Origin of the sequence: Roseateles aquae (assembly GCF_032337115.1) — a bacterium.
Classification (GTDB): Bacteria; Pseudomonadota; Gammaproteobacteria; order Burkholderiales; family Burkholderiaceae_C; genus Roseateles_C; species Roseateles_C aquae.
In genome coordinates, this window is the sequence record NZ_JAVXZY010000013.1 from 52,501 (window position 1) to 109,371 (window position 56,871).

The 56,871-nt window shown below is 64.3% G+C and carries 51 protein-coding genes (2 of these 51 cut by a window edge); 24 read left to right on the plus strand and 27 right to left on the minus strand.

Features of this window, described 5'->3' with window-relative positions:
- The 11 genes from RQP53_RS22865 to RQP53_RS22915 form a co-directional block, all read right to left on the minus strand.
- Window positions 1–1,416: the start of a glutamate synthase-related protein gene (locus RQP53_RS22865; RefSeq protein WP_315653031.1), read on the minus strand. It extends 3,342 nt beyond the left edge of the window; only the first 1,416 of its 4,758 coding nucleotides appear in the window; it begins with the start codon at window positions 1,414–1,416; its stop codon lies beyond the left edge, outside the window.
- A 144-nt stretch (window positions 1,417–1,560) separates the two neighbouring features.
- A complete protein-coding gene (locus tag RQP53_RS22870; protein WP_315653032.1) occupies window positions 1,561–2,253 on the minus strand; it encodes a transposase in 693 nt (230 codons plus the stop codon).
- Between the two features lie 112 nt (window positions 2,254–2,365).
- Window positions 2,366–3,505 (minus strand): deoxyguanosinetriphosphate triphosphohydrolase, encoded by a 1,140-nt coding sequence (locus RQP53_RS22875; protein ID WP_315653033.1) that lies wholly within the window; start codon window positions 3,503–3,505, stop codon window positions 2,366–2,368.
- Between the two features lie 17 nt (window positions 3,506–3,522).
- Window positions 3,523–4,632: a 3-dehydroquinate synthase gene (aroB, locus tag RQP53_RS22880; RefSeq protein WP_315653034.1), complete on the minus strand. Its 1,110-nt coding sequence runs from the start codon at window positions 4,630–4,632 to the stop codon at window positions 3,523–3,525.
- Window positions 4,633–4,702: 70 nt separating this feature from the next.
- Complete coding sequence (locus RQP53_RS22885; protein ID WP_315653035.1) at window positions 4,703–5,263, minus strand: shikimate kinase; 561 nt, start codon at window positions 5,261–5,263, stop codon at window positions 4,703–4,705.
- Between the two features lie 13 nt (window positions 5,264–5,276).
- Window positions 5,277–7,628 carry a hypothetical protein gene (locus RQP53_RS22890; protein WP_315653036.1) on the minus strand — a complete coding sequence of 784 codons (2,352 nt, stop codon included), beginning with the start codon at window positions 7,626–7,628 and terminating at the stop codon, window positions 5,277–5,279.
- Between the two features lie 50 nt (window positions 7,629–7,678).
- Window positions 7,679–9,835, minus strand: coding sequence for a type IV pilus secretin PilQ (locus tag RQP53_RS22895; RefSeq protein ID WP_315653037.1), 2,157 nt, complete (start codon window positions 9,833–9,835; stop codon window positions 7,679–7,681).
- Window positions 9,832–10,377 carry a pilus assembly protein PilP gene (locus RQP53_RS22900; protein WP_315653038.1) on the minus strand — a complete coding sequence of 182 codons (546 nt, stop codon included), beginning with the start codon at window positions 10,375–10,377 and terminating at the stop codon, window positions 9,832–9,834. Before RQP53_RS22900 ends, RQP53_RS22895 begins: the two co-directional genes overlap by 4 nt.
- Entirely contained in the window at window positions 10,374–11,066 is a 693-nt protein-coding gene (locus RQP53_RS22905; protein ID WP_315653039.1) for a type IV pilus inner membrane component PilO, read from the minus strand. Before RQP53_RS22905 ends, RQP53_RS22900 begins: the two co-directional genes overlap by 4 nt.
- A gap of 8 nt (window positions 11,067–11,074) precedes the next feature.
- A complete protein-coding gene (locus RQP53_RS22910) occupies window positions 11,075–11,677 on the minus strand; it encodes a PilN domain-containing protein (RefSeq protein ID WP_315653040.1) in 603 nt (200 codons plus the stop codon).
- Window positions 11,674–12,753: a pilus assembly protein PilM gene (locus tag RQP53_RS22915; protein WP_315653041.1), complete on the minus strand. Its 1,080-nt coding sequence runs from the start codon at window positions 12,751–12,753 to the stop codon at window positions 11,674–11,676. Before RQP53_RS22915 ends, RQP53_RS22910 begins: the two co-directional genes overlap by 4 nt.
- Before the next feature lie 260 nt (window positions 12,754–13,013).
- Here RQP53_RS22915 and RQP53_RS22920 point away from each other — a divergent pair, with 260 nt between their 5' ends.
- Window positions 13,014–15,389, plus strand: a complete 2,376-nt coding sequence (locus RQP53_RS22920; protein WP_315653043.1) for a penicillin-binding protein 1A — start codon at window positions 13,014–13,016, stop codon at window positions 15,387–15,389.
- An 18-nt stretch (window positions 15,390–15,407) separates the two neighbouring features.
- On the opposite strand, the gene cyaY is transcribed toward RQP53_RS22920, so the two are convergent.
- Window positions 15,408–15,755, minus strand: a complete 348-nt coding sequence (gene cyaY / locus RQP53_RS22925) for an iron donor protein CyaY (RefSeq protein WP_315653122.1) — start codon at window positions 15,753–15,755, stop codon at window positions 15,408–15,410.
- A gap of 58 nt (window positions 15,756–15,813) precedes the next feature.
- Here cyaY and lptM point away from each other — a divergent pair, with 58 nt between their 5' ends.
- The gene (gene lptM / locus RQP53_RS24705; protein ID WP_350340396.1) at window positions 15,814–16,005 is read left to right on the plus strand and encodes an LPS translocon maturation chaperone LptM; all 192 of its coding nucleotides are present in this window, start codon (window positions 15,814–15,816) and stop codon (window positions 16,003–16,005) included.
- 17 nt (window positions 16,006–16,022) lie between these two features.
- On the opposite strand, the gene RQP53_RS22930 is transcribed toward lptM, so the two are convergent.
- From RQP53_RS22930 to RQP53_RS22965, 8 genes are all read right to left on the minus strand, one after another.
- Entirely contained in the window at window positions 16,023–17,018 is a 996-nt protein-coding gene (locus RQP53_RS22930; protein ID WP_315653045.1) for an ABC transporter ATP-binding protein, read from the minus strand.
- Window positions 17,015–17,992 (minus strand): ABC transporter ATP-binding protein, encoded by a 978-nt coding sequence (locus tag RQP53_RS22935; RefSeq protein WP_315653046.1) that lies wholly within the window; start codon window positions 17,990–17,992, stop codon window positions 17,015–17,017. Before RQP53_RS22935 ends, RQP53_RS22930 begins: the two co-directional genes overlap by 4 nt.
- Window positions 17,993–18,013: 21 nt before the next feature.
- Window positions 18,014–18,958 (minus strand): ABC transporter permease, encoded by a 945-nt coding sequence (locus tag RQP53_RS22940; protein ID WP_315653047.1) that lies wholly within the window; start codon window positions 18,956–18,958, stop codon window positions 18,014–18,016.
- Window positions 18,955–20,190: a M20 aminoacylase family protein gene (locus RQP53_RS22945; RefSeq protein ID WP_315653048.1), complete on the minus strand. Its 1,236-nt coding sequence runs from the start codon at window positions 20,188–20,190 to the stop codon at window positions 18,955–18,957. The genes RQP53_RS22940 and RQP53_RS22945 overlap by 4 nt, the downstream gene beginning before the upstream one ends.
- A gap of 1 nt (window position 20,191) precedes the next feature.
- Window positions 20,192–21,175, minus strand: coding sequence for an ABC transporter permease (locus RQP53_RS22950; protein ID WP_315653049.1), 984 nt, complete (start codon window positions 21,173–21,175; stop codon window positions 20,192–20,194).
- 213 nt (window positions 21,176–21,388) lie between these two features.
- Window positions 21,389–22,156, minus strand: a complete 768-nt coding sequence (locus tag RQP53_RS22955; protein ID WP_315653050.1) for a DUF3047 domain-containing protein — start codon at window positions 22,154–22,156, stop codon at window positions 21,389–21,391.
- A gap of 126 nt (window positions 22,157–22,282) precedes the next feature.
- Window positions 22,283–23,386, minus strand: coding sequence for a porin (locus tag RQP53_RS22960; protein ID WP_315653051.1), 1,104 nt, complete (start codon window positions 23,384–23,386; stop codon window positions 22,283–22,285).
- Between the two features lie 211 nt (window positions 23,387–23,597).
- On the minus strand, window positions 23,598–24,605 hold the full coding sequence (locus RQP53_RS22965) for a porin (RefSeq protein ID WP_315653052.1): 1,008 nt from the start codon (window positions 24,603–24,605) through the stop codon (window positions 23,598–23,600).
- 355 nt (window positions 24,606–24,960) lie between these two features.
- Between RQP53_RS22965 and coq7 the strand changes: the two genes are divergently transcribed.
- Complete coding sequence (gene coq7, locus RQP53_RS22970) at window positions 24,961–25,602, plus strand: 2-polyprenyl-3-methyl-6-methoxy-1,4-benzoquinone monooxygenase (protein ID WP_315653053.1); 642 nt, start codon at window positions 24,961–24,963, stop codon at window positions 25,600–25,602.
- Window positions 25,603–25,664: 62 nt separating this feature from the next.
- Here coq7 and RQP53_RS22975 read toward each other — a convergent pair whose 3' ends face one another.
- Entirely contained in the window at window positions 25,665–26,087 is a 423-nt protein-coding gene (locus tag RQP53_RS22975) for an OsmC family protein (protein WP_315653054.1), read from the minus strand.
- Window positions 26,088–26,443: 356 nt separating this feature from the next.
- On the opposite strand from RQP53_RS22975, the gene ilvA reads away from it, so the two are divergent.
- Both ilvA and RQP53_RS22985 read left to right on the plus strand, forming a co-directional pair.
- Complete coding sequence (gene ilvA / locus RQP53_RS22980) at window positions 26,444–28,021, plus strand: threonine ammonia-lyase, biosynthetic (RefSeq protein ID WP_315653055.1); 1,578 nt, start codon at window positions 26,444–26,446, stop codon at window positions 28,019–28,021.
- A 104-nt stretch (window positions 28,022–28,125) separates the two neighbouring features.
- Window positions 28,126–29,292, plus strand: a complete 1,167-nt coding sequence (locus tag RQP53_RS22985; RefSeq protein WP_315653056.1) for a nicotinate-nucleotide--dimethylbenzimidazole phosphoribosyltransferase — start codon at window positions 28,126–28,128, stop codon at window positions 29,290–29,292.
- Between the two features lie 54 nt (window positions 29,293–29,346).
- Here the strand turns inward: RQP53_RS22985 and RQP53_RS22990 are convergent, their stop codons facing one another.
- The gene (locus RQP53_RS22990; protein WP_315653057.1) at window positions 29,347–29,946 is read right to left on the minus strand and encodes a hypothetical protein; all 600 of its coding nucleotides are present in this window, start codon (window positions 29,944–29,946) and stop codon (window positions 29,347–29,349) included.
- 92 nt (window positions 29,947–30,038) lie between these two features.
- On the opposite strand from RQP53_RS22990, the gene gspG reads away from it, so the two are divergent.
- The 14 genes from gspG (at window position 30,039) to RQP53_RS23060 (ending at window position 46,241) form a co-directional block, all read left to right on the plus strand.
- Window positions 30,039–30,476: a type II secretion system major pseudopilin GspG gene (gene gspG, locus RQP53_RS22995; RefSeq protein ID WP_315653058.1), complete on the plus strand. Its 438-nt coding sequence runs from the start codon at window positions 30,039–30,041 to the stop codon at window positions 30,474–30,476.
- A complete protein-coding gene (locus RQP53_RS23000) occupies window positions 30,403–30,936 on the plus strand; it encodes a prepilin-type N-terminal cleavage/methylation domain-containing protein (RefSeq protein ID WP_315653059.1) in 534 nt (177 codons plus the stop codon). Before gspG ends, RQP53_RS23000 begins: the two co-directional genes overlap by 74 nt.
- Window positions 30,936–31,310, plus strand: coding sequence for a type II secretion system minor pseudopilin GspI (gene gspI / locus RQP53_RS23005; RefSeq protein WP_315653060.1), 375 nt, complete (start codon window positions 30,936–30,938; stop codon window positions 31,308–31,310). Before RQP53_RS23000 ends, gspI begins: the two co-directional genes overlap by 1 nt.
- The gene (locus RQP53_RS23010) at window positions 31,310–32,071 is read left to right on the plus strand and encodes a PulJ/GspJ family protein (RefSeq protein WP_315653061.1); all 762 of its coding nucleotides are present in this window, start codon (window positions 31,310–31,312) and stop codon (window positions 32,069–32,071) included. Before gspI ends, RQP53_RS23010 begins: the two co-directional genes overlap by 1 nt.
- Complete coding sequence (gspK, locus tag RQP53_RS23015; RefSeq protein ID WP_315653062.1) at window positions 32,068–33,006, plus strand: type II secretion system minor pseudopilin GspK; 939 nt, start codon at window positions 32,068–32,070, stop codon at window positions 33,004–33,006. The genes RQP53_RS23010 and gspK overlap by 4 nt, the downstream gene beginning before the upstream one ends.
- 105 nt (window positions 33,007–33,111) lie before the next feature.
- A complete protein-coding gene (gene gspL, locus RQP53_RS23020; RefSeq protein ID WP_315653063.1) occupies window positions 33,112–34,371 on the plus strand; it encodes a type II secretion system protein GspL in 1,260 nt (419 codons plus the stop codon).
- 16 nt (window positions 34,372–34,387) lie between these two features.
- The gene (locus RQP53_RS23025; RefSeq protein WP_315653065.1) at window positions 34,388–34,903 is read left to right on the plus strand and encodes a type II secretion system protein M; all 516 of its coding nucleotides are present in this window, start codon (window positions 34,388–34,390) and stop codon (window positions 34,901–34,903) included.
- Window positions 34,900–35,811, plus strand: coding sequence for a type II secretion system protein N (gene gspN, locus RQP53_RS23030; RefSeq protein WP_315653066.1), 912 nt, complete (start codon window positions 34,900–34,902; stop codon window positions 35,809–35,811). Before RQP53_RS23025 ends, gspN begins: the two co-directional genes overlap by 4 nt.
- A gap of 2 nt (window positions 35,812–35,813) precedes the next feature.
- Complete coding sequence (gspD, locus tag RQP53_RS23035) at window positions 35,814–38,021, plus strand: type II secretion system secretin GspD (protein ID WP_315653067.1); 2,208 nt, start codon at window positions 35,814–35,816, stop codon at window positions 38,019–38,021.
- Window positions 38,022–38,024: 3 nt separating this feature from the next.
- Entirely contained in the window at window positions 38,025–39,464 is a 1,440-nt protein-coding gene (gene gspE, locus RQP53_RS23040) for a type II secretion system ATPase GspE (protein ID WP_315653068.1), read from the plus strand.
- Between the two features lie 38 nt (window positions 39,465–39,502).
- Window positions 39,503–40,717 carry a type II secretion system inner membrane protein GspF gene (gspF, locus tag RQP53_RS23045; RefSeq protein WP_315653069.1) on the plus strand — a complete coding sequence of 405 codons (1,215 nt, stop codon included), beginning with the start codon at window positions 39,503–39,505 and terminating at the stop codon, window positions 40,715–40,717.
- A gap of 119 nt (window positions 40,718–40,836) precedes the next feature.
- Window positions 40,837–41,826, plus strand: a complete 990-nt coding sequence (locus tag RQP53_RS23050; RefSeq protein WP_315653070.1) for an AAA family ATPase — start codon at window positions 40,837–40,839, stop codon at window positions 41,824–41,826.
- Window positions 41,827–41,892: 66 nt separating this feature from the next.
- Complete coding sequence (locus RQP53_RS23055) at window positions 41,893–42,789, plus strand: 5'-nucleotidase (protein WP_315653071.1); 897 nt, start codon at window positions 41,893–41,895, stop codon at window positions 42,787–42,789.
- A 65-nt stretch (window positions 42,790–42,854) separates the two neighbouring features.
- Window positions 42,855–46,241: a S41 family peptidase gene (locus RQP53_RS23060; protein ID WP_315653072.1), complete on the plus strand. Its 3,387-nt coding sequence runs from the start codon at window positions 42,855–42,857 to the stop codon at window positions 46,239–46,241.
- 84 nt (window positions 46,242–46,325) lie between these two features.
- Here the strand turns inward: RQP53_RS23060 and tyrS are convergent, their stop codons facing one another.
- The gene (gene tyrS / locus RQP53_RS23065; protein WP_315653073.1) at window positions 46,326–47,585 is read right to left on the minus strand and encodes a tyrosine--tRNA ligase; all 1,260 of its coding nucleotides are present in this window, start codon (window positions 47,583–47,585) and stop codon (window positions 46,326–46,328) included.
- Window positions 47,586–47,846: 261 nt separating this feature from the next.
- Between tyrS and RQP53_RS23070 the strand changes: the two genes are divergently transcribed.
- The gene (locus RQP53_RS23070; RefSeq protein ID WP_315653074.1) at window positions 47,847–49,229 is read left to right on the plus strand and encodes a M23 family metallopeptidase; all 1,383 of its coding nucleotides are present in this window, start codon (window positions 47,847–47,849) and stop codon (window positions 49,227–49,229) included.
- Between the two features lie 29 nt (window positions 49,230–49,258).
- Complete coding sequence (locus RQP53_RS23075) at window positions 49,259–50,365, plus strand: anhydro-N-acetylmuramic acid kinase (RefSeq protein WP_315653075.1); 1,107 nt, start codon at window positions 49,259–49,261, stop codon at window positions 50,363–50,365.
- Between the two features lie 76 nt (window positions 50,366–50,441).
- On the opposite strand, the gene erpA is transcribed toward RQP53_RS23075, so the two are convergent.
- From erpA to rplM, 3 genes are all read right to left on the minus strand, one after another.
- Window positions 50,442–50,816 (minus strand): iron-sulfur cluster insertion protein ErpA, encoded by a 375-nt coding sequence (gene erpA, locus RQP53_RS23080; protein WP_315653076.1) that lies wholly within the window; start codon window positions 50,814–50,816, stop codon window positions 50,442–50,444.
- Window positions 50,817–51,022: 206 nt separating this feature from the next.
- Window positions 51,023–51,415, minus strand: coding sequence for a 30S ribosomal protein S9 (gene rpsI, locus RQP53_RS23085; protein ID WP_285230859.1), 393 nt, complete (start codon window positions 51,413–51,415; stop codon window positions 51,023–51,025).
- A gap of 9 nt (window positions 51,416–51,424) precedes the next feature.
- Window positions 51,425–51,853, minus strand: a complete 429-nt coding sequence (gene rplM / locus RQP53_RS23090; protein ID WP_315653077.1) for a 50S ribosomal protein L13 — start codon at window positions 51,851–51,853, stop codon at window positions 51,425–51,427.
- A 375-nt stretch (window positions 51,854–52,228) separates the two neighbouring features.
- Here rplM and RQP53_RS23095 point away from each other — a divergent pair, with 375 nt between their 5' ends.
- The 3 genes from RQP53_RS23095 to RQP53_RS23105 all read left to right on the plus strand — a co-directional run bounded on the left by RQP53_RS23095 (window position 52,229) and on the right by RQP53_RS23105 (window position 55,122).
- Entirely contained in the window at window positions 52,229–52,960 is a 732-nt protein-coding gene (locus RQP53_RS23095; RefSeq protein WP_315653078.1) for a GNAT family N-acetyltransferase, read from the plus strand.
- A 138-nt stretch (window positions 52,961–53,098) separates the two neighbouring features.
- Complete coding sequence (locus tag RQP53_RS23100; protein ID WP_315653079.1) at window positions 53,099–53,902, plus strand: DUF2726 domain-containing protein; 804 nt, start codon at window positions 53,099–53,101, stop codon at window positions 53,900–53,902.
- Between the two features lie 86 nt (window positions 53,903–53,988).
- Window positions 53,989–55,122: a serine/threonine protein kinase gene (locus RQP53_RS23105; RefSeq protein ID WP_315653080.1), complete on the plus strand. Its 1,134-nt coding sequence runs from the start codon at window positions 53,989–53,991 to the stop codon at window positions 55,120–55,122.
- A gap of 81 nt (window positions 55,123–55,203) precedes the next feature.
- Here RQP53_RS23105 and htpG read toward each other — a convergent pair whose 3' ends face one another.
- Window positions 55,204–56,871, minus strand: the 3' portion of a protein-coding gene (gene htpG / locus RQP53_RS23110) for a molecular chaperone HtpG (RefSeq protein ID WP_315653081.1). Its footprint extends 213 nt past the window's final position; 1,668 of the gene's 1,881 nt are visible here — the last part of the coding sequence; its start codon lies off the right edge, out of view; it ends in the stop codon at window positions 55,204–55,206.

The following is a 56,871-nucleotide window of genomic DNA, read 5'->3' on the forward strand; positions in this document are numbered from 1 at the left end:
CGGCTTGGCATCGGCACCGACGGCGATATCGTCCAGCTTGACGCGGACGTTCTCGATCCACTGCCGGTACGGGCGCGCATTGGCGAACTGGTTCTTCAGCTCTTCATCGTCAACGATGCGGCCCTGCTCCAGATCGATCAGGAACATCTTGCCCGGCTGCAGGCGCCACTTCTTGACGATCTTGTTCTCGGGAATCGGCAGCACGCCGCTCTCGGACGCCAGCACGACCAGATCGTCGTCGGTCACGCAGTAGCGCGCCGGGCGCAGGCCGTTGCGATCCAGCGCCGCGCAGACCTGGCGACCATCGGTGAAGACCATCGCGGCCGGGCCGTCCCAGGGCTCCATCATTGCCGCGTGATACTCGTAGAAGGCGCGGCGGCGCTCGTCCATCAGCTCATGCTGCTCCCAGGCCTCGGGGATCATCATCATCGCCGCATGGGCCAGCGGGTAGCCGGACATGGTCAGCAGTTCGATCGCGTTGTCGAAGGTGGCCGTGTCGGATTGATGCTCGAAGCTGATCGGGTAGAGCTTCTTCAGGTCCTCGCCCAGCACCGGCGACTTCATCACGCCTTCGCGAGCGCGCATCCAGTTGAAATTGCCCTTGACCGTGTTGATCTCGCCGTTGTGGGCGACCATGCGGTAGGGGTGGGCCAGCGGCCACTCGGGGAAGGTGTTGGTCGAGAAGCGTTGGTGCACCAGCGCGATTGCCGAGACCACGCGCGGATCAGCGAGGTCCTTGTAGTACTTGCCCACCTGATCGGCCAGCAGCAGCCCCTTGTAGATCACCGTGCGGCAGCTCATGCTGGGCACGTAGTACTCGCGGCTGTGCGTCAGCTTCAGCGCCTGGATGGCGCTGGACGCCGTCTTGCGGATCACATAGAGCTTACGTTCCAGTGCATCGGGCACGATGATGTCGGTGCCGCGGCCGATGAAGATCTGCCGGATGATCGGTTCTTTCTCGCGTACGGTGGGCGACATCGGCAGCTCGGCATCGACCGGCACATCACGCCAGCCCAGCAAGACCTGACCCTCGGCCTTGATCGCGCGTGCCAGCTCCTGCTCGCAGGCCAGGCGGGAGGCGTGCTCCTTGGGCAGGAAGATCATGCCAACGCCGTACTCGCCCGGGGGTGGCAGCACGACGCCTTGCTTGGCCATTTCCTCGCGGTAGTACTCGTCCGGAATCTGGATCAGGATGCCGGCGCCATCGCCCATCAGCGCATCGGCGCCAACGGCGCCGCGGTGATCGAGGTTCTCAAGGATTTTCAGGCCCTGCTGAACGATGCTGTGCGCCTTCTGGCCCTTGATATGGGCCACGAAGCCAAGGCCGCAGGCGTCCTTCTCATTGGCCGGCCGGTACAGGCCCTGTTCGGCCAATGCTTGAATCTCTTGGGCGTCGGGCCCTGTGGAAGTCGCCATCACCTATCTCCGCGCAAAACATCAATGCGGCGAAGATTACTGCGCTGCAGCAAATGCAACAAGCAAGAATAAATGGGGTCAGAGTGTGATTTAAAGTTTTAGTGAGTTACATCAGTTTTTATTAGGGACACAGTAAAGGCACATTCAAGCCAGTGTCTTGCGTGGGCGGCCTCGCGGTCGCGCCCGCAACGGCCTATCCCTGTCTTGAGCCAGCGCACTGAGGTAAGCATCACCCCCCAGCGGCAAGCCGCGCTGCACGGCGGCCATGAAGATGCTCCGCTCGGCCTCGCTACAGCCCTCGTCCAGCAAGCGGCTGTAGGCCAGTTCGCGCTCGAACGGGGTGTTACCCAAGGCCCAGTATTGCGGATGGTCATAGACCAGGGGATCGCGTCGGCGTCCCAGGTGGTGGGCACAGCTGGACCAGGGCGAATCACCCGCCTGCAGCGCTTCGCCAGCGGCAAGAGGCTGGCTGTCGATGCAGCGCATGGCGGCCAGCAGATGCCGCTCGGCTTCCAAGGGCGCGCAGCGGAATCGACCATCCCACAAGGTTCCGCTGCGACCATGGCGCTTGTTGAACCAGGCGACGTAGCGTCGCCCGAAAGATTGCATGGCCCGGCTGATCGCCACAGCCTGCGGCGGCGTGAGCAGCAGATGCAACTCGGAACTACACAGCGCGTAGGCGTGCATGGCCAGTTTCTGCGTGGCTGCACAGTCATGCAGGCAGGCCAGCAACTGCTCCCTGTCTCTGTCGTCACTGACGATGGCCTGCCGGTTGTGACCGCGCAGCAGCAGGTAATGAGGCTGTTCGGGCAGCGCCAAGCGGGCAAGTCGGGCCATCATGGAATCCAGTTGAGTCTGACCCCATTTATTATCAGGCAACAGTTTGATGCTGGCCACACTTGCGTTGGTGGGCCGCAAGTCCAGCTTATGCGCCCTCCCGAGCGCTGCGCTAGTCGAACAGGCGTCGACCCGTCAGTCGCTCGTGCTCTTTCAGCGCAAAACGATCCGTCATGCCGGCGATGTAGTCCGCACAGGCGCGGGCATGGGAACGCGAGCCATCGCCCCCATCGGGCAGCAAGCCAGGATCAGCCCGGTAGATCGAGAACAGCTCGCGCAAGACCTGCTCGGCCTTCTGCCGCTGCGCCTGGACTTGCGGATGGCGGTACAGCTTGGCAAAGAGAAACTTCTTCAGTGCACTGCTCTCGCGACGCATCTCGCTGCTGAAGCGGATCAAGGGCGGCGCCTGGCGTACGGCATGCTCATCCGCCGGCGCGGCGGCCTCGATGGCAGCGGAGCTGGCATCGACGATGTCGTAGACCTGCTGAGACAGCATGCGCCGTATCGTCTCAAACAACAGGCGCTTGCCCTGCAGCTGCGGGTAGGCCGACAGGGTTTCGCGCAGATAGCGGTCGACCAGTGGCACCTCGCGCAACTGCTCCAGCTCAAGCAAACCGGAGCGCACGCCGTCGTCGATATCGTGAGCGTTGTAGGCCACCTCGTCGGCCAGATTGCAGAGTTGCGCCTCCAGGCTGGGTTGAAACCCATGCAGGAAACGGTAGGCGACACCCTGCGGCTCCTGCGCTTCAAGCTGCTCGGCCTTGCTGCGCGCACAGTGCTTGAGGATGCCCTCACGGCTTTCGTAGCAGAGATTCAGGCCATCAAAAGCCGGATAGCGCTGCTCCAGCTGATCGACCACCCGCAGGCTTTGCAGATTGTGTTCAAAGCCGCCGTCAGCGGCCATGCACTCGTCCAGCACATCCTGTCCCGCATGACCGAACGGTGTATGGCCGAGATCGTGCGCCAGCGCAATCGTCTCGATCAGGTCTTCATCCAGCCGCAGGCTGCGCCCAATCGAGCGCCCCAGCTGGGCAACCTCCAGCGAGTGCGTCAAACGGGTCCGGAACAGATCTCCCTCATGGTTCAGAAAGACCTGGGTCTTGTAGACCAGGCGGCGAAACGCCGTACTGTGGACGATGCGATCGCGGTCACGCTGAAAACAGCTGCGCGTTGGCGCGTCGGCCTCGGCGTGGCGTCGCCCTCGGCTGCGGGCAGCATGGCTGGCGTAGGGAGCAAGTGCTGCGATCGTCATCACGGCTCCCGCTCGGATCAAGCCAGGTGAGCCTGAAGAACCTCGTTAACCAGCTCGTCGCTGGCACTGCGCATGCCGGCACGGCCCAAGGCTTCGATGACGACGAAACGGATCTCGCCCGCTTCCGACTTCTTGTCCATGCGCATCAGCTCCAGATAGCGCGACGTGCCCAGATCCGGCGCCTTCACGGGCAGGCCGGCCGCCTGGATCAGCCGAGTCATGCGCGTCAGGAAACTGCCAGGCATCAAGCCCAGCCGGACCGACAGATCGCTGGCCAGCACCATGCCGCAACCGACGGCTTCGCCATGCAACCATTCACCGTATCCCAGCCCCGTTTCAATGGCGTGGCCAAAGGTGTGGCCGAAGTTCAGGATCGCCCGCAGCCCCTGCTCACGCTCATCCTGACCGACAACGGCGGCCTTGATCTCGCAGCTGCGGCGCACGGCATAGGCCAGTGCTTGCTTGTCTCGCGCCAGCAAGGCTGGCAGATTCGCTTCCAACCAGTCGAGGAACGATGCATCGGCAATCGGGCCGTACTTGATCACCTCGGCCAGCCCCGCCGACAGCTCGCGGGCCGGCAAGGTGTCCAGCGTGTCCAGATCGGCAATCACCCGTTCAGGTTGATAGAAGGCCCCGAGCATGTTCTTGCCCAGCGGATGATTGATGGCCGTCTTGCCGCCGACCGAAGAATCGACTTGCGAGAGCAAGGTAGTCGGGATCTGCACGAAGGGAACACCGCGCATATAAATCGCCGCGGCAAAGCCGGTCATATCGCCAACGACGCCACCGCCTAGCGCGAACAAAACTGTCTTGCGATCAGCTGCAGCGGCCAGCAGCGTGTCGGCAATACGGTTCAGCGAGGCCCAGTCTTTGTATGCCTCGCCGTCGTCGAGCTCGAGCTGCAGAACTTGCTTGTAATGCAACTGCAGCTGTGCTTTGACGCGCGCCAGATACAGCGGGGCAACGGTTGTGTTGCTGACGATCAGGGCGGTGGCAGCCCTGGGTAGGCCAGTCCAGCTACAGGCTCGATCCAATAGGCCGCCGCCGATCAGGATGTCGTAGCTACGCTCGGCCAGTGCGATTCGGACGGCATCAACGGAAGGCAAGGTGTGGCTCAATGTATTCATCATTGGCCAGTTTAAGGCCTGCTCCAGCACACACCCTGGCACCATAGCAACCGGCAGGCGCCGACCTGCTTTAGTTGGCGGTGTTCAGCGGTGCCGACTGGCCGCTTCGGCCATCCATCACACCAGCCAGTTCCAGTTGCATCGCCACCATGTTTACCAGCGAGGCCACTGACGGCCGGCCCGTCTCGAGAACGAAATGGGCACATTGACGGTAAGCCGGGTCGCGTTGCGCATAGAGCTCCCGCAGTTTGCGCAGAGGGTCGGCCACCTGAAGCAGTGGCCGCTGAGTGTCGTGGCGCAGCCTCCGGAACAGCTCTTCTGGCGACGAGTGCAAATAGACCACGGTTGCACCTGCTCGCAGTGCCGCCCGGTTGCTCGGCCTGAGCACAGCGCCCCCGCCGGTGGCGATCACCGCATCACCGGGCTGCGTCAGCAGATCGGTGATGGCCTGCTGTTCCAGGCTGCGGAAAGCGTCTTCTCCATGTTCGTCGAAAAACTGCCGGATCGTGCCGCCGATACGCTGCTCGATCAGGCTGTCGGAGTCAGCAAAGCCAAGACCCAACTGGCGCGCCAAGCCGCGCCCGACACTGGACTTGCCTCCGCCGGGCATGCCGACCAGAGCGACTTTCAATTGAACTCAACACTCAATTTGGACTTGAGCAGCTATTGCTTATGCCGTAGGGGCTCAACGCAAACGGCGGTGTCGCCTCGGACTTGATGACGCTCAGCGGCACAGGCAGCCACCGTTCCGGCCCAAACAAGGTGTTGGGCGCACCGGCCAAGGGCATGCGCCCAAACCAAGCCGGCGGGCTGATCACGCCACTCGCGCTCGCTTGAATCGAGAACTCAACCCAGGATGCGACACTCTTCAGGAATTCAATTCGCACGGTCGCCAAGCCACTTGCGTCAGTCTTGGTGGAACCGACCATATAGATCGATACATCAGACTTGCGAGGATCAAGCTGGCCGGAACCATTGATATCTTCGCCTGCTTCAATAGTTCCATTCCGATAACCACCAATCAACGCGTCTTCGTTGGCGCAACGGATCTGCACGGATTGGACCCAAATTTTGTTCACCGTATCAAAAGACCAGTCGCCCTTGCGGTATTGCAGGAGATCAATCACCGGCGAGATCTGCACATTCGACTTCGGATTCCCGGCTGCATCAACAACCAGTACCGTGTAATCCTGTGTATACGTCAGGCCTGTTGCGCCTTCGCCAATCAGTCCATTCGTGCCAATAGAGACTGAGACTGGTTGCTCCACGATAGTCAAACTGACGCTCAAGAGCCTATTGCTAGGGCAGCTTGCAATCTGCTCGACAGAATCGTCGATTTGGTAGCAAGCAAAGACCTTGAGTTGTTGAGTCGGGCTTGAACGCTGCCCAGCCACTACGCTGAACGCTGCCACACCATTCAGATCGGAGTAGACAATCTTGTCGGCACCCGAACTGATGGTGGCATCAGTTGAAGTTGCATTGGCGCCAAATCCAATACGTGCCCGCACGTTCGCCACCGGCGCATTGTTGGCCCCCCGGAAAAGGAGGCGCATCTCCGAACGGTTGTCCGACTTGCCAAGCGCATTCACCGCGACGACGTTGGGCGTGGCAGTAAACGTAGCGGACTGGATCGTGCCAACTGCAACCGGAACCGCAGCATTGATCTGCACGGTACTGGCAACTCCGATCCCCCCTGCTGCCGCAATGATGGAGGTCGGGCCGCTGCCTGCAGCGACGTAGCTGTACACCCACTTGCCCGAACTATCGGTGGTGCCAGCACCACCAAGCCCGGATGGCCCGGTAGCTGTAATCGCAAAGTTCGGCATCGGATTGCCGTTGATGTCGGTCAGCGTGTATTCCACCGTGCCGGCATCACCTGCATTCAAAGTGCCAGGCTGCAAGGTGGCCTGCAACTTGGCCCCATTGACTGAGAACGCAGCTGTGCGCTTCAGTGTCTTGCTGGTGGCAGTCACGGTGACCAGGCGATTCGAGCGATCAGAACCAATGCTCACTGTCGCCTTGATTTCGCCCTTGGCATCCGTCGCCTTCGCAGATGGCACCAGCACGGCGTTGTTGTCAACCGCAAAGATCACTTCGACACCGGCTGCGGCATTGCGGTTGGCATCCACGGCGGTAACTACGACATCGACGGTATCCAAACCGGAATTCCCGACGGTCAGCTTGTTCAATGTCAGGCTCAGGTCGGAGGCGACGCCGACCGAACCAGTTGCGGCGTCCACCACATCGAAGCTCACCGAGCGCGTCACTGTTCCACTACTGACCGTCAGCGCAACCCGGCGATTGGTATGGTTGTTGCCGAGCGAGACCTTGGCGTTCAACTGCCCCGAGGCCGCGTCGGTGGAAGTTGCACCACCATCAGCCTGAACAAAGGCATCACCAACGTCAACAATCCGCAGAGATACAGGTACCCCGCCAATCGCCGACCGATTGGCATCAAGTGAGGTCACTGTCGCAGTCAACTGCTCTGAACCATTGTTGGCCATCGTGGCTTTGGACAGCACCACGGCCAGGTCAGCGACCTTGCTACCGTTCACTGCATCAACAACGTTGAAGCTGAACTTCTTCGAGATCGAACCCGAGGTCGCCGTCACATTGATGGTACGGCTGGTACGGTCAACCAGCGACACTTTCGCCAGCAACTGACCGCTGGCTTTGTCAGTGGTCTTGGCCGCCGGAATGACGATGGCGCCCGCGTCGACCTCTACGGTCACCGGCACTTCCGTACCGATGAGCGCAGCGTTTCCCTGTGCGAGTGCTGTGATCGTCAAGTTGACGACATCAGAACCCGTATTCGGAATACTCGTCTTGTCAGCGACGATCGCCAGGTCAGTCAAAGTGCTCGGCGTTGTTCCGCCGCCACCGCCCAACACTGGCGTGCCTGCACTCCCCCCGCCCCCACAGGCGCTCAGCAGCAGTGACAGTGATGCGCCACAGGCAAGCAACCACCGTCCGCCGGCTTGCAATATCGTCTTCATTTCATTTCTCTCCTTGCACGATGACTGTCACAGCCATCTGCCTACTCAGCTTAGCGGACCGTCACCCGGTCACTCACGACCTTGGGCGTGATGAAGATCAGCAATTCCGTTTTGTTGCTCAGACGCGCATTGTTGCGGAACAGGTTGCCGACAATCGGCACATCGCCGAGCAAAGGCACCTTGCGCACATCATCGCGCTCTTCAATGGTGAAGATGCCCCCAATCACAACCGTGCCGCCGTTCTCAACAAGCACCTGTGTCTTGACATGCTTGTTGTTGATTGCATAGCCCTGTGGTGTCAGGTCACCGCGGCTGTCCTTGTTGACGTCAACTTCAAGAATCACGTTCCCCTCAGGCGTGATCTGGGGCGTCACTTCCAGCTTTAAGTTCGCCTTCTTGAAAGTAACGGCCGTTGCACCGCTTGAGGTCGCGGTCTGATAGGGAATTTCTTCGCCTTGTTCAATCAGCGCCTTGACCTGATCCGCTGTGATGACACGTGGACTGGAAACAATCTTGCCCTTGCCATCGGCTTCCAGCGCTGACAGTTCCAGATTCAAAAAGCGATTGGCCGTCGCATTGAACAAGGACAAGGCAAAAGTCGCTGGCAAGGTGCCCTGCACGCTGGATGCGGGCAGATTGATGAACTGCGTGTTGGCGTAGTCCGATTTGGGCGCCTGAAGCGTCTGCGAGCCAACAGCGGTGTAGTTGCCGCCAATCGTTACGTAGTTGCTGCCACCGACGTTGTAGCCAGGCACACCACCATTCAGGCCGCGCACATCTGAAGCGCCCAGTTTGACACCCAGGGCGCGGCCGAACTTGTCGTCCGCTTCGACGATGCGAGCCTCGATCAAAACCTGCCGAACCGGCACGTCTATCTTGGCGATCATCGACATGATCTCTTCCAGCTTGGAGGGAATGTCGGTTAGGAACAGTTGGTTGGTCCGGCTTTCAAAGATGACACTGCCGCGCGAGGACAGAATGCGCGTGGCATTGCTACCGCCGCCGCTCTGCCCCGAGGATTGCCCGGTCAAGCCCTTGGCGACTTCCTCCGCCTTGGTGTAGTTCAACTGAATCGACTGCGTACGCAGTGGCTCCAACTGAGCGATCTGAGCCTTGGCTTCCAGATCAACCTTTTCCTTGGCTGAGAGCTCATCCTTGGGCGCGATCCACAGCACATTCCCGGACTTGCGCAGTCCGAGCCCCTTGGCCTGCATGATGATGTCCAGCGCTTGATCCCAAGGGACATCCTTCAGGCGCAGCGTCACACTGCCGGTGACCGAATCGCTGGTCACGACGTTGAAGTTGGTGAAGTCGGCAATCACCTGCAGCAACGCGCGAACTTCAATGTTCTGGAAGTTCAGGGAAAGCTTGTCACCCGCAAATCCGGGGCCAGCCACCAGCTTGTTAGGGTCCACCTTTTGCGGCCTGACTTCAAGCACGAACTGGTTGTCGCTTTGGTAGGCGCTGTGTTCCCACGAGCCCTTGGGCTCGATCACCATGCGCACCTTGTCGCCGTTCTGCGTCGTCGTCACCGTTTGCACCGGGCTGCCGAAGTCTGTCACATCGAGGCGACGCTTCAGGCTGTCAGGAACACTGGAGCGCAGGAACTCGACGACCAGATTCTGGCCAACCTGCTGGATATCGACGCCAACCTGGTTGCTGGGCAGATTGACCACCACCCGACCGGCACCATCCTGTCCACGACGAAAATCGATATCCCGCAGGGCCTGTGGCGCATTGTTTAGGCTGGCCGCGAAATGCACTGCGTCACCACTGCTGGCCGTCGTGGCAGCCGACTGAGCAGCGTCGAGAATAATGACCAGCGCCTTATCCTCCAGGCGAGCCTTGTATCCCGAGGCCTGACGGAGATTGAGGACGACACGGGTTCGTTCACCTGCCTGCGCCACGACAGCGGAACGTAGATTGCCCTGGTTGATGTCGACAGCCGAACGCCCCATGCCGTTGACGATGCCGGGCAGATCAATGGCGATGCGCGGCGGGCTTTGCACCGTGAAGCCGCGAGGCAGTTCGCTCAAGCTTTCGGATAGCTCGATGCGGATCAGCTCGGTACCGGCCTGCTGCACGCTGTTGATGGCACGAATGGCGTTCTCCGCCCACGCCTGCATGGACAGGCCCAGAGCCAGGCACAGCCCCAAACCTAGACTGCGCGTCATCCTCATGTTCTGCGTCTCCTGGCAAATACTCATCGTCCCGTCTCCTGAAGTTGGAGTGTGCTGGTGCGCTCCACCCATTCGCCAGCAGCATCCTGGACGACTTCTCGCAAATTGATTTCCGTCTCTGAGATCTTCACCACCCGGCCGAAGTTCTGGCCGATGTAGTCGCCCGCCTTGACCTGGAACAGCAGCTTGTCCACCTTCAGCAGGGCATAAAGCCGGTTCTGCCGGTTCAGACTGCCCACCATGCTCATGCTGTCCAGCGGATAGGCTTCGAGCGGCTCGCGTCGTCGGCTCATCTCGGCGGCCAGCAAGGAATTCGGCTGAGTGGCTTCTTGCTTGATCGCCACGCTCAGCTTTTGCGTACTGAAGGGATCAACAGTGCCGGCACTCTCATAGGGCTGCGGCAGGAACTTCTTCGGCGGCAAGAGCGGCTTCACCGTCGCTCTCGCGGTTCGCCGCTGCTGCTCCATCCATTGACGCTGTTCGTCAACGTCTTCTGCGCAGCCGCTCATAGACGCCACGACAGAAATCGCCGCCAGCGCGCGCACCGAGCGCCAGAATACAGCCTTCATTTCTTCGCTCCCGCGGCACGGGCACTCTTCTTCTGTTCCTCGACCTCGCCCGTATCGAGGTAACGATAGGTGCGAGCCGTCGCCTCCATCGCCAGGGTCCCAGAAGCGACGTCCTTGCCAGTTGGTGCAACGATGCTCAGGTTGTGCAGGGTCACGATGCGCGAGAGATTGGAGATGTCAGCGGTGAACGCACCGATATCGTGATAGCGCCCAGACACCCTCAGCGAGAAGGGCAGCTCGGCATAAAAGTCTTTCAGCACCACTTGACCGGGGCGAAACAGCTCGAACTGCAGGCCACGGCCAACGCCAGCCTGGTTGATATCTGACAGCATCGCGTCCATCTCGGCCTTGCCGGGAAGCTGCTTCTCGAGCTGGGTCACGTACTCCTCGACCTGACTCTTTTGCTTGCGTAGCTCGGGCAGATTGACCGCCTGCGAGAGCTTTGCGCTGTAGTCCTGGCGCAGTTTGGGCTCTTTATCCTTTTCAGCATCCAGTGCTGTCTGGACGTCGGAGAGCACCAACACCCAGCCCAGCACCATCACGACAATGGTCACGAGCGAAAAGGCGGCCGCCTTCGGTGCTGCGGGCCATTGACCGGGTTCATTCGGATTGAGGTCGCGAAACTGGTCAGAGATGTCCTCGAACCAGGCGTTGACATCAAAGTTCAACGATTTCGACTTGGTCGCCATGCTTGTCTTCAGCCCTTCTTCTGGCCCGGAGTGCCCGGAGCAGGCTCGGCCTGCGGCGTCTTGATCAGCACCTTCATCGAGAAGTCAAACAAGCGTTTCTGGTCACGGGTATTGGCAGCCACATTGGCCAGCCTCACTTCCAGCAGTTCGGGCTTGTCCAGCCACTCGGAGCTGCGCGTCGTATTGCGCATGAACTCGGACACGCGCTCGTTGGTCTGAGCCAGACCAGTGAGCGTGATGACCTTGTCGGCTTGCTTGATGCTAGTGAGATACACGCCCTCAGGAACCAGCTTGGCCAATTCATTGAGCAAATGCACGGGCGTATTGCGATCAGCCTGCAAATCCTCAACCTTGCTTTGCCGGGATTTCAGCGATTCGATCTCAGCCTTGAGATTAGCAATGTCCTTGATCTGGCCTTCCAGGCGCGTGATTTCATTGCTGAGGTACTGATTGCGGACGGCCTGTTGCGCAGTCAGTTGCTGCAGCACGAGCATCACCGCCGCCACAACCAGTGCCCCCACCAGGGCAGACAGCGCCAGCCCGGCAAAAAACGCCGTCTTGCGACGCTTGCGCTTCTCTTCCCGGTAGGGAAGCAGATTGATCAGAATCACTGGAAGAACCTCCGCATCGCCAGACCGCAGGCGGTCAGATAAGCGGGAGCCTCGCGCTGCAAGCGAACTTCGCGCACCGAGGAGCCGAGCGCCATGTTTTCAAAGGGATTGACCACCATGCAGGCAAACCCCGTGAGTTCGGTCACGCGGTCCTTGAGGCCAGGCAAGGTTGCAGTGCCGCCGGCGATCATCACGTAATGCACTTTGTGGTGCGGCGTGCTGGTAAAGAAGTACTGCAGCGCGCGGCCGATTTCCTGCGAGAGGCTGTCAACAAAGGGCTGCAGCACAGCGGTTTCGAAATCCTCAGGAAGATCGTTGCTGAGTTTCTTTTGTTCAGCCTCTTCAAAAGAGAATCCGTACTGCCGTGAAATCAGCTGTGTCAGTTGCGAGCCACCAAAGGCCTGATCACGGTCATACAGCATTTCGTCATCGCGCAGCACCTTGAGACTGGTGGTATCGGCACCGATTTCAAACAAAGCCACCAAGGCGTCCTTGCCGCCACCCGGCAGATTTGAAACCAGGCGGCCCACGGCAAGCCGAGAAGCGTGGGACTCGATATCGAGCACCACCGGCCGCAAGCCTGCTGCCTCAGCCAAACCCTGGCGATCCTGGACCTTGTCCTTGCGTGAGGCGGCAATCAACACCTCAACGTCGCCGACCGAAGTCGGACTCGGCCCAATGACGCAGAAATCCAGACTCACCTCATCCAACGAGAATGGGATGTATTGATTGGCTTCGGCCTCGACCTGGATTTCCAATTCCTCTTCACGCAAGCCGGCTGGCAGCATGATTTTTTTGGTAATCACAGCCGATTGAGGCATGGCCAGCACCGCATCGCGGGTCTTGGTGCCGCTGCGAGCGACGACACGCCGCACCGCATCAGCGACCTCGTCGAATTTTTCGATCTGACCGTCAGCAATCCAGCCGCGCTCGAACGATTCCATGGCGAAGCGCTCAAGCACCAGATCGCCACTTTTGCTCTGACTCAACTCGACCAACTTGACACTCGATGAGCTGATGTCCAAGCCGATCACGGGTGGATGCTTGCGACCCAGCAGTACGTCAAGTATTCCCATGACGCGATCTCCCAACGCGCGCGCTCGTGCGCCGGACTGTTAATAAGTTACTTGAATGCTAGCAGCAAAGCCTTTGACGGCCCAACCTTTCACGCCAGCAGAAGGTAACACCACGTTGCGAAACATACACGCGTCGAGTGCCGACAAAGCCTTGAAAAACGGGCCTCCAGGGAATTCCCTGCCCCAAAAATGTGCAGCAGCTGACTTACCGATCTGCAACAGATGCGCTTTCTATAATGCGCCGCACTGACTGGAACCTCATGAGCCAAGCCGCGAAAAAGTCTGCGAAGTCGCAAGAGTCGAATACCGCCGATGGCGCAGAGCGGCGAGGCAGCAGCCGTCTCGGTCGCGGACTGCTATTGGTCTTCAGCCTGCTGGCCGGCTTGGCGGGAGCAGGTGCCCTGCTGGCGGGCCTGGCGCTGGCTGTGGCCTACCCGAATCTGCCTGACATCTCCGGGCTGACAGACTATCGCCCCAAGCTGCCCCTGCGCGTCCTGTCGAGCGACGGCGTGTTGCTTGGCGAATTCGGTGAGGAACGGCGCAACTATCTGCCCATCGGCAAGATTCCCAAGGTCATGCAGGATGCGGTGCTGGCCATCGAAGATGCTCGTTTCTACCAACATGGCGGCGTCGATTACCTGGGCATCGTCCGGGCCGGCCTCGCCAACGTTGGCGAAGCGCGCAGCCAGGGTGCGTCAACGATCACCATGCAGGTCGCGCGCAATTTCTATCTCTCGACCGAGAAGACACTGACGCGCAAGATCTACGAAATCCTGCTGTCGCTGAAGATCGAACATGCGCTGAGCAAGGAAAAGATTCTCGAGATCTATATGAACCAGATCTTTCTGGGGCACAAGTCCTACGGCTTTGCCGCTGCCAGCGAGGTCTATTTTGGCAAGCCGCTGAAGGACATCAGCGTGGCCGAGGCCGCCATGTTGGCCGGCCTGCCCAAGGCACCATCGGCCTACAACCCAATCAACAACCCGCGCCGCGCCACGGTGCGCCAGCGCTACATCATCGACCGGATGCTGGAGAACGGCTATATCAACGAGGCCCAGCACGCCGCGGCCAAGGCCGAGGTGCTGCGCTACCGGCAAGTCGCGGAGTCGAGTTCACATGCAGAGTTCGTGGCCGAAGCCGCCCGGCAGCTGATCTTCAATCAGTATGGTGATGAGGCCTACAGCCGCGGCTTGGACGTCTACCTGACGCTCAAGTCAGAAGAGCAAAACACCGCCTACCGGGCCCTGCGTCGAGGCATCATGGATTTCGAGCGGCGCCAGGTCTATCGCGGCCCCGAGGCCTATGTTGACCTGCCGGCCGACCCCAAGGAGGTGGACAGCCGCATCGCCGAAGCACTGGGCGATCACCCGGCCAACGACGAGTTGCTGGCCGCCGTCGTGCTCGAGGCCGATCCGAAGAAGGTGCAGGCGGTGCTGCAAAGCGGTGAGGCCATCAGCATCAGCGGCGAAGGGCTGAAGCCCGCTACCTCGGGCCTGTCTGAGCGCGGCAATCCGAAGACGCGCATCCGGCGCGGGGCGGTGATTCGCGTGATCAAGGGCGCCAAAGGCGAGTGGTCCGTCACGCAACTGCCCGAGGTCGAAGGCGCCTTTATCGCGATGGATCCGCGCGACGGTCGCATCCGCGCCATGGTCGGCGGCTTTGACTACGCCAAGAACAAGTTCAACCACGTCACCCAGGCCTGGCGTCAGCCTGGCTCCAGTTTCAAGCCCTTCATCTACTCGGCCGCGCTTGAAAAAGGCTTCACGCCCAGCACCGTGGTGAATGACGCGCCGCTGTTCTTTGACGCCACCACAACGGGCAGCCAGCCCTGGGAACCGAAGAACTACGACGGCACCTTCGATGGCCCACTGCCCTTGCGCCGCGCGCTGGCCAAGTCCAAGAACATGGTCTCGATCCGCGTGCTGCAGTCGATTGGCGTGCACTACGCCCAAGACTGGATCACCCGCTTCGGTTTTGAGGCCGACAAGCATCCGGCCTATCTGACCATGGCTCTGGGCGCTGGATCGGTCACGCCGATGCAGATGGCGCAGGGCTATGCGGTCTTTGCCAATGGCGGTTATCGGATTGCGCCGCAGCTGATTGCCAAGCTGACCGACCACAAGGGCAAGCTGCTCTATGAGGCGCCGCCACAGGCACTCGATGAATCGGCCCGCGCCATTGAGGCTCGCAACGCCTTCATGATGACCAGCCTGCTGCAGGAGGTCACGCGCAGCGGTACGGCCGCCAAGGCTCAGGCCCAGCTGAAGCGCCCCGATATCTATGGCAAGACGGGCACCACCAACGATTCGATGGACGCCTGGTTCGCCGGCTACCAGCACGAAGTCGTAGCCGTGGTCTGGATCGGCTACGACCAGCCGCGCAAGCTCGGCGACCGCGAAACCGGCGGCGGCCTGTCGCTGCCGGTCTGGATCGAGTACATGACAACCGCCTTGCGCAATGTGCCCGTCAGCGAACCCAGCGCCCCCGAAGGCGTGATGCAGGCCAATGGCGAGTGGTACTACGACGAATATGCCGGCACGGCCGGCGTCCGTGCGCTGAGCAATGACGACAGCGGCGTGCCTCGCAGCGGCACCGAGGAAGAAAAGAAATCCATCCTCGACCTGTTCAAGCGCTGAGCGCGCCGTGAGCCGGCCTCAGGAAGCAGCGAGCGCCAAAGGCGGCAGTTGCAGGTTCTGGCGGGCCTGCGCCGTCAACTGTGCTGACAGCTCAGTGAGGAATTCGACACCGGTCTTGGTATCGCGCCACAGGCCGTCCACATAGCGGAAGTGGTAGCCACCAGCCTTGGCGGCCAGCCACAACTCCTGCAGCGGCGGCTGGGTGTTGAGGACAATCTTGCTGCGGTCCGGCAGACTCAGCTCCAGCAGGCCGCCGGTGCGGTGGCTGTCGATATCGACCAGATCCTGATCGAGCCAGGCATCCAGCGTGGCCTCGATATGGTCCAGCATCGCCCGGCTCAACCGTTGGTAATCGGCGTCCGACAAGGGCGTGGCGTCAGGGCAGGCAACAGGCGTGGCGGTCATGGCCGATAAACTCGCAGGAATGAAAACACAAAACCTGAGTGTAGGTTCCTCGCGTCTGACCGTAGCGCGCGCAGGGTCATGGGCACAGCGGCTGGCGCCACTGCTGCTGGGCGGCGCCTTGCTTGCCGGCTGCGGTCAAAAGGGGCCCTTGGTGCTGCCCAAGCCGGCCGCTGTCGCCCCGGCTGCCGCACCCGCCAGCGCTCCTCGCTGATCCCGTCGGGCAGCAGCTCAGCTGCGCCCCTCGCTGACCGCGTGGCAGGCCACCTGTATGCCCTTGAAGGCCTGCAGTGATGGGCGCTCGCGGCTGCAGCGCTCGTTGGCCAGCGGGCAGCGCGGGTGAAAGCTGCAGCCGCTGGGCGGATTCAGCGGGTTCGGCACCTCACCCTGCACCGGCGTCCGGGCGCGGCCCGTCATGTGGATGTCCGGAATCGCATCCAGCAACATCCGCGTGTAGGGATGGCGCGGCGCGCTGAAGAGCTCGGCCTTGTCGGCCAGCTCAACAATGCGACCCAGATACATGACGCCCACCTGGTCCGCCACATGGCGCACCACGGCCAGGTTGTGGGAGATGAACAGATAGGTCAGGCCGCGTTCGCGCTGCAGATCCTTCATCAGGTTCAAGACCTGGGCTTGCACCGAAACATCCAAGGCAGAAGTCGGCTCGTCGCAGATCAGGAACTCCGGCTGCGTCGCCAGCGCCCGGGCGATCGAAATCCGCTGCCTTTGCCCGCCGGAGAACTGGTGGGGATATTTCTCGCCATCGGCGGCAGCCAGGCCAACCGAGCGCAACAACTCGCCGACCCGCTGGGTCAATTCAGCGCCGCCTCGCACCAGCCCGTGTTCACGCAAGGGTTCGCCGACGATGTCGAGCACCTTCCAGCGCGGATTCAGCGAGGCATAGGGATCCTGAAAAATCATCTGCATGCGCCGCCGCAGTGCCGCGGCCTGCGGGCCGGCCCAGCCGGCCGCACAGTCCTGCCCCTCGAGCAAGACCTGACCCTCACTGGCGCCGTAAAGGCCCACCAGCAACCTTGCCACCGTGCTCTTGCCACAACCCGATTCGCCGACCAGGGCCAGCGTCTTGCCGCGCTCGATCGAGAAGCTGACGCCATCTACCGCATGAACAAACTGCCGCGGCCGGCGCTCCAGCACCCGGTTCAACCAGGGCGCCGAAACGTCGAAGCGCTTGCTCAGGTCCTTGACCTCGACAAAGCTGCCGCTCATGCACGCTGCTCCTGATTGACCAACCAGCAGGCCGCCTGGGTCGCTGCGGCCGCCATCAGCTCGGGCCGCTCGTTGCGGCAGCGCGGCAGCGCCTGCGGGCAGCGCGGGTGATAGCTGCAGCCCGGAGGAATGGCATTCAGGCGCGGCATCGCACCGTCAATCTGCGTCAAACGCTCGGCCTGCCCATCCATCGCCGGGATCGAACCCATCAGGCCTATCGTGTACGGATGGGCGGGGCGGTGGATCACTTGCTGCACCGGACCGATCTCCACCACGCGGCCGGCATACATCACCGCCACGCGATCGCATGTCTCGGCAATCACGCCCATATCGTGTGTCACCAGCATCACGGCGGCGCCCTGCTCCTTGCAGACCTGGCGCAGCAGGGCAATGATCTGCGCCTGGATGGACACATCCAGCGCCGTGGTCGGCTCGTCGGCAATGATCAGTTTGGGCTCGGCCGCCAGCGCCAGTGCAATCACCACCCGTTGGCGCATGCCGCCGGAGAACTGGTGCGGGTACTGATCGATACGCAACTCCGGCGCCGGGATGCCCGTCTTCTTCAGCAACTCGATCGCTCGCGCCCTGGCTTCGGCCGCATTCAGCGGCAGATGGGTCATGATGGTCTCAATCAGTTGCCGGCCGACGGTGTACAGCGGATTCAGGGAGGTCAGCGGATCCTGGAAGATCGCCCCGATGCTGCGCCCGCGCAGGCGGCGCATCTGCTCATAGGGCAGATCGTCGATACGCCGGCCCTCAAGCAGGATCTCGCCGGAGGCAATGCGCCCGGGTGGTTCCAACAGGCCGATGATGGCGGCACCGGTCAGCGACTTGCCAGCACCCGATTCACCAACAACGCCGAGGATCTCGCCCGGCTCGATCGAGAACGACACATCGTCCAGCGCGCGTAGCGTGCCGCGACGGGTGGGGAACTCCACGCACAGGTGGCGAACTTCAAGCAAGGATGCGCTCATGCGGCTCGCTAGCAAAGAGGGTCAGCGCAGGCGCGGGTTGAGCGCATCGCGCAACCAGTCGCCCAGCAGGTTCACGCTCAGTGCAATCAGCACCAGCATCAGGCCCGGCCAGATGGTGATCCACCACTCGCCAGAGAAAAGGAAATCATTGCCCACGCGGATCAGCGTACCCAGCGAGGGACTGGTCGGCGGCACACCCACGCCAAGAAAGGACAGCGTGGCCTCGGTGATGATGGCCGAAGCGACCTGAATCGTCGCCAGCACCAGCACCGGCCCCAACACATTGGGCAGCACATGCTTGCGCATGATGCGCACCGGCGCGACACCGATCACCCGCGCCGCCTGCACATATTCCTTGTTGCGTTCAACCAGGGTTGAGCCCCGCACCGTGCGCGCGTACTGCACCCAACCGGTCAGCGAGATCGCCAGGATCAGCACCAGAAAGGCGAGCGACTCGTGCGCATTCGGAAACATGGCCCGCCCGACGCCATCGATCAGCAGCGCCACCAGAATCGAAGGGAAGGACAGCATCACATCGCAGATGCGCATGATGAAACCGTCGACACGCCCGCCAACAAAGCCGGCCAGCAGGCCCAGGGTCACACCGATCAGCATCGACAGCAGCACCGAGGCCAAGCCGACGAACAAGGAAATTCGCGCGCCATAGAACAGCGCCGACAACAGATCGCGCCCCTGGTCATCGGTGCCAAGCAGGTACTTGCCCGAGCCGCCATCTATCCAGCTGGGCGGCAGCCGCGCGTCCATCAGATCCAGCGTGGCCAAGTCAAAGGGGTTGTGCGGCGCCAATCGCTCGGCAAAGACTGCACAGATCAAGCAGCTCAGTGCGATCAGCGCAGCGACGATGGCGACCGGCGAGCGCCTGAAGGAGTACCAGACATCGCTGTCCAGCCAGCGGCTGAGCCATGAGGGGCGCGGCGCGGCCGCGGCGGTTTGAGGATCGGTCATGGCGTAGCGATGGATGGTTCGGGGGCAGCCAGCGGCAGGCCTTGTTCAATCAGCGAGGCGAACAGCGCGGCGCCCAGCGGCAGCACATCGTCGTTGAAGTCGTAATGTGGGTTATGCAAGCCAGCCTGGCAGCGCTCGCTGCGCTGCCCCAGCCGCAGATAGGCGCCTGGCTTGACCTGCAACATATAGGAGAAATCCTCTGAGCCCATGCTGGGCGGCAGATCACGGATCAGCCGGTCTGGCCCGACCAGCGATTCGGCGACCTGCATCGCAAACCGCGCCTCGGCGGCGGAGTTGATCGTCGCTGGATAGCTGCGCTGATAGTCGACCCGGGCTTCGGCCCCAAAGCCGGACGCGACGCCTTGCACCAGCGCCTCCAACCGCTGCTCGATCAGTTGCTGCACCTCGGGCTTGAAGCTGCGCACCGTGCCGATCAAGCGGGCTTCATCGGGAATCACACTGAAGGCATTCAGATCGCCAGCCTGCATCGCGCACAGGCTGACGACCGCCTGATCGATCGGCGCCACATTGCGCGAGACCAGGCTTTGTACCGCCGTGATGATGTGGGCCGCCACCAGCACCGGATCAACGCTCAGATGTGGATGCGCACCATGCCCACCGCGACCGCGTATGACGATTTCGACCTTGTCCGAGGCCGCCATCATCGCGCCCTCGTTGAGCCCGATGGTGCCGGCAGGCAGATGCGGCCAGTTGTGCATCGCGTAGACCGACTCGACCGGAAAGCGCTCGAACAAGCCGTCGGCAATCATCTCGCGCGCGCCGGCATAACCCTCCTCCCCGGGCTGGAAGATGAGCACGGCGCTGCCGTCGAAATTGCGCGTCTCGGCCAGATAGCGCGCCGCGCCAAGCAGCATGGCCGTGTGGCCATCATGGCCGCAGGCGTGCATGCGTCCCGGCGTGGCCGAACGCCAGGGCAAGTCGCTGGCTTCCTGCAGTGGCAGTGCGTCGATATCGGCCCGCAGCCCGAGCAGCCGGCCGCTGGAGCGCCGGCGGCCATGGATCAAGGCGACCAGGCCGGTGCGACCGATCCCGACGTGCACTTCATCGACACCGATCACACGCAGCGCCTGCTCGATCCGTGCGGACGTCTTGTGCTCCTGAAAGCCAAGCTCCGGCATCGCATGCAACTCACGACGCAAAGCTGTCAGCTCACCATGCCATGCGCCCAGACGCCGATAGACCTCCGCGTCGATCGCCAATGCCTCACCCATCTCAGTGCCCCCCGGCCCGACCATCGATGCGCAAACGAGGATCAACGGCAAAGTACAGCAGATCGACCAGCAGATTGATGGTGACGAAGATGAGCGAGATCAAGCAGAGATAGGCGGCCATCACCGGGATGTCGGCGAACTGCACGGCCTGAATGAATAGCAGACCCATGCCTGGCCACTGGAAAACCGTCTCGGTGATGATGGCAAAGGCGATCAGCGAGCCGAGTTGCAGACCGGCGATGGTGATCACCGGCACCAGCGTATTGCGCAGCGCATGGCCGAAGTAAACACTGCGATTGCTCAAGCCACGGGCGCGGGCGAACTTGATGTAGTCGCTGCGCAGCACCTCCAGCATCTCCGATCGCACCAGACGCATGATCAGCGTCAGCTGGAAAACCGACAGCGTGAACGCCGGCAGGATCAGGTGGCGCAGGCCATCGACGCTCAGCAGCCCGGTCGTCCAGGCGCCCAACTGCGTCACATCACCACGGCCATAGCTGGGCAGCCAGTGCAGCGTCACCGCAAACAGCATGATGGAAAGAATACCGATCAGAAAAGGTGGCAGCGACACGCCCAGCAACGACAGCGCCATCAGCGCTTGCGCCAGCCACTTGCCACGGCGCAGCGCGGTGTAAACGCCCAGACTCAGGCCGAGACTCAAGGCCAGCACGGCCGCCGCCACTGACAATTCCATCGTCGCTGGAAATCGCTCTGCAATCAGCGCCGAAACCTTGCGTCCCTGCTTCAGACTGAGGCCGAATTCGCCCTGCAGTGCATTGCCAGCGAAGCGAAGAAACTGCGTCGCCACCGACGCGTCCAATCCCAGGTCGTGGCGCAGCGCTGCGCGCTGCTCGGGCGTCGCATCCTGCCCCAGCAGATTGACGACCGGATCTCCGACGTACTGAAACAGCATGAAGGAGATGAAGGCCACGCTGCACATGACCAACAGTGCCTGGAGCAGACGCCTGACGACAAAAACTAGCATGAGTCCTTTGACTACCCTGACACCCGAGTCCTCGGGCCAAAATCATTGGCAAATGCCATCCCAGCCGCTGGGCGATGTACGCCACGTCAATAACGAGCGCGCAAACGTTGCGCAACGGCCCGCGGATCATCACCGATCGATGAAGCTGCGGCAAAGGGGAAAGCCCGTAACGCCTGTCGCAGCCGGGCGCCTAGCGCGCCGTTGCGGGGAGACTCAAAAGCGCAGGCTACCCGCGAGGCTTTGGGCCTCCGCCGCTGCGTCTAGAAATAGCACATCGCCATAACAGGCCTGTGCCCTGCCACGGATGTTGTCAGCATCGGTCATCAATGCCATGCCGATCAGGGTGCCGGGGGCTTCACCAAAAGCAAGGCGGAAGTCCGCCGCTACATCGCGACGAAAATGCTGCCATCCAGGCTTATCCGGCCGACCGGAGCCCATCACGATCTGCCGGACGCGATCAGTGTGGGCATTGATAATCAGTGTGCCCGGCGCAGCTCTCATGTCCCACACATACATCAGCGTTGCATAGGGCGGCGCCTCACCCGTGACTGCTCGAGCCAATTCAAACATCATCCGGTTGCGCAGTGACAAGGACGAGTCGTCGCCGTCGAAGGCCAGCACCAATCGCGCGGCTGCATCATCAGCACCTTCGGTGGGTCGATGACTACCGGCCTCGAAGCGCTCAATCCACCAGTGGAATTCGACGGCACTGAGGCGCTCCCGCTGTACATGCATCGGCCGCCGTAGCAGGCTCGCAGACGCGTCGGCCTGTGCCAACACACAGGGCCGCCCGGCACGCTCGCTCAATGAATAGCGCGTCGGCGCCTTGCCAGGCAACTCCCGCGGCGACCAATCTTGCAAAACGCCATTCAGCGCCGCACTTGGACTGGTTTCATGCCGCGTCGGCGCAACGGAGCAGGCCTGCAGCACACCGAAGACGGCAAGCAGGGCAAAGAAGTGAATCGGTCGCAACTCAAACACAATGCCGACAGCTTAGATGCTGCGAGCAAAACGCATCTGTACTTGTTGGCAAACAAGCCAAAAAAAGCAACAGGCCCCTCGCGGGGCCTGTGCGGCTGAACTGTTCAGGTTGGCAATGGCGTCCGTTTAGAAGCGGTGACGCAGGCCGACCATAAACCCGCTGCGTGACGACGCGCCGTTGGAGAAAGCGAGATTGCCCTTGATCTTCGAGTGATCGAACTCAGCATACGCATCGGTACGCTTGGAAAAGGCGTAGTCCGCGACGAAGGCGAACAGATCGGCACTGCCATCCATCGTCGACAGCAGGCCAGCCTGCTTCGCATGCCAGTACTGGGCGCCCAGATTCCACTCTGTCGTCAGCTGATAGGTGCCGCCAAAGGAATACATGGTGCGATCCTTGGCCAGCACTGCAGCCGGGCCACCCGCTGCTGCAGGATTGCTCGGTGCCGCCAGCGGCGAGATGCCCGCCAGCAGGCCGGCATTCAAGGTGCTGTTGAAACCAGTGTCAATCGAGTTCTTGGCCCAGCCCGCATTCAGGTACAGCGGGCCATCGGTATAACCGACGCCGAGCAACGATGCCGTCACCGACTTGCCAGCGGCATCGTCCAGCTTCTGGATAGCGCCAACCACGGCCAATGGACCGGTCGCGTAGCGCAGCAGGCCGCCGACAGTCTTGCCATTGGTGGTCGCAGCGGTCACGCCCTCGCCTGCGCTCACCTGCAACTCCAGGCGCAGCCCTTCCCATTCAGCCATGTACTTCACCATATTGTCTTGGCGAGAGCCCAAGGACATGCCCAACTCGGGCTTGAATGCATCGATATAGGTCGAGTACTTGAACGAAGCGAAGGTCGACGTGTAGGCGTCAAACAGAATGTTGTACTGGCGGCCGATCGTGATGCGACCGAAATCAGTCGACTGCAAGCCTACCCAGGCCTGCCGCCAGAAGTCCGGATTGCCGGCCGCGGCACCGGTGTCAGAATTGATCCGGGTCTCCAGATTGACCAGGGTGCGCATGCCACCGCCGAGATCCTCGTTGACATTGATGCCAAGGCGACTCTGCGACATGCCACCGCCAACAACTTGGACGAGTCGCGATGACTTGTCTGCACCGTTGTTGGTGGTGTAGCGCACACCACCATCAACAATGCCGTACATCTGCACGGAAGACTGCGCCATCGCGGACAAACTGCTGGCCGCCAAAACGCTGAGAACAAGGCAACTCTTTTTCATCTATGTCTCCTGCTGGAATTAAAAACATCGCATGGGATCGCAGTCCATTGTGAAGTTGGGCGCTTAGCGCGCCAACATCCTGTTGCAGCAATCCAACGGCAATAAACCCTGTCTCTGAAGCGACATTTGAATTCTTCAGACGAAAAAAAGCCGCCTTTCGGCGGCTGATGAGCTAACGACGCATCTGCATGCGTCGCCTGTCTCATTAGCATCAGAAGCTGTGCTTGATGCCCACGTCGAAGCCACGCGAGGTGCCGCCAGCTGCAGCGGTGTTCTTGTCGCCACCGACCGTGAAGGCAGCGGTGCCGCTGTTCTTGATCTGCGAGAAGGTCGAGTACAGCGACGTGCGCTTGGACAACGGATAGTTGTAGCCGATTGCGAACAACTTGGCATCGCCGACACCCTTCAGCTTTTCGGCATCGGTATTGGCGTTGGCATTGGCGTACGAGACCAGCAGCGAACCTGGGCCGACTGGGGCCACAGCACCGATTTGCACGATGGACTGCTTGTTGGCGCCGAACTTGGTTTCGCTCAGGGCCAGCGAGGCGCGAACGACGCCAAAGTCGTAGGAGCCAGCGATGGTCCACAGCTTGTACTTGTCGTTCTTGGCATCGGTCTGGCCATAGGAGCCGGCCACGTGCAGAGCGCCGTCCTTGTAACCCAGGCGGCCAGCCATCGTCTTGGTGCCATCAACAGCCTCACCCAGCGCGACGTCAGCAGAACCGTAGACACCACCCAGATTGCCAGGCAGCACATACGCCACTTGGTTGTCCGAGCGGTTGATCACCGAGACAGCGCCCAGGCCAGAATAAACCTTAGCCACATCGCCAAGACCGGTGGTCGAGAACGGGTCGAAGTCATCGATCACCAGACGGTGCGAAGTCTTGTGGCGACCCAAGCGGATTTCGCCGAATTCGCCGGCCAGGCTGACGGTGGCGCGACGACCCCAGAAGGCACCATCGACCGTGCCAGTATCGGCAGCCAACGGGCTTTCCAGCCAGAAACTGGCCTTCAGGCCATCACCCAGGTCTTCGACACCGCGCACGCCCAGACGGCTGGCAGTGTTGCCGTCCGAACCGACACGATTGATGGTGCCCGCAGCGCCCTTGACTTGGCGGAAGTTGACGTCGACCACGCCGAACAGGGTGACGGACGATTGAGCAGCGGCAACGCCAGCCAGCGAACTCAGCACGGCCAGGGCAACGAACGATTTCTTCATCAGAAACTCCAGGTTTTATCTAGGTTATGGCCGCAGTTCACGGCGCGCGGGGGGCAAGTGCCCAGCCCCATTCAGGAAGCTGGCCGTATTGCACCAGAGCTTCCACGGGAAAACCAGAACACATTTGTGAAACAAGGGCCTTCGTTGTCGAGGGACAACGTGCTAGGAGGCTCACAAAATTGTCATATTCTCCTGCGACCACCGACTATCTGTGCCCAATTCTTCAGGAATCCCAGCGGTGCGCGTTAATTGACCCAAATTGGCACAACTCAAGGCCACTGCATCGAACTGCGACAATCGCAAACCTGCCACCGTTGCCCGGTTTCTGCCGTTCCTCCAACATCAGCCGATTGCCATGCACCCCACCCATGCACACAGCCCGATGGATCGATTGATCGGCGTGCTCGATGCCGGGCTGCGCACCGTCTTCGCTCGACCCAAAGCCAGTCGAGCGAACCCGGCCACCGGCATGGCGGCGGAGCTGGGCAAGCAGGAAAAGCAGCTTTCGGCTGCGCTGATGCGTGTCAACCACGTGGGCGAGATCTGCGCCCAGGCGCTCTACCAATCGCAGGCGCTGTTCAGTCGCCAGCCAGCGCTTCAGGCCCACTTTGAGCAAGCTGCCAAGGATGAGCTCGACCATCTGGCCTGGACCCAGCAACGCCTGGATGAACTTGGCAGCCACGCCAGCCACCTCGCACCGCTGTGGTACGGCGGCGCCTTTGCGATTGGTGCCTTGGCTGGCTTGGCCGGCGACCGCTGGAGCCTGGGTTTTGTGGTTGAAACCGAACGCCAGGTCGAGGCACACCTGGCCAGCCACCTGGACCGCCTGCCCGCTGCGGACCTATCCTCCCGCGCCATCGTCAACCAGATGAGACTCGAGGAAGCCGAGCACGCCGCCGAGGCCGAACAGTCCGGCGCTGCAGCCTTGCCAGCGCCTGTGCCACAGCTGATGCGAGCCGCTGCGCGGGTCATGACTAGCGTGGCTCACTACGTCTGAGGCACCCACCGGTGGCAAAGGGCGCAAATTGGCGCAAATTGGCGCCAACTGGGCCCCCGAGCTCACAACTCGATCAGTTCAACCGAGGTCGTCATCTCCGCCGTCTTGCCCAGCATGATGCTGGCCGAGCAGTATTTCTCGTGCGACAGCGCCACCGCCCGCTCGACCACCGCCTGACTCAAGCCCCGACCGCTGACGACGAAGTGCATATGGATCTTGGTGAACACCTTGGGGTCGGTATCCGCACGCTCGGCCTGCAGTTTGACCTGGCAGCCCTGCACATCGTGGCGGCCGCGCTTCAGGATCAGCACCACGTCATAGGCGGTGCAGCCGCCGGTACCGGCCAGCACCGTTTCCATCGGCCGCGGCGCCAAGTTGCGCCCTCCGCCGTCCGGGGCGCCGTCCATATTCAGCATGTGCCCGCTACCGGTTTCGGCGATGAAACTCATGCCTTGCTGGCCCATCCAATTGATCGTGCATTCCATCGCTGCCGCCTTTTCGCTTCTGCCCGTGTTTGATTCGTCGCTCATTAAGCCTGGATTCGGCTCAAGGCAACTCGACCTGTTGGCTGCGCACTCGTTCACATCCTAGAGTCGCGCCACCAAAACCAGAACAATACCAATATTGCAGCGCAGCATGGCGGCCCGGTACAATGGGCCTACGCGCTGAAGCATTGTTCCAGCGCACCAATTGTCTCCTCCACCGTCCCCGGTGGATTCAGCCCAGGATCGCAAGGCCCTGGGCTTTTTTTCGTCCCGGGCTTGGCCTCAGACGCCCGAAGCCGCCCTGAAGCGCTGGCATATGATGCAGCGCAGCAACCCCACAGCCCGGAGACGTCCTGATGCCTGGTTCCGTTCGATCGCGCCGCAAGTCCGCCCCTGTCAGCAGCCAAACGGCGTTGATTCCCAGCGACAACAGCTATCTGCAGCGCATTCTGAACGCCAAGGTATATGACATTGCGATCGAGACCTCGCTCGATTCCGCGCGCAATCTGAGCAAGCGCCTGGGCAACAAGATCCTGCTCAAGCGTGAGGATCAGCAGCCGGTCTTCAGCTTCAAGCTGCGCGGCGCCTACAACAAGATGGCGCATCTGAGCGCCGAGCAACTGGCGCGCGGCGTTATCTGCGCTTCGGCCGGAAACCATGCGCAGGGCGTGGCGATGTCAGCCAAGCGGCTGGGCTGCCGGGCGGTCATCGTGATGCCGGTGACGACGCCCAGCGTCAAGGTCAGCGCCGTACAAGGCCTGGGTGGCGAAGTCGTGTTGCATGGCGACAGCTATTCAGACGCTTACGGCCGTGCCATCGAACTTGAGCGCGAGCAGGGCCTGACCTTCGTTCACCCCTTCGACGATCCCGACGTGATTGCCGGCCAGGGCACCATTGCGATGGAAATCCTGCGCCAGCATCAAGGGCCGCTGGACGCGATCTTCGTCGCCATCGGCGGCGGCGGGCTGATCTCGGGCGTGGCCGCCTACATCAAGGCGGTGCGGCCAGAGATCAAGGTGATCGGCGTGCAGACGCGCGACTCGGATGCCATGGTGCGCTCGGTCAAGGCCGGCAAGCGGGTCACCTTGAATGACGTCGGCCTGTTCTCGGACGGCACGGCGGTCAAACTGGTCGGCGAGGAAACCTTCCGCATCGCCCGGGCGCTGGTCGACGACTATGTGGTGGTCGACACCGACGCTGTCTGCGCCGCCATCAAGGATGTTTTTGAAGACACCCGCAGCATTCTTGAGCCGGCTGGTGCGCTGGGCGTTGCTGCGGTCAAGCAATATGTGGCCGAGAAGGGCTGCAAGGGCCAGACCTTTGCCGCCATCACCTGCGGCGCCAATATGAACTTCGACCGGCTGCGCTTTGTCGCCGAGCGGGCCGAGGTCGGCGAACAGCGCGAAGCCGTGTTTGGCGTCACCATCCCCGAGGAGAGAGGCAGTTTCAAGCGCTTCTGCGAGCTGATCGGGCCGCGCAGTGTCACCGAGTTCAACTACCGGATCTCCGATTCGGCCCAGGCCCATGTCTTCGTCGGCGTTGGCACGCCCAAGCGCGAGGATGCGCAAAAGCTCGCCCGGCAGTTTGCCAAGCATGGCTTCCCGGCCGTGGATCTGACCGACGACGAGTTGGCCAAGCAGCATGTGCGGCATATGGTGGGTGGCCGCTCCGAGCTGGCGCGCGATGAGCGGCTGTTCCGCTTCATCTTCCCCGAGCGGCCCGGCGCGCTGATGCGCTTTCTCTCCAGCATGAACCCTGAGTGGAACATCAGCCTGTTCCACTACCGCAATCAGGGCGCCGACTACGGCCGCATCCTGGTCGGCCTGCAGGTGCCGCGCAAGGACAACGCCGCCTTCAAGCGTTTCCTGGATTCGCTGAACTACCCCTGCGTCGAAGAGACCGACAACCCGGCCTACCGGATGTTCCTGCGCTGAAGGCAGGCGCCGGGCTGCGCGGCAGAGGGAAAGAACTAGCCCGAAGCCCGGCGCTTCGGACGACAATGTCGGCTTGCCCGTTTTCCCTGGCCTGATGCCACGCAATGTCCATCCACCAGTCGCTGATCTCGCCTACCGCCAATGCTGAACTCGGCCGGGCCCTGCGCGAGCGCGTGCAGCGCCGGGCGGCATTGGCCGGCGGCTTGGGTGAGCTGGAGAGCCTGGCGGCACGCCTGGGCCTGATCCAGAACACGCTGACACCGCGTTTCCGCGACCCCGCCCTGCTGCTGTTCGCCGCCGACCACGGACTGGCGACCGACCGCGTGCCCCTGCTCTGGGGCCGCAGCACACGCGACCATGCGCTGCTCGCGCTGCAGAACCGACTGCCGGTGGCCGTGTTCGCGCGTCAACAGGGATTGCAGCTGACTCTGGTCGACTGCGGCATCGCCGAACCGCTGGATCCCCACCCCAAGCTGCTGGCGCGCAAGATTGCCCATGGCACGCGCAATGCCCGCAAGGCCCCGGCGATGACGCTGGAGCAGGCCCATGCCGGCGTGCGCGTGGGCATGGAAATCGCCGACAGCATGACGGGCAATGTGCTGGCCTGCGCCGGCTTGGGCCATGGCTCGCATGAGAGTGCGGCGCTGGTGCTGTCCAAGCTTTCAGATCGGCCGGTGCAGGACTTCATCATTTCCGGTGGCGATATGCGCCAGGATGCGCTCGAACATCTGCTGGCTGTGCTGGGTGCCGCGCTGACACGGCATCAGGATGCCAACGACCCGATGGAAGTGCTCGCTGCCTTGGGCGGCCATGAGATTTCAGTGATGGTGGGCGCCATGCTGGTCGCGGCCAGCAAACGCAATCTGATCATTGTGGATGGCTTGAGTGCCTGTGCGGCACTGAAGGTCGCGGCGATGATTGCAGCGCCAGTCACCGACTACGCGGTGTTCTGCCGCAGCCATACCCACCGGGGGCTGGACGAAGCCTTGACACTCTTCCATGCCGCCGCGCTGCTGGAACTCGGCATGGACAGTGCCGACGGCACCGGTGCCACCCTGGCCTGGCCGCTGATCCGAACCGCCGGCGCCATGCTGACCGAAGTCCAGGACAGCGCTGATGCCGAAGCTGCCACCGCAACAGCTGCCGCCCAGCCACCACTGCCCAACTCACGGCCGGGCCGCCTTCATAGCGGACCGGGCTTGCTGGTCGATACCGCCAACGGAGCGACTGCCAGCCAGGTCGGCCTGGTGAGCCGCGACCAAGGACTCTGAGCGAAGCGTGCTCGCGGAACCCGCCGCGCCTTGTCCCGCGGCCTGCTCAGGCGACTACTGCCGCTGAGGAACGCCGTTAGCGCCGCCCATGGGCGGCAGATTGGTGGGCGCGACCTGTCCGGGCATCGGTGCTTGCGGATTCACCACCGCCATCGGCGCGAAACCTTGGCCCGGCTGTATGCCCGGCGCGGGCGCAGCGATCGGCAGACTGCCCGTCGCAGGAGCGGCTGCAGGCGCCAGCTTCAGCTCGAACTGCGCCTGGTTGTCGCCACCCAGCATGGCGGTGTCGGCACGCAAGGCCAAGAGACGCACATCGGCATCGACCAGTGCGCCGACCCGAACCGTTCGCGGCGCACCACCATCGATCGCGATCAGGGCCACGCCCTCGTCCTCATGCCCACGTCCGCCCATCTTCGGCGCCACCAGGCCGACCAGGCGGAAGCGGCTCTCGGCCGGCGTGGCGGCCGCTTCGGGCACGCCGACAGGCGCAGCGCCGAACAGCCGACTCAGGTCGCCGCGCGTGGCCGCACGGTCGCTGGCGGGCAGCGTGGACGCCGGCGATGCCAGCGGCGTGGCCGCCAATTTGAGCAGCCAATATCCGCCGGCAAACGCCAGCAGACCCCAGACAACAAAAGCCATGATTCGGGCAAGCATGAGACGATTATGATTCAAGCTTGCAGTGCTGCCCGCCGCGGCCCAGTTTTGCCGACGCGCGACAAGAGCAAGTTCATCAACTGGTCCGTCCTATGACTCTACTCAAGACGCGCCGTGCCCACCGCGGTGCCGGCTTTACCCTCATCGAGCTGCTGGTGGTGCTGGTCATCATCGGCGTGCTGGGCGCGCTGATCGTGCCGAATCTGCTTGAGCGTGCCAACGACGCCCGCGTCACCGCCGCCCGCACCGACGTCAATGCGCTGATGCAGGCCCTGAAGCTGTACAAGCTCGACAACCAGCGCTACCCCAGCGCCGAGCAGGGACTGGAAGCCCTGGTTCGCAAACCGACCAATGGCACCGTGCCAAGCAACTGGCGCCCCTATCTGGACAAGCTGCCCAATGACCCCTGGGGTCATCCCTATCAGTACGCCAATCCCGGCGTGAAGGGCGAGATCGATGTCTACAGCCTGGGCGCCGATGGCCGCGCCGGCGGCGAAGGCAACGACGCTGACATTGGCTCCTGGCAATAAGCCGCTGCGGCGCCCGCTGGCGCAGCGCGGCTTCACGCTGATCGAGTTGCTGGTCGTGGTGGCGCTGATCGCCATCGCCACCGCCACCATCAGCCTGTCGCTGCGCGACCCGGCCGCGGCCCAGCTTGAACGCGAGGCGGAACGCCTGGCCGCGCTGCTTGAGACGGCGCGTGCCGAGGCGCGCGTGGCCGGTGTGCCGGTCAGCTGGGCGCCGCTGCCTGCCGAGGCCGATGGCGCACAGTTCCGTTTCCAGGGCCTGCCGCCGCGCGTCCAGCTGCCCAATCGCTGGCTGGGCGAGCCGCCCGGCGTTGACATGGCGGGCGCCAAGCAACTGCGTCTGGGCCCGGAGCCGATGGTCGGTGCGCAACGTGTGACCCTGCACATGGGCAGTCAGCGCATTGCCATCGTGACCGATGGATTAGGCCCCTTCGAAGTCAGCCACGATGAGGAGGGCGGCTGATGCGCGCGGCCTCATTCCCACACAGCACCGGCTTCACGCTGATCGAGGTGCTGGTGGCCTTGTCCATCGTTGCGATCACGCTGGCGGCAGGCGTCAAGGCCGCCGGAACGCTGACGGACAACGCCGCGCGCCTGGCCCAGATGAGCCAGGCCCAATGGTGCGCAGAGAACCAGCTGGCCGAGCTGCGCCTGTCGCGCCAGTTCCCCAGCGTCGGCGATACCGACTTCGAATGCCAGCAACTCGGCCGCAGCTACCGCGGCCGGCTGCTGGTGCGGCCGACGCCGAATCCGAACTTTCGCCGCGTCGATGCGGCCATCGCCGATGCCGGCGGCCAGTCCTTGTTGGCCATCTCCACCATCGTGGGGCAGTTCTGATGCGCGCACGCGGCTTCACCCTGGTTGAAGTGCTGGTCGCGCTGGTCGTGATGAGTGTCATGGCGATGATGGCCTGGCGCGGCATCGACGCCATCGTCCGCTCGCGCGACATCTCGCAGGCCAATCTGGAAAAGACAGCGCGGCTGCAGACGGTGCTGGCCCAGTGGGAGCAGGATCTGCTGCAGGTCCAGGACAGCAAGGTTGTCAATGCGCTGAGTTTTGATGGCGCCACGCTGCGGCTGACCCGGCGCCAGCCGGAAGGCCTGCAGGTCGTCGCCTGGACCGTGCGCAATGGCGCCCTCTACCGTTGGGCCGCGGCGCCGGCGGTGGACACCGCCGCATTGAACAGCGCCTACGAGCGCAGCCAGCAGGCGCTGGCGCTGGACAGCAAGGCGCAGCTGCGTGCCCTCGATGGCATCACCGGCTGGCAACTGTATTTCTACCGCGGCAACAGCTGGACCAACGCACAGTCCAGCGGTGACGACGAGACCCAATCGCAGAGTGGTTCGCAAGGTGGCAACGGCACCACAAATCCGCCCAAGCCCAATGGCAACGAGGACAACAAAACCGTTACCGACGGCAACAACGGCAAGAACAGCGGCGGCACGGGCAGCAACAACCCCAATGCCCCGAACGGCAATGCCAACCCGCCGCCGCAGAAGCGCCTGCCCACCGGCGTGCGCATGGTGCTGCAGTTCGCGCCCGGCAGCGGCCTGGAGGGCCAGCTGACGCGCCAGATCGCGCTGGGGCCGCAGTCATGAGCTGCGCCCGCAAGCAGGCTGGCGCCGCGCTGCTGACGGCGATGATCATCGTCACGCTGGTCAGCAGCCTGGCCGCGGCCATGGTCTGGCGACAGTACCGGGCGGTACAGATCGAGGCGGCCGAGCGCGCCAGGGCTCAAGCCAGCTGGATCCTGCTCGGCGCGCTGGACTGGGCGCGGATGATTCTGCGCGAGGACGCCCGCGCCAATCGCAACGAGCCGGTCGACCACCTGGGCGAGGTCTGGGCCGTGCCGCTGGCCGAGGCGCGGCTGTCGACCTTTCTGGCCGCCGACAAGGACAATGCCGACGACGGCCCCGAGGCCTTTCTGTCCGGTACGCTGCAGGACGCCCAGGCCTTTTACAACCTGCGCAATCTGCTCGGTGGCGAGAAACTGCCGCCGGCCGAGTTGCTCACGTTGCAACGGCTCTGCGAAAGCGCCGGTCTGTCGCCCGACGCCGCGCTGCAACTGGCCAACAAATTGCGCGCCGCCTTTGCGCCGACCGAGGGTGGCAACGCGGCACTGCAGCCGCGCACCGTTGACCAATTGGCCTGGCTGGGCCTGAGCGCCGAAGCGATCGCCAAGCTCAAGCCGCTGGTCATCCTGCTGCCCGAGCCGACGCCGGTCAATCTGAATACCGCCCCCCGCCAGGTCATCGCCGCCCTGTTCGAGGGCATGGATCTCGCCTCGGCCGAACGCCTGGTCCAGGCCCGCGCGAACCAACCACTGCGCAAGATCGACGACCTCAAGACCTATGCGCCCAATGTGCAGGTGAATTCCGAGCGCGCCTCCGTGGCCTCATCGTTTTTCATCGTCGATGGCCGACTGCGGCTCGAAGAGCGCGTGCTGGAAGAGCGTTCACTGGTGCAAAGGCGCAATCTGGAGATGCTGGTGCTGTCCAGGGAGCGTGTAAACCTTGTATTGCCGCCCCGCTAGCGCGGCGAGAATGCGCCCTGCCATGCCCACCACCATGCCGAGACCGACCGCCGTCGCCCCAACACCGTCTGCCGCGCGCCGCGCTGGTGGCCCTTGCCTGTTCTCATGAGCACGACACTGCTTCTGTTATTGCCCGCCCGCCCGCGTCTGCGCAGCCACGGCCGTGGCGCCGAGGCGCCAGCGCGCAGCGAGGCGCCCGAGTACGACTACATCGTCAGCACCGATGGTGAGCACATCAGCGCGCAGGGCCGTGCCACCGCCAGCGAGCTGCCCAGCGCCGACCAGATCATCGCCGTGCCCGCCGAGTCTGACCTCAGCTGGCACCGGGTGACGCTGCCGCGAGCCGGACGCCAGCGCCTGCGCGCTGCGCTGGCCGGCATGCTGGAAGAAACGCTGCTTGACGATCCGGAAAGCCTGCACTTCGCCGTCGAGCCCGAGGCCAGCGGTGGCGACGAGGCTTGGGTCTGCGCCGTGCACAAGGCCTGGGTGCTCGATCAACTGAGTCAGCTCGACCAGGCGCAGGTCTTTGTCGACCGGCTGAGCCCGGCGGCCTGGCCGGAACAACCGCCCTGTGGCCATTTCTATGCTGACGGTGTTGGCGATGGTGACGAGCCGGCCGGCATCGGCCTGCGCTGGAGCCACCCGGAAGGCGCGGCCAGCCTGTGCATCGATGGCGGCCTGACCCGCAAACTGTTCCCGCCCACCCTGGTGCAAGCCTCCCGCTGGACGGCAACGCCCGCCGCCGCCGCTGCCGCCGAGCGCTGGCTAGGCACGGCGGTGCAGGTACAAAGCCCTGAACAGCGTGCCCTGCGCGCCGCCCGGAGCCCCTGGAATCTGCGCCAGTTCGAGCTGGCACCGCGCACCCGTGGCATTCGCGCGCTGCGGCTGTTCTGGCGCGGCCTGATGGCCAAGCCCTGGCGCCCGGTGCGCTGGGGTGTCGGCGCCTTGATCGTGCTGCAACTGCTGGCGCTGAATATCGCCGCCTTTCAGCAGCGCCGCGAACTGCAGGCCAAGCGCGATGCGCTGAGCCAGATCCTGACGGCGACATTCCCGAAGGTCCGCGCCGTTCTGGACGCACCGCTACAAATGCGCCGCGAGATTGAGCAGTTGCGCGCTGCCGCCGGCCGCGCCGGTGACGACGACCTCGAGGCCTTGCTCAGCGCCGCGGCGACCGCCTGGCCGGCCGATCGCGGCCCGGTCGAAGCCCTGAGTTTTGAGCCTGGGCGCCTGAGTCTGGCCGCCAATGGCTGGAATGACAATCAGATTCAGCAGCTGCGCAGTCTGCTGCAAAGCGAAGGCTGGCAGCTCGAGCAGGGTGAGGGCAAGCTGACGCTGAGCCGCGCCAAGCCCGCCGCCGGCCGCTGATCGCAAGAGAATGCACATGAGTCTCCCCTCTGACAAACCCGACCGCTGGCAAGCTCTGGCGGAACCGTTGAAGACCCATTGGCAGGGCCTGGGCGCCCGCGAACGCCTGGGCCTGCAGGCCGCTGGCGCCGCGCTGGCGTTGCTGCTGGTCTGGAACATCGGCGTGCGGCCGGCCTGGCGCACGCTCAGCGAGGGCCCGGCGCAGCTGGCCAGCGCGGATACCGAACTGCAGCAAATGCAGGCGCTGGCGCTGGAGGCCCGCGAGCTGCGCGAAGCACCGCCGGTGGCTCCCGCCCAGGCGCTGCAGGCGCTGAAGTCCTCCAGCGAATTCCTCGGCAGCAAGGCCAGGCTGAGCATCACCGGTGATCGCGCCGTCGTCAGCTTCAACGGCGTCAGTACCGAGGCCTTGCAAAACTGGCTTGGCGAGGTGCGCAGCGCCGCCCGTGCCCGCCCGATAGAAGCCCAGCTGCAACGCGGACCGCAAGGCTTCAACGGCACCGTGACCTTGGCACTGGGAGTGGCCGCACCATGATCAGCAGCAGCTCGCGCTGGCCGCGTCTGGGCGGCAAGAAGAAGAATTCGCTTGCCGCCGCCGCCCACAAGCCCTGGACCGACACCGTGTTGGAAGACCGCCCCAAACGCAGCGGCATCAGCCCGGGACTGCGCTGGAGCGTTGCCGGTGCGCTGCTTGGCGCCCTGCTGGCCCTGCTCTGCTTCGCACCGGCCGCCTGGCTGGCCCGTGGCTTGGCCAGCGCCAGCGCTGAACACCTGTTGCTGACCGATACCCGCGGCAGCATCTGGGCCGGCTCCGGCGTGCTGGTGCTGACCGGTGGCGCTGGCAGCCGGGACGCCAGCGCCCTGCCCGGCCGCGTCGAATGGACCATGGGCCTGCGCGGGACCTCGTTGCTGCTGCGTGCACGCCAGGCCTGCTGCCTCAACGGCGAGCTGCAGCTGCAAATCAAACCTGGCCTGGGCAAGCTGGAGATCGAGCTGCCGGCCGCCGGTGACTGGCTGGCACGCTTGCCCGCCGCCTGGCTGTCCGGCCTGGGCACGCCTTGGAACACCTTGCAGCTGGAAGGCTCGGTGCGCCTGAGTGCGCGCCAGTTTAAGCTCGATTGGGTGCAGGGCCGCTGGGCCATGCTGGGCCAGCTGGACCTGGATTTCATCAACCTGAGCTCGCGGGTCTCCACGCTCGCACCTTTGGGCAGTTACCGCCTCAGTGTCAGCGCCGATGCGCAAAACGTCGGCCAGACCCGGCTGATGCTCAGCACGCTGGACGGCGCGCTGATCCTCAGCGGCCAGGGCACGGCCGGTGGCGCCGCACGCGCCCGCTTCAACGGCGAGGCCCAGGCCGCGCCGGGCCGCGAAGCCGCACTGAACAATCTCCTGAACATCATCGGACGCCGCCAGGGCGCGCGCTCCGTTATCACGATCGGATGAGCATGAACCACCGCCCCCGCCTGACCCTGCTGGTGCTGGCCTTGAGCGCCGGCAGCCTGATGGCCCAAGTCCCTAGCGCTCCCGTTGAAACAGCCCGCCCAAGCAACAAGGGCCGCGGCCCGGCGCTGAAGGCCCGCACCCCGGTGACCTTGAATTTCGTCAATGCCGATATCGAGGCCGTCAGCCGCGCCATCGGCGTGATGCTGGACCGCCAATTCGTCATCGATCCGCGCGTCAAGGGCGTGATCACCGTCTACAGCGAGCAGCCGGTGTCGGTGCACGAGGCCTATCTGAACTACCTGGCCGCCTTGCGTGGCCTGGGCTTCACGGTGGTTGAGTCGGGCGGCCTGTACAAGGTCGTGCCCGAGGCCGATGCCAAGCTTCAGTCGAGCACCGTGTCGGTGGGCGGCACGCCCCAGCACGGCGACCAGGTGCTGACGCAGATCTACAAGCTCAACCACGAGAACGCCAACAACCTGGTGGCCGTGCTGCGCCCCTTGATCAGCCCGAACAACACCATCAATGCCAACCCGGGCAATAACAGCCTGGTGATCACTGACTACGCCGACAACCTGGCCCGACTGGGCCGCATCATCGCGGCGATGGACACGCCGTCCAGCACCGATCTGGAAGTCGTGCCGCTGAAGCATGCGGTGGCCTCGGACATTGCCGCGCTGGTGCAGAAGCTCAGCGACGGCGCTGCCGCGGTGCCCGGCGGCGTGCCCGGCCAGGGCGGTGGCCTGACGGTGCTGGCCGATCCGCGCAGCAATGCGCTGATCCTGCGCGCGCCCAATCCGGCCAAGCTGGCTTCGGTGCGCTCGATGATCGAGAAGCTCGACGTGCCGGTGGACGGTGCGGCGACCGGCAATATCCGCGTCGTCTACCTGAAGAACGCAGATGCGGCGAAGCTGGCCACGGTGCTGCGCTCGGCGTTCAGTGGCGTGGGCAATGCGGGCGGCGGTGCCAGCAGCAGCGGTAGCAACCCGAGCAGTTCGCTGGGTAGCAGCCTGAACAATCAGCAGCTCAGCGGTTCGCAGCAGGGCGGTATCCAGGGCAATAGCAGTGGCACGCAAAGCACGGCGGCAACAACGCCGGTCAGCGCTTCGCCCAGCCCGTCGACCGGCGGCTTTGTGCAGGCCGACCCTTCGACCAACTCGCTGATCATCACCGCGCCCGAGCCGCTGTACCGCCAGATCCGCGCCGTCATCGATCAGCTCGATGGCCGCCGCGCGCAGATCTACGTTGAGTCGATGATCGTCAAGGTCGACGCCTCGAAGTCGGCCCAGTTCGGCGTGCAATGGCAGAACCTGTTCGGCAGCAAGGGCGACAGCACCATCACCGGCGCTGGCACCAATTTCGGTAGCGGCAGTGCCAACATCATCACTGACACGATCGCCATCGCCCAAGGCAAGGCCGCGGCCGGCGCACAATTGGCCTCCAACCCCGCGCCCGGCGGATTGAACATCGGCCTGATCAAGAAATTTGGCGATTTCTACACCCTCGGCGCCATCGCCAACTTCCTCGAAACCGAGGCCGGCGGCAATGTGCTGTCGACACCGAATCTGGTCGCCTTGGACAACGAGGAAGCCAAGATCGTCGTCGGCTCCAACGTGCCCTTTGTGACCGGCACCTATACCAACACCGGCGGCACCGGCAGCAACGCCAACCCGTTCCAGACGATTGACCGCAAGGACGTCGGCCTGACGCTACGCATCCGCAGCCAGATCGGCGAGGGCGGCACAGTGCGGATGACTGTGTTCCATGAGAACTCTTCCGTCACCTCGACCAGCGCCACCAGCGGCCCGACCACCGACAAGAGCTCGATCGAGACCACCGTCAGCGTCGACGACGGCCAGATCATGGTGCTGGGCGGCCTGCTGAAGGACGACTTCAGCGACGACGAGAGCCGCGTGCCGCTGCTGGGCGACATCCCCGTGGTCGGCAATCTGTTCAAGAGCGCCAAGCGTGAGCGCAAGAAGACAAATCTGCTGGTCTTCTTGCGCCCGGTGGTGCTGCGCACCCAGTCGGCCGCCGATGCGCTGACGCTGGACCGCTACGAGTCGATCCGCGCCAAGCAGGAGCAGGTGCAGTCGACGCCCAAGGCCGTCCTGCCCAATACCGGCGCGCCGCTGCTGCCGCCACTGCCGATCAAGCCGGCCACCGACAAGCCCGTTGACAAGGCCGCCGGCGACGCCGCGCCCAAGCCCTGAGCCATGGCCAGCCGTCACCCCCTGCCCTACGCCTTCGCCCGCGCCAACACGGTGCTGCTGGAGGACAACGGCCAGCAGCTGGTGCTGTGGGCCTCGCCCGAGGTCGATCTGTCGACGCTGTCCGAAGTGCAGCGGCTCTACCAGGTCGACCGCTTCGAAGCCCAGGCCGCCGAGCTGCTTGCCGAGCGCATCAACAGCGCCTATGCCGGCAGCGAATCGAGCGCCGCCACCGTCGTTGGTGAGGTCGAGAGCGCCGTCGATCTGAGCCGCATGATGCAGGACCTGCCCGCGGTGGAAGATCTGCTCGAAGCGGCCAACGACGCGCCCATCATCCGCATGCTCAATGCGCTGCTGACGCAGGCCGCCAAGGATGGCGCCAGCGACATCCACATCGAGCCCTACGAGCGTGCCAGCTCGGTGCGCTTCCGGGTCGACGGCACGCTGCGCGAAGTCGTGCAGCCCAACCGCGGCCTGCATGCGGCACTGATCTCGCGGCTGAAGATCATGGCCGAGCTGGACATCGCCGAGAAGCGCCTGCCGCAGGACGGCCGCATCTCGCTGCGCATCGGCGGCCGCGCCATCGATGTGCGCGTCTCCACGCTGCCCTCGGCCCATGGCGAACGCGCCGTGCTGCGCCTCTTGGACAAGACCGAGTCCAAGTTCACGCTGGAAGGCCTGGGCATGGACGGTGATGTGCTGAGCGCCTTCAAGCGTCAGGTGCAGCAGCCGCACGGCATCGTGCTGGTCACCGGCCCGACCGGCTCCGGCAAGACGACCACGCTCTACGCCTCGCTGCAGACGGTGGACACCAGCACCACCAATGTGCTGACGGTGGAAGACCCGATCGAATACGAGCTGCCTGGCATCGGCCAGACCCAGGTCAATGCCAAGATCGACCTGACCTTCGCCAAGGCCTTGCGCGCCATCCTGCGCCAGGACCCGGACGTCATCATGATCGGCGAAATCCGCGATTTCGAAACCGCGCAGATCGCCATCCAGGCCTCGCTTACCGGCCACTTGGTGCTGGCCACGCTGCACACCAATGATGCGCCCAGCGCGGTCACCCGGCTGACCGATATGGGCGTCGAGCCCTTCCTGCTCAGCTCCAGCCTGCTCGGCGTGCTGGCCCAGCGCCTGGTGCGCAAGCTCTGCCCGGCGTGCAAGAAGCCGGAATCGCCGCCGTCTGCCGATGGCGTCGTGCGCTACCACCCGGTCGGTTGCCCCGAATGCAGCCACAGCGGCTACAAGGGCCGCACCGGCGTCTATGAGCTGATGGTCGCCGACGACAAGGTGCGCCATCTGATACACAACCGTGCCGCCGAGGCCGAGCTCTACGAGGCCGCCCGCGCCGGCGGCCTGCGCTCGATGCGCGAGGATGGCGAGCGCCTGGTGACGCTTGGCATCACCTCGGCCGAAGAAGTCATTCGCGTCACCCGCGAATGAGCCTCGCCCGCCTGACACCGCCACGCCCGCGCTGAGCCATGCCCGCATTCAAGTACGAAGCCCTCAACCCGGCCGGCCGCGCCAGCAGCGGCCTGGTCGAGGCCGACAACCCGCGTGCCGCACGCGCTGCGCTGCGCGCGCAAGGCCTGGTGCCGCTGTCCGTGGCGGCGGTGCAGCAGCATGGCGCCGAAGCCTCAGGCGGCTTGTTCGTCCGGCGCGTTTTCAGCGCCACGGCCCTGGCCGTCTGGACCCGCCAGCTGGCGGGCCTGGTCGCCTCTGGCCTGCCGGTCGAACGGGCGCTGACGGCGCTCGCCGATGAATGCGAAGACGCGCGCCAGCGCGAGCTGGTCGCACAGCTGAAGGCCGAGGTCAATGCCGGCGCCAGTTTTGCCCGCGCCCTGGCCACGGCGCCGCGCGAGTACGACGATGTCTACCGCGCCGTTGTGGCGGCCGGCGAGCAGAGCGGCGCGCTGGGCTTGGTGCTGGAACGCCTGGCCGACGATCTGGAAGAGCGCCAGACCCTGCGCGCCAAGCTGGTTGGCGCCATGGCCTATCCAGCCATCGTCTCGCTGATCGCCGTGGTGATCGTGATCTTTCTGGTCAGCTATGTAGTGCCGCAGGTGGCCACCGCCTTCGTCACCACCAAGCGGGCGCTGCCCGGCCTGACCGTGTTCATGCTCAGCCTCTCGGGCCTGGTGCGCAACTGGGGCTGGGCCATGCTGCTGGCCGTGGGCGCGTGCGTTGGCGGCCTGCGCTACGCGCTGCGCAATCCGGCCTTCAGGATGAGTTTTGACGCCGGCTGGCTACAGCTGCCGATCTTCGGGCGGCTCGCCCGCGGCTACAACGCAGCCCGCTTTGCCAGCACGCTGGCCATGCTGGCCGGTGCTGGTGTGCCGATTCTGAAGGCCTTGCAGGCGGCCGCCGAGACGCTCTCCAACACGGCCATGCGCACCGATGCGCTGGACGCGTTGGTTCAAGTGCGCGAAGGCGCGCCGCTGGGCTCGGCGCTGGCCGGCAAGAAGCGCTTCCCGGGCATCCTGGCCATGTTTGCGCGCCTGGGCGAGCAGACCGGCCAGCTGCCGCAGATGCTGGAGCGCGCCGCCAAGCAGCTCGGCAACGAGGTGCAGCGCCGTGCCATGACGGCGGCCACGCTGCTGGAGCCCCTGCTCATCGTCGCCATGGGGGTGATGGTGATGCTGATCGTGCTCTCGGTGCTGCTGCCCATCATCCAGCTGAACAGCATCGTCAAATAAGCGTTCGGCGTAATCCGTAACTAATCGACGAAAACCGGGCAACTCCCGAATTCCGAGCCGGCTGCTTTTTGCTTGAATGAGGCCAGGTGTCGCCGTCCACGACACCGCCAGGAGCCGTCATGAGTCAGCACGCCATTGCCTGCCTGTCGCCGCGCATCCCGATTGCCAAGATGCGCAGCGTCTTCAGCGTCACCGAGGTCGAGCAAAAACTCGGCAAACTCAGTGGTCAGGAACACGAGCCCTTGCGCAGCACCTACCGGCGCATGTTGGACAAGGGGCCGCAGCGCTTCCAGGTCAAGCCCTCCGGCCTGCCGGTGATGGACGCGCTCTACGACGAGCTGCCCAATTTCCACGAGGTGCTGGACGATGTGCGGCGCCAGATCGCCCTCTGCCAGGACAGTGGCGACGCGCTGGAAATCACCCCGCTGCTGCTGCTGGGCCCGCCGGGCATCGGCAAGACCCATTTCGCCCGCCAGCTGGCCCTGCTGCTGGGCACCGGCATGGGCTTCATCTCGATGAGTTCGCTGACCGCCGGCTGGGTGCTCTCCGGCGCCTCCAGCCAATGGAAAGGTGCACGGCCGGGCAAGGTCTTTGAAGCGCTGATCGATGGCGACTATGCCAATCCGGTGATGGTGGTCGACGAGATCGACAAGGCCGGCGGCGAGGCCGCCTACGACCCGCTGGGCTCGCTCTACAGCCTGCTGGAGCACGACACCGCTGGCGCCTTTATCGACGAGTTCGCCGAAGTGCCGGTCGATGCCAGCCAGCTGATCTGGGTGGCGACGGCCAACGACGCGCGCGGCATTCCCGATCCCATCCTGAACCGCGTCAATGTCTATGAAATCGAAGCGCCCGATCTCGACGCCGCACGGCGCATCGCGCAGCGCCTCTACGCCGGCATCCGCGAGCAGCACGACTGGGGCAAACGCTTTGACGAAGCGCCCAGCGAGGCGGTGCTGGAGCGCATGGCCGAGCTGGCGCCACGCGAGATGCGCCGCGCCTGGATGACGGCCTTCGGCAACGCCAAGCTGGCCGGCCGCGCCACCCTGCTTTGCGAGGACCTGCCCGCGCCCAACGCGCGACGCCAGCCGATCGGCTTCACGCACTGAACGTGGCACTGAACCTGGCACTGAACCCGGTCTGAGGCCCCGCATGCGGCCGCTATCATCGGCCGCATGCCTGCCACTCTCGACGGCCAACTGGTCATTGCCATCTCCTCGCGCGCGCTGTTCGATTTCGAAGCCGAAAACGAACTCTTCGAAGCGCGTGACGACCATGCCTATATGGCGCTGCAGCGTGAGCGCCTGGACGTGCCGGCCAAGCCCGGCGTCGCCTTCTCCTTGGTGCAAAAGCTGCTGGCCTTCAACAGCGGCGGCGCGCCGCGGGTCGAGGTCGTGGTGCTGTCGCGCAACGATCCGATCTCGGGCATGCGGGTATTTCGTTCGGCCCAGCACTATGGCCTTGCCATCCAGCGCGGCGTCTTCACCCGGGGTGCGCAACCCTGGCGTTATCTACGCCCCTTGAACGCCCAGCTCTTCCTCTCCGCCAACGAGGACGACGTGCGCGCCGCGCTGAATGCCGGCGTGGCGGCGGCGCGGGTCTTCCCGCTCAGCGCCCACGCCTCGGCCGAGCATCCGCATGAGCTGCGCATCGCCTTTGATGGCGACGCCGTGCTGTTCTCCGACGAGGCCGAGCAGGTCTTCCAACGCGAGGGCCTGGACGCCTTCCAGGCCCATGAAACCGCCCGGGTGCTGACACCACTGCCGGCCGGCCCCTTCAAGCCCATGCTGCAGGCGCTGCAGCAGTTGCAGCGCTCGCCGGGCGAGCAGATGCGGGTGCGCACGGCGTTGGTCACCGCACGCAGCGCGCCGGCGCACGAGCGCGCCATCCGCACACTGATGGACTGGCAGATCGAGGTCGACGAGGCGATGTTTCTCGGCGGCCTGGCCAAGGGCGAGTTCCTGCGTGAATTCGAGCCCGACTTCTTCTTCGACGATCAGGCCGGCCATATCGCCAGCGCCGCCGTCCATGTGCCGGCCGGTCATGTGGCTGGGGGTGTTACCAATCGATAGATCGCCTGCGGCGTAGACAATCCGGCGTCCAAAAAAACGCGCGGCACCGCCGCAGGAGACCTCGCATGTCCCGCCCCATCTATCAACGTCGCCTGACGACGCTTGCCCTGGCCTGTTCGCTGGGCCTGGCCGCCCTGGCTCCGTCCAGCACTGCCCTGGCCGCCGCGGGCGGGCAGCAGGGCTTCTACCGCCAGCCGGCGCTGCATGGCGATCAGGTCTATCTGGTCGCCGAGGGCGATCTCTGGCGCGCCCCGCTGGCCGGCGGCCGCGCGGAGCGGCTCAGCACCCATGCCGGGCAGGAAACCAGCCCCGCGGTATCGCCCGACGGCCAGTGGCTGGCCTTTGTCGCCCAGTACGACAGCGCCGGTGATGCCTATCTGATGCCGGTGGCCGGCGGCGTGCCCAAGCGGCTCAGCTGGGAAGGCGGCGATGTGCGCGTCTGGGGCTTCACGGCACAGGGCGAGGTGCTCTACACCGCGATGGCCGAAAGCGGCCAACCGATCACCCAGCTCTACGCGGTCGACACCAAGACGCTGCAGCGCCGCACCTTGCCAGTCGGCCAGGCCAGCGACGGTGCGCTGAGCGCCGATGGCAAGACGCTGTACTTCACGCGCAATGGCTTGCGCGGCGACAACGCCCGCCAGTACCGCGGCGGCGCCATCGCCCGGCTGTGGGCCATTGATCTGGCCGGCAAGGCCGAGGCCCGGCCCTTCATTGCCGAAGGCGCCAACGACCGCCGCCCCATGCCCTACCAGGGCGCCGACGGCGCCCGCATCGCCTTCCTGTCCGACCGCGACGGCACCGTCAATCTGTGGTCGGTCAATGCCGCCGGCCAGGATCTGCGCCAGCACAGCCAGCACAAGGGCTGGGACATCCGCCATGCCTCGATCGACGGCAGCCGCGTCGTCTACGCGCTAGGCGCCGATCTGTACAGCCTCAATCTGAACGCGCCGGCCGCGGCCGCGCCGATTGCCGTCCAACTCGGCGGCGACTTCGATCAGCAGCGTAGCCGCTGGATCCAGAAGCCGCAGGACTTCCTCAGCCACCAGGCCTTCGCCCCCAACGGCGAGCGCGTCGTGCTGAGCAGCCGCGGCCATCTGGCCACCCAAGGCGTCGGCACGCTGCGCCGCGCCGAGCTGCCACAGCCGGCCGATGGCCGCTGCCGCCAGGCCGAGTTCAGCGCCGACAGCAAGCAGGTCTTTGCCTTCTGCGATTTCAGCGGCGAACTGGAAATCTGGCGCTTTGCCGCCAACGGCCTGTCGGCGCCCGAGCAGATCACCCGCGGCGGCAACAGCCTGCGCATGAATCTGAGCGTCTCGCCCGACGGCCGCTACCTGGCCCACAGCGACAAGCATGGCGCCCACTACCTGACCGATCTGAAGGCCGCCGGCGGCCCAGCCACGCGCGAGATCCTGCGCAATCCGCTGAGCAATGAAAACCTGCAGCTGGTCTGGTCGCCCGATGGCCGCACACTGGCCCTGGTGCAGGCGCTGAAGAATGTCGATCGCAGCCAGATCACGCTCTACCAGGTCAGTGACGGCAAGAGCCAGGTGATCACCAGCGCCCGCTACAGCAGCGACTCGCCGGCCTTCTCGGCCGACGGGCAGTGGCTCTACTTCCTGTCGCGCCGCCACTTCGCCGTCAGCGGCGAATCCAGCCCCTGGGGCGACCGCGTCATGGGGCCCTTCTTCGACCGCCGCACCAAGCTCTATGCGCTGGCGCTGCAGCCGGGCCTGCGCTCGCCGTTCGCGACCAAGGATGAGCTGGAGGCCGAAGCCAAGAAGGACGAGAAGAAAGAGGACAAGAAGGACGAAAAAGCTGGCGATAAGGCTGGCGACAAGAAAGATGACAAGAAGGAGGCCAAGGCGGCCTCGCCAGCCATCGTCTGGGACGGCCTCGCCGAGCGGCTGTTCGAGCTGCCGGTAGCAGCGGGCAATTACAGCGATCTGCGCACCGATGGCAAGCGGCTCTGGTTCTTCGACCAGGCGGCCGGCAACCACCACGGCAAGCATGAGCTGAAGACGCTGGCCGTCGACAACAGCGGCGGCGCGCCCGAGACGGTGTCGGCCAATGTGCGTGAATTTGCGCTCAGTGCCGATGGCAAAAAGCTGATGCTGGTGCGCGACGCCGGCATGGGCGCAGCGGCCGAGGTGCTCATCGTCGATGCCGCGCCCAAACTGCCTGGCGAGCTGGCCAAGAGCCAGGTGCGCTGGAGCGACTGGCAGATCGCCACCGACCCCAAGGCCGAATGGCGCCAGATGTTTGCCGATGGCTGGCGCATGCACCGCGACTATTTCTACGACAAGGACATGCACGGCGTCGACTGGACCGCCATGCGCACCAAGTACGCGCCGCTGGTCGAGCGCGTCACCGACCGTGCCGAGCTGGCCGAGCTGATGGCGCAGATGGTGGGCGAGCTGAGCCTCTTGCACAGCCAGGTAGGCAGCCCCGATCTGCGCAAGGCGCCCGACGAGCCCGCGCTGGCCGGCCTCGGTGCCCAGCTGAGCCGCAGCAGCGCCGGCCTGCGCATCGATCGCATCCACCGCGGCGACGCCGAACTGCCCTCTGAACGCGCGCCGCTGGACGCCGCCGGCCTGGACATCAAGGAAGGCGACACCATCGTTGCCATCAACGGCCGCAAGGCCAGCGAGGTGGCCCATGTGTCCGAGCTGCTGCGCGGTCAGGCCGGCAAGCAGGCGCTGCTGCAGCTGCGCGGCGCCGATGGCAGGGAACGCCAGCGCATCGTCACGCCGGTGCCGGCACGGCGCGAGCAACAACTGCGTTATGCCGACTGGCGCTACTCGCGTGCACGCGCCGTCGATGCCGCTTCACAAGGCCGCTTCGGCTATCTGCACCTGCGCGCCATGGGCCCGGAGGACATCGCCGATTTCGCCCGCGAGTTCTACGCCCAGACCGATCGCGAGGGCCTGATCATCGATGTGCGCTTCAACAACGGCGGCAGCATCGACAGCTGGATCCTCGAGAAGCTGCTGCGCCGCGCCTGGATGTTCTGGCAAGACCGTTCGCCCGCCGGCGCCGCGGTCTACCCGAATATGCAGCATGCCTTCCGCGGCCAGCTGGTGGTGCTGACCAATGAGGAAACCTATTCCGATGGCGAGACCTTCTCCGAAGGCTTCAAGCGCCTGGGCCTGGGACCGACGATTGGCAAGCGCACCTCGGGTGCCGGCGTCTGGCTGTCCGATCTGAACCGCCTGCTCGACAACGGCATCATGCGCGCCGCCGAAAGCGGCCAGATCGCGCCGGATGGCCGCTTCCTGATCGAAGGCGTCGGCGTCACGCCCGATATCGAGGTCGACAACCCGCCCCGCGCCACCTTCCTCGGCGGCGACGCCCAGCTTGATGCAGCGATTGCCCACCTGAGAAAGGCCATGGCCGACAAGCCACTGCAGACGCCAAAGCCGGGGGTCTATCTGCGGCCCATCAAGCAGTAAGCCGGCCGGCTGAAAGCGAAACGGGAAGCCGCGCGGCTTCCCGTTTTTATTGGCTCGGCGCTTGAGCCTGCCAAGGCTGACGCCTCAACTCAGCGTCACCCGCGCGAACTTGCGCTTGCCGACCTGGGCAACATAGCTGCCGGCCTCCAGCTTCAGGCCCTTGTCGCTGATGGTGGCGCCGTCGATCTTGACGCCGCCCTGCTCGATCATCCGCGTGGCCTCGCCACCGGAGGCCACCAGGCCGGCACCCAGCAAGAGCTTGCCGACCATCAGCGGCGCGCCGCTGAGCGTGATCTCGGGGATGTCGTCCGGGATGCCGCCCTTGGCGCGGTTGTTGAAGTCGGCCTCGGCCGCGTCGGCCGCCGCCGCGCTGTGGAAGCGCGCGGTGATCTCCTTGGCCAGCATCACCTTGGCGTCCTTGGGATTGCGCCCGCCCTCAACCTCGCGCTTCAAGGCGGCGATCTCGTCCAGGCTCTTGAAGGACAGCAGATTGAACCACTTCCACATCAGCTCATCGCTGATCGACAAGACCTTGGCAAACATGGTGTTGGCCTGCTCGGTGATGCCGATGTAGTTGTTCTTGGACTTGGACATCTTGTCCACGCCGTCCAGGCCTTCCAGCAGCGGCATGGTCAGGATGCACTGAGGTTCCTGGCCATATTCGGCCTGCAGATGGCGCCCCATCAGCAGGTTGAACTTCTGGTCGGTACCGCCCAATTCCAGATCAGCCTTCAGCGCCACCGAGTCATAGCCCTGCATCAGCGGGTAGAGGAACTCGTGCACCGAGATCGGCGTCTGGCTGGCGAAGCGCTTGGCGAAGTCATCGCGCTCCATCATCCGCGCCACCGTGTACTTGGCGGCCAGCTGGATCATGCCGCTGGCGCCCAGCGGTTCGCTCCATTCGCTGTTGTAGCGAATCTCGGTGCGCGCCGGGTCCAGCACCAGGCTGGCCTGCCTGTAATAGGTCTCGGCATTGGCCTTGATCTGTTCCTTGGTCAGCGGTGGCCGGGTGTTGTTGCGGCCCGAGGGGTCGCCAATCATCGAGGTGAAGTCGCCGATCAGGAAGATCACCTGGTGACCCAGGTTCTGCAACTGCCGCATCTTGTTCAGCACCACCGTGTGGCCGATATGGATGTCCGGCGCGGTCGGGTCCAGGCCCAGCTTGATGCGCAGCGGCACGCCGCTGGCCTCGGACTTCTGCAGCTTCTTCAGCCAGTCGGCCTGCGGCAGCAGTTCCTCGCAACCGCGCAGCGAAATCGCCAGCGCCTCGCGAACGGCATCGGAGATCGGCGCCGCCGACTCGGCAGACTCTGTTTTTTGGGGGGGAGTTCGAGATTCGGACATGGACGGTGCGAAAGGCGTGCGCAGGGCGAAGGTAAAGCCGGGAGGAGCCGGGTTTCCTAGGCGTTGACGCAGCGATCGCCTGGGTATACTCGCGGCAGTTTTTCTCGTCCAGCGCCCCAACAGGGGTCTTGGGCGTAAAAACGACAGATTCTAGAGGACGGCTCGTGATTGCCGCTTCCGCCCCGCCCGTCAGCGCTGTTTGCTGAACCGTAAAACAACAAGGTCTGCGTCGTCAGACACCGAAACGAGCCCTGTTAGAGCGTGATTGCCTGGACTTCCGAACTGAAATTGGCTCTGGCGCGAGCCGAAGCCTTTGCAGCTCGCCATCCGCGCGCGCTGACCGGCACGGTGGTGACGGCGCTGAGCGGCTTTGCCGTGACCGCCTTTGGTATCGCGCCGCTGGCGCCTGATGCGGTCGACCTGCCCCAGCGCACCATCGCTGAGGCGCCGCAGACGCTGGATCTGCAGGCCCAGCTGGCTGAACTGGCCGCTCACGACATCGGCCTGATCCGCAGCGACCTGACCCGCAGCAGCGACACCGCCGACAGCCTGCTCAAGCGCCTCGGCGCCTTCGACCCGGCCTTCGCCCAGTTCCTGCGCAGCGACACCACGGCCAAGCGGGTGCTCCAAGGCCGCGCCGGCAAGATGGTGCAGCTAACGGCCAATGCCGAAGGCGTGGTCGAGAGCATGGTCGTGCGCTTCCCGGCCGAAAAGGCCGAGCAGCAATCCACCCATTTCAGCCGTCTGACGCTGTCGCGCCAAGGCAGCGGCTTCAGCGCCAAACTGGAGACCGCGCCGCTGCAAGCCCAGGTGCGCCTGGGCAGCGGCACGATTCGCACCTCCTTGTTCGCCGCCACCGACGACGCCCGCATCCCCGACAGCATCGCCTCGCAGATGGCCGATATGTTCTCGGGCGATATCGACTTTCATCGCGAACTGCGCAAGGGCGATCGCTTCTCCATCGTCTACGAAAGCCTCAGCGCCGACGGCGAGCCGATCAGCTGGGATGGCGCCGCGGGCCGCCTGATCGCTGGCGAGTTCGTCAACAACGGCCGCAGCTACAGCGCCGTCTGGTTCAAGGACACCGCCAGCGGCAAGGGCAGCTTCTATGGCTTTGACGGCCAGAGCAAGCGCCGCGCCTTCCTGGCCAGCCCGATGGAGTTTTCGCGCGTGACCTCCGGTTTCGCCATGCGCTTCCATCCGATTCTGCAGACCTGGCGCCAGCATCTGGGCATCGATTACGGCGCCCCGACCGGCACCGCGGTGCGCAGCGTTGGCGATGGCGTAGTCGAGAGCGCCGGTTGGCAAAACGGCTTCGGCAACGTCGTCCATCTGCGTCATGCCGGCGACCGCACCACCGTCTACGCCCACCTGAGCCGCATCGATGTGAAGAAGGGCCAGCGCGTCGAACAGGGCCAGAAGATTGGTGCTGTTGGCGCCACCGGCTGGGCCACCGGCCCGCATCTGCATTTCGAATTCCGCGTCCGCGGCCAGCACCAGGATCCGCGCGCCATCGCCAAGGCCTCCGAAGCGGTGCCGCTGCCGAACTATGCACGCGGCCAGTTCTCGCAGACGGTGGCCAGCGTCAAGGCGCAGCTGTCCGCCGCCGAGGCCATGGGCAGCGGCGTCAGCGGCAACGACTGAATCCCGCAGGCCCGCCGGGCCCAGCATCCATGCCAGCAGCTGAGCATTTCATCGGCCTGATGTCCGGCACCTCGCTGGACGGGGTGGATGGTGTGATCGCCCGCTTCCCAGAGGCTGGCGGCATCGAGGTCATCGCCCATCAGCACCAGCCCTTCCCCGCCGAACTGCGCGCAGAACTCTTGGCCCTCAACAGCAGCGGCGCAGACGAGTTGCGCCGCGCTGCGCTGGCCGGCAATGCGCTGGCACGCAGCTACGCCGCACTGATTGAGCGGCTGCGTGCCGAGGCGCCGCAGGCCGATATCCGCGCCATCGGCGCCCACGGCCAGACCGTTCGCCACCAGCCCGGCAGCGGCGATGGCATCGGATTCACCTGCCAGCTGCTCAATGGCGCGCTGCTGGCCGAACTCAGCTGTATCGATGTGGTGTGCGATCTGCGCAGCCGCGATGTCGCTGCCGGCGGCCAGGGGGCACCGCTGGTGCCTGCCTTTCACCAGGCCGTGTTCGCCCAGCCGGAGCGCGCCGTGGCCGTGCTCAATATCGGTGGCATCAGCAATGTGAGCCTGCTGGGCGAGTCGGTCAGCGGCTTTGACTGCGGCCCGGGCAACTGCCTGATGGACCACTGGGTGCAGCGCCATCTTGGCCATCAGTTCGACGCCGACGGCGCTTGGGCACGTCAGGGTCAGGTCTTGCCTGAGCTGCTGCAAACGCTGCTGGGCGAACCCTTCTTCAGCCAGGCCCCGCCGCGCAGCACCGGGCGCGACCTCTTCAACCCGGCCTGGCTGCAGGCGCGCCTGGAGAGGCATGCCGCGGCTTCCGCCGTCGATGTGCAGGCCACGCTGCTGGCGCTGACGGCCCATGGCATTGCCGGCAGCCTGCAGCAGCAGGGCTGGAGCCACGGCGAGCTGCTGGTTTGCGGCGGCGGCGCCTTCAACGGCGCGCTCCTGGACGCCTTGCAGGCCTTGCTGCCCGGCATGCAGCTGATGTCCAGCGGGCTCAGGGGGCTGCCCCCGATGCAGGTCGAAGCGGCGGCCTTTGCCTGGCTGGCCGAGCGCTTCATCCGGCGGCTGCCGGGCAATCTGCCCGCCGTCACCGGCGCGGCCGGGACCAGGCTGCTGGGCGCCCTCTACCCGGCCTGATTCAGCCACAAGCATTCGGCGGGCACGAAAAAGCCACCCGCAGGTGGCTTGGCTCAAAGGCTCAGTGGCGCGACGCTCAGACCGAGAAGCTCGAGCCGCAGCCGCAGGTGGTGGTGGCGTTCGGATTCTTGATCACGAACTGCGCACCCTGCAGGTCTTCCTTGTAGTCAATCTCGGCGCCCATCAGGTACTGCAGGCTCATCGCGTCGATCAGCAGCGTGACGCCGTTCTTGTTCATCGCCGTGTCGTCTTCGTTGACGACCTCGTCAAAGGTGAAGCCGTACTGGAAGCCGGAGCAGCCGCCGCCCTGCACGAAGACGCGCAGCTTCAGATCGGGATTGCCTTCCTCGGCCACCAGGTCGCGCACCTTTTCCGCTGCGCTGTCGGTGAAGATCAGCGGGGCCGGGATGTCGCTGGGGCCAGCCACGGTGGATTCGAGAACTGCGCTCATGCTCTTGGTTCCTGAAGCTAAGTAATTGCCTGGATTATCGCCCAGTCCGGCGCTCGGGTATTCATGAGCCGGTGGCTTGCCCTTGTTCGGCGGCGGGCTTTGCCAGCGCCGCGCAGGCGATAAGCCAGGGCAGAAATGAAACAAGGCCGCGTGAAGCGGCCTTGTTGCGAGCCTGGCTTGAGCGAACAAGCCAGACTGAAAGGAGATCAGCGCTTGCTGAACTGCTTCCGGCGACGTGCACCGTGCAGACCGACCTTCTTACGCTCGACTTCACGCGCATCACGCGTGACGAAGCCGGCGCGGCTCAGTTCGGGCTTCAGGGCTGCGTCGTAGTCGATCAGAGCGCGGGTGATGCCGTGGCGCACAGCACCGGCTTGACCCGACTCACCACCACCGTGGACGTTGACCTTGATGTCAAAGGCTTCGCCATTGTTCGTCAGCAGCAGGGGCTGCTTGGCGATCATGATCGAGGTTTGACGGCCGAAATAATCAACGATGGCCTTGCCATTGATGATGATTTGGCCCGTGCCCTTCTTGATGAAGACACGTGCGACCGACGACTTGCGACGGCCGGTACCGTAGTTCCAGTTTCCGATCATGGCCGTTCCTTAGATGTCCAGAACCTTGGGCTGCTGAGCGGCGTGCGGGTGGCTGCCACCTGCGTAAACCTTCAGCTTCTTCACCATCGCGTAGCCCAGCGGACCCTTGGGCAGCATGCCCTTGACAGCCTTCTCCAGGGCGCGGCCCGGATGCTTGGCTTGCATGTCCTTGAACTTGGTCGCGTAGATGCCACCGGGGAAGCCGGAATGACGGTAGTACACCTTGTCATTGGCCTTGTTGCCGGTCACACGCAGCTTGTCCGCGTTGATGATGACGATGAAATCGCCGGTGTCCACGTGAGGCGTGTAAATGGCCTTGTGCTTGCCGCGCAAACGGAGTGCCACTTCGCTGGCAACACGTCCGAGCACCTTGTCGGTGGCGTCAATCACAAACCACTCGTGCGTCACTTCTGCCGGCTTGGCGCTGAAGGTCTTCATGAGTTTCTCTCTTGTCATCCGCCGTCGGCATGCGCCTGGGCGGATAAGTCGAATGGCTGAAAAATGCCCTCTGCCTGGTGTTCGGTGCTGCTTGTATCCCTGTCAGACCTGACGGCCTTGCCAGCGTTGCAGCCTCTCACTTCTCCAAGTGCAAAAAGACTTCTTTCCCGCAGCCAAAGTACAGGAAAGCCCGCTAGTGTATCAGCCTTGGTGAGAATCACCAAATGCACAGCCGGCCGAGCCGGGTTGAACGCGAGCGCCGTGTGCGGCTGGAGCCGACTCCCTACAGATGCGGGAGTCGTTCGTTCAGACATCACGGTTAATATCAGGGTTTCTACGGTCACGCCCGCCGGGCGCGATAAACCCTTGGCCTCCATGAACCCGCCTGAACGCAGCAGCTCCTTGGTAGATGCCGCCGAGCAAGACAGTCGCCGCAGCGGCTGGCTACCTCGTGGCGCCCTGCAGCGCTGGGCCTCCTGGGTGCCGATACGCTCGCTCTCGCGCCGCCATCGCCATCGCATCACAGAGCATCTGCTGGCCTTGACCGACGCCGATCGCTATCTGCGATTCGGCTACCCAGCGTCAGACGAGCAGATCAAGCGCTATGCGATGTCGCTGGACTTCGCCCGCGATGAGGTCTTTGGCATCTTCAACCGTCGGCTCAAGCTGGTCGCCATGGCCCATCTGGCCTACGAGCCCGCGCCTCAACGCCAAGGCAAGCCGGCCATGGCCGAGTTTGGCGTGTCGGTACTGGCGGCTGCCCGCGGCCGTGGCTATGGCGCCCGGATGTTCGAGCACGCGGCGTTGCACGCCCGTAACCGCGGCATCGAGACCATGTTCATTCACGCGCTGAGCGAGAACGCGCCCATGCTGCGCATCGCCCGCAATGCCGGCGCCACGGTCGAGCGTGATGGCAGCGAATCAGAGGCCTGGCTGCGCCTGCCGCCGGATTCGGTGTCCTCCCACGTCGGCGAAGCGCTGGAGCGCCATCTGGCCGAGCTGGACTTCCAGTTCAAGCGCCATGTCCGGGTGCTAGGTGATTTCATCGATGGCGTTGCCGAGGTGAAGGCGCAATATCAGGATGCCGGCAAGGCCGCGAAGCAGTGACACTTGTGCGCGGTCTGCGCACGGCCTCCCCGGCTTGCAGGGGTAGGCCCGGGGTGACATCTTGCAATCTTCAGTTACATTCTTTACATAAGCGCTTGAAGTCAACAAAGCGCAGCACTCATCGAGATCTCGAGGGACATGCAAACTACCGTTCCATGGATCATTGCGCTGCTGGCCTGTGCAGGCCTGCTGGTGCTGACATTGCTGTGGGCGTTCAAGCGCTCTGGCACGAACAGCAAGCAGCTGCCGACCGAGTGGTCGCTGACGGCCCGCCCGGTGTTCAGCACCGATGAGCGCCGCGTGCATCGTTTGCTCAAGGAGGCGCTGCCGCATCATGTGATCCTGTCCAAGCTGCCCCTGGTGCGCTTCTGCCAGCCCACCGAGGCCAAGGAAGTGCGCTACTGGTTCGAATTGCTGGGCAGCATCAACGTCACCTTCGCCATCTGCAGCCCGAATGGCCGCGTGCTGGCTGCCGTTGATCTGGACAGTGAACGCAGCGTGTCCGGCCGCAGCCTGCAGATCAAGCAGGCCGTGCTGGGCGCCTGCCGGGTGCGCTATCTGCGCTGCCCGATCGACAACCTGCCCAGCCCGGCCGAATTGCAGCTGCTGGTGCCCTTCAGCAGCAGTGCGCGCGGCCCGCTGCCGGCGCCAGCGCCTCAGGTCCAGCAATCACGCCATGGCAACGCTTCGGCACCGCGGCGCAACGGCCTGTGGCAGGACTCGGCCATGTTCGGCGACTCCTTCTTCGCACCAGACAGCCGCTACGACTCCGCCACCGGCCGCAGCCTGCAGCGCGATGGCGCCGAGGCGCTGCACGCCAGCCGCCCCTTGTCGCGCGGCGCCTTCTCTGAGCCCATGGGACTGGATTCGCAATACCCCGACGAGGCCTCGAACGATATCGTCGGCGTCGTCGTCGACACACCGCGCTACGGCATGCGCTAAAGTCGCTGGCAGTTCGCCCACGGCGCCCACCGTTCCGGTCGGCGCCGTTTGCTTTTTTTGGCCGACCTTCCGGGGCCGCCCCATCCATGGACTCCAATCAGTCTCACCGTCTGACACCCAACGGCCACTCACAGCGCGCCGCCCAGGATGCGCAAAACAAGAGCTTTGCCGCGCTGACGCCAGAGTTCATGCTCGACGCGCTTGATGGCGCCGGCCTCTACGGCGATGGCCGCATGCTGCAGCTGAACTCCTACGAAAACCGGGTGCTGCAGCTGCATCTGGAAGATGGCCGCATTGCCGTCGCCAAGTTCTACCGCCCCGGGCGCTGGAGCGATGCACAGATCCTGGAAGAGCATCGCTTTGCCCAGCAACTGGCGGCTGCGGAAGTGCCGGTGGCCGCGCCCTGGCCGCTGCAGTCACAGCGTGCCGATCTGCTGCTCAGCGGCGAACCCGCGACGCTGGCACACTACCAGGGCCAGCGCTTTGCCGTCACGCCGCGCCAAGGCGGCCGCGCGCCGGAGTTGGAAGATCCCGAGGTGCTGTGCTGGATAGGCCGGCTGCTGGGTCGCCTGCATGCCGTCGGGCGCCAGCAGCCCTTCAAGCACCGGCTACGTTGGGTTGGCGCCGAACCGGGCCGGCTGGCCCGCGATTGGTTGATCGAACAAGGCGCCGTGCCGCCCGATATCCAGCCCGCTTGGGACGATGTGGTGCAGCGCTGCCTGGCCCGCATCCAACAGGCCTTTGATGCCATTGCCGGGCTGCAGCTGCTGCGCCTGCATGGCGACTGCCATCCCGGCAACATCCTGTGGACGCCCGACCGCGGGCCGCATTTCGTCGATCTCGATGACGCCGTCACCGGCCCCGCCGTGCAGGACCTGTGGATGCTGCTGTCCGGCGACGCCCAGAGTGCGCGCCAGCAACTGGCCAGCGTGCTCGAAGGTTATGAGATGGTGGCGGAGTTCGATCGCCGTGAGCTCAGCCTGATCGAGCCGCTGCGCACGCTGCGGATGATTCACCACAGCGCCTGGCTGGCCAAGCGCTGGAGCGATCCGGCCTTTCCGCTGGCCTTTCCCTGGTTTGGCACGCCCAACTACTGGAACGACCAGGTCGCCAAGCTGCGCGAACAGCTGGAAGCAATGGAACCGGCCGAGGATGAAGCGGCGCCGCGCTTTGCCGACGATGATGACGAGCCCTTCGAATTCGACAAGGGCTTTCGCTGACAGCAGGGAACCGGCCGGCAACAAAAAGCCCGCGGGCCGTTGTGGCGCGCGGGCTGGGTGGCCGGCTGAGGCCTTGGAGCGTCAGACCAGCAGCATCGCATTGATGCGGCGCACATAGGCCGCCGGATCATCCAGGTGGCCGCCCTCGGCCAACACGGCTTGATCGAACAGCACATGGGCCAGGTCATCGAAGCGCTCGGCACGTTCCAGCTTCTTGACCAGCGCGTGCTCGGCGTTGATCTCCAGCGTCGGCAGCGAAGCCGGCGCGGCCTGACCGGCCTGCTTCAGCAGGCGGGCCAGATGGCCGCTCATATCGCCTTCCTCGACGACGATGCAGGCCGGTGAATCGACCAGGCGGGTGGTCACGCGCACGTCCTTGGCGCGGTCTTTCAGCGAGGCCTTGAGCCGCTCCAGCACCGGCTTGAAGCTCTCGGCCGCTTCCTCGGCCTTCTTCTTCTCTTCCTCGTCCTGCAGCTTGCCCAGATCGACGGCGCCCTTGGCCACCGACTGCAGCGACTTGCCTTCGAACTCGAACAGGTGCGAGAGCATCCACTCGTCGACGCGGTCGGTCAGCAGCAGCACCTCGATGCCCTTCTTGCGGAAGATCTCCAGCTGCGGGCTGTTCTTGGCGGCGGCCAGCGTGTCGGCGGTGATGTAGTAGATCGCTTCCTGGCCTTCCTTCATCCGCGACACATAGTCGGCAAAGGACACGCCCTCGTCGGCATGGGTCGAGGCGAAGCGCAGCAGCTTGGCCAGGCGCTCCTGGTTCTGGTGGTCTTCGCCGATGCCTTCCTTCAGCACCGCGCCGAAATCCTTCCAGAAAGACGCGTACTTGGCGCGCTCAGCGGCGTCCTCGCTATCGGCCAGTGCTTCCAGCATGGACAGCACGCGCTTGGTCGAGCCCTCGCGGATCGCCTTCACATCGCGGCTTTCCTGCAGCAGCTCGCGGCTGACGTTCAGCGGCAGGTCAGCCGAGTCGATCACGCCCTTGACGAAGCGCAGGTACACCGGCATCAGCGCCTCGGCGTCGTCCATGATGAAGACGCGCTTCACATAGAGCTTGACACCGCCGCGCTTGTCGCGGTTCCACAGATCGAACGGCGCCTTGGCCGGGATGTAGAGCAGCTGGGTGTATTCGCTGCGACCCTCCACGCGGTTATGCGTGTGCGCCAGCGGCGCCTCGGTGTCGTAGCTGATCTGCTTGTAGAAGTTGTCGTACTCTTCCTGCGAGACCTCGCTCTTGCTGCGGGCCCACAGCGCCGACGCCTTATTGACTGACTCCCACTCGTCCTTGAGCACCTGCTCGCTCTTTTCGGCGTCCCATTCTTCCTTGCGCATCAGGATGGGCAGGGAGATGTGGTCGGAGTACTTGCTGATCACCGACTTCAGGCGCCAGGTCTTCAGGAACTCCTCTTCGCCCTCACGCAGGTGCAGGATCACATCGGTGCCGCGGCCGGGCTTGGTGATGGTCTCGACCTCGTAGTCGCCGGTGCCCTCGGAGCTCCAGCGCACGCCCTCCTCGGCCTTCAGCCCGGCGCGGCGGGTCTCGACGGTGATGCGGTCGGCGACGATGAAACCGGAGTAAAAGCCGACACCGAACTGGCCGATCAGATTGGCGTCTTTCTTCTGGTCACCCTCCAGCTTGGCCATGAACTCGCGCGTGCCGCTCTTGGCAATGGTGCCCAGATGTGCAATCGCCTCATCAGCGCTCATGCCGATGCCGTTGTCGCTGATGGTCACCGTGCGGGC

Excerpts from the sequence above, each read along its gene's own strand:
- gspK (WP_315653062.1), top strand. The coding sequence starts at position 32,068 with ATGAGCTGCGCCCGCAAGCAGGCTGGCGCCGCGCTGCTGACGGCGATG.
- RQP53_RS23105 (WP_315653080.1), top strand. The coding sequence starts at position 53,989 with ATGGACTCCAATCAGTCTCACCGTCTGACACCCAACGGCCACTCACAG.
- RQP53_RS23060 (WP_315653072.1), top strand. The coding sequence starts at position 42,855 with ATGTCCCGCCCCATCTATCAACGTCGCCTGACGACGCTTGCCCTGGCC.
- RQP53_RS23100 (WP_315653079.1), top strand. The coding sequence starts at position 53,099 with ATGCAAACTACCGTTCCATGGATCATTGCGCTGCTGGCCTGTGCAGGC.
- aroB (WP_315653034.1), bottom strand. The coding sequence starts at position 4,632 with ATGAATACATTGAGCCACACCTTGCCTTCCGTTGATGCCGTCCGAATC.
- gspD (WP_315653067.1), top strand. The coding sequence starts at position 35,814 with ATGAACCACCGCCCCCGCCTGACCCTGCTGGTGCTGGCCTTGAGCGCC.
- RQP53_RS22950 (WP_315653049.1), bottom strand. The coding sequence starts at position 21,175 with ATGCTAGTTTTTGTCGTCAGGCGTCTGCTCCAGGCACTGTTGGTCATG.
- RQP53_RS22905 (WP_315653039.1), bottom strand. The coding sequence starts at position 11,066 with ATGGCGACCAAGTCGAAATCGTTGAACTTTGATGTCAACGCCTGGTTC.
- RQP53_RS23075 (WP_315653075.1), top strand. The coding sequence starts at position 49,259 with ATGCCAGCAGCTGAGCATTTCATCGGCCTGATGTCCGGCACCTCGCTG.
- gspI (WP_315653060.1), top strand. The coding sequence starts at position 30,936 with ATGCGCGCGGCCTCATTCCCACACAGCACCGGCTTCACGCTGATCGAG.
- erpA (WP_315653076.1), bottom strand. The coding sequence starts at position 50,816 with ATGAGCGCAGTTCTCGAATCCACCGTGGCTGGCCCCAGCGACATCCCG.
- gspF (WP_315653069.1), top strand. The coding sequence starts at position 39,503 with ATGCCCGCATTCAAGTACGAAGCCCTCAACCCGGCCGGCCGCGCCAGC.
- RQP53_RS22870 (WP_315653032.1), bottom strand. The coding sequence starts at position 2,253 with ATGGCCCGACTTGCCCGCTTGGCGCTGCCCGAACAGCCTCATTACCTG.
- gspL (WP_315653063.1), top strand. The coding sequence starts at position 33,112 with ATGAGCACGACACTGCTTCTGTTATTGCCCGCCCGCCCGCGTCTGCGC.
- RQP53_RS23010 (WP_315653061.1), top strand. The coding sequence starts at position 31,310 with ATGCGCGCACGCGGCTTCACCCTGGTTGAAGTGCTGGTCGCGCTGGTC.
- RQP53_RS22965 (WP_315653052.1), bottom strand. The coding sequence starts at position 24,605 with ATGAAGAAATCGTTCGTTGCCCTGGCCGTGCTGAGTTCGCTGGCTGGC.
- coq7 (WP_315653053.1), top strand. The coding sequence starts at position 24,961 with ATGCACCCCACCCATGCACACAGCCCGATGGATCGATTGATCGGCGTG.
- RQP53_RS22930 (WP_315653045.1), bottom strand. The coding sequence starts at position 17,018 with ATGAGCGGCAGCTTTGTCGAGGTCAAGGACCTGAGCAAGCGCTTCGAC.
- RQP53_RS22920 (WP_315653043.1), top strand. The coding sequence starts at position 13,014 with ATGAGCCAAGCCGCGAAAAAGTCTGCGAAGTCGCAAGAGTCGAATACC.
- RQP53_RS23000 (WP_315653059.1), top strand. The coding sequence starts at position 30,403 with ATGTCTACAGCCTGGGCGCCGATGGCCGCGCCGGCGGCGAAGGCAACG.
- RQP53_RS22945 (WP_315653048.1), bottom strand. The coding sequence starts at position 20,190 with ATGGGTGAGGCATTGGCGATCGACGCGGAGGTCTATCGGCGTCTGGGC.
- RQP53_RS22900 (WP_315653038.1), bottom strand. The coding sequence starts at position 10,377 with ATGAAGGCTGTATTCTGGCGCTCGGTGCGCGCGCTGGCGGCGATTTCT.
- RQP53_RS22915 (WP_315653041.1), bottom strand. The coding sequence starts at position 12,753 with ATGGGAATACTTGACGTACTGCTGGGTCGCAAGCATCCACCCGTGATC.
- RQP53_RS22940 (WP_315653047.1), bottom strand. The coding sequence starts at position 18,958 with ATGACCGATCCTCAAACCGCCGCGGCCGCGCCGCGCCCCTCATGGCTC.
- RQP53_RS23055 (WP_315653071.1), top strand. The coding sequence starts at position 41,893 with ATGCCTGCCACTCTCGACGGCCAACTGGTCATTGCCATCTCCTCGCGC.
- gspG (WP_315653058.1), top strand. The coding sequence starts at position 30,039 with ATGACTCTACTCAAGACGCGCCGTGCCCACCGCGGTGCCGGCTTTACC.
- RQP53_RS22935 (WP_315653046.1), bottom strand. The coding sequence starts at position 17,992 with ATGAGCGCATCCTTGCTTGAAGTTCGCCACCTGTGCGTGGAGTTCCCC.
- RQP53_RS22875 (WP_315653033.1), bottom strand. The coding sequence starts at position 3,505 with ATGACGATCGCAGCACTTGCTCCCTACGCCAGCCATGCTGCCCGCAGC.
- RQP53_RS22975 (WP_315653054.1), bottom strand. The coding sequence starts at position 26,087 with ATGGAATGCACGATCAATTGGATGGGCCAGCAAGGCATGAGTTTCATC.
- gspN (WP_315653066.1), top strand. The coding sequence starts at position 34,900 with ATGATCAGCAGCAGCTCGCGCTGGCCGCGTCTGGGCGGCAAGAAGAAG.
- rplM (WP_315653077.1), bottom strand. The coding sequence starts at position 51,853 with ATGAAGACCTTCAGCGCCAAGCCGGCAGAAGTGACGCACGAGTGGTTT.
- RQP53_RS22890 (WP_315653036.1), bottom strand. The coding sequence starts at position 7,628 with ATGAAGACGATATTGCAAGCCGGCGGACGGTGGTTGCTTGCCTGTGGC.
- RQP53_RS22960 (WP_315653051.1), bottom strand. The coding sequence starts at position 23,386 with ATGAAAAAGAGTTGCCTTGTTCTCAGCGTTTTGGCGGCCAGCAGTTTG.
- gspE (WP_315653068.1), top strand. The coding sequence starts at position 38,025 with ATGGCCAGCCGTCACCCCCTGCCCTACGCCTTCGCCCGCGCCAACACG.
- RQP53_RS22990 (WP_315653057.1), bottom strand. The coding sequence starts at position 29,946 with ATGCTTGCCCGAATCATGGCTTTTGTTGTCTGGGGTCTGCTGGCGTTT.
- RQP53_RS23025 (WP_315653065.1), top strand. The coding sequence starts at position 34,388 with ATGAGTCTCCCCTCTGACAAACCCGACCGCTGGCAAGCTCTGGCGGAA.
- RQP53_RS22985 (WP_315653056.1), top strand. The coding sequence starts at position 28,126 with ATGTCCATCCACCAGTCGCTGATCTCGCCTACCGCCAATGCTGAACTC.
- RQP53_RS23050 (WP_315653070.1), top strand. The coding sequence starts at position 40,837 with ATGAGTCAGCACGCCATTGCCTGCCTGTCGCCGCGCATCCCGATTGCC.
- RQP53_RS22895 (WP_315653037.1), bottom strand. The coding sequence starts at position 9,835 with ATGAGTATTTGCCAGGAGACGCAGAACATGAGGATGACGCGCAGTCTA.
- RQP53_RS23095 (WP_315653078.1), top strand. The coding sequence starts at position 52,229 with ATGAACCCGCCTGAACGCAGCAGCTCCTTGGTAGATGCCGCCGAGCAA.
- tyrS (WP_315653073.1), bottom strand. The coding sequence starts at position 47,585 with ATGTCCGAATCTCGAACTCCCCCCCAAAAAACAGAGTCTGCCGAGTCG.
- ilvA (WP_315653055.1), top strand. The coding sequence starts at position 26,444 with ATGCCTGGTTCCGTTCGATCGCGCCGCAAGTCCGCCCCTGTCAGCAGC.
- rpsI (WP_285230859.1), bottom strand. The coding sequence starts at position 51,415 with ATGATCGGAAACTGGAACTACGGTACCGGCCGTCGCAAGTCGTCGGTC.
- lptM (WP_350340396.1), top strand. The coding sequence starts at position 15,814 with ATGAAAACACAAAACCTGAGTGTAGGTTCCTCGCGTCTGACCGTAGCG.